This window comes from Kitasatospora sp. NPDC058115 (assembly GCF_042884635.1).
In the GTDB taxonomy this organism is placed as follows: domain Bacteria; phylum Actinomycetota; class Actinomycetes; order Streptomycetales; family Streptomycetaceae; genus Kitasatospora.
Map to the genome: position 1 here is coordinate 1 of NZ_JBHVTL010000020.1, position 55960 is coordinate 55960.

The window sequence follows — 55960 nt, forward strand, 5'->3', positions numbered from 1 at the left end:
AGGCCGGCTACCCGTCGTCGCCTTGGTAGGCCATTACCCCACCAACAAGCTGATAGGCCGCGGGCTCATCCTGCACCGCCGGAGCTTTACACCCAGGACCATGCGGTCCCAGGTCATATCCGGTATTAGACCCCGTTTCCAGGGCTTGTCCCAGAGTGCAGGGCAGATTGCCCACGTGTTACTCACCCGTTCGCCACTGATCCACCCCGAAGGGCTTCACCGTTCGACTTGCATGTGTTAAGCACGCCGCCAGCGTTCGTCCTGAGCCAGGATCAAACTCTCCGTGAATGATGACCGGTAATCCGGTTCACACTCGCGTTGAGCGGCACGGCAACCACCGGAATAGGGCGGCCCCGCGCACTGCGTCCTCGCTGTGTTATTTCAAAAGGAATCTCCAACCCCAGAACAAGTCCGAGGCCGGGGATGTCAACATATCTGGCGTTGACTTTTGGCACGCTGTTGAGTTCTCAAGGAACGGACGCTTCCATCGGGCGGCTTTCACACCGGCCCTCCGGGCGCTTCGTTCTTTCGTGTTTCCAGCTTACCAGATGTTTTCCGCTCCGTTTTCCGGAGTTTCATTCATCCGATTTCCCGAACTGGTCGGTGTCACTTTCCGCGACGCCCTCCACATTAGCGCATTCCGAGTGTCACTCGAAATTCATGCTGTGAGCGTGACGCGCTGAGTGGGTGGCCGCTTCAGCGACTCGTTCAACACTAGGCCACCTGGAGGACATCGTCAAACATCAGGGGCGGGATCCGGCTGGATCCCGCCCCTGATGGGTAAAGCCGCAGGTCAGCGGCCTTGCGTTTCGGCCATCACGGCCAGTTCGATCACTTGGTCAGCTCGGCCGCGGCCAAGTTGCGCTTGCCGCGGCGCAGGACCAGCCAGCGACCGTGCAGCAGATCGGTCTCGGCCGGCACCGCTTCCTCGTCCGTCACCTTGACGTTGTTGAGGTAGGCGCCGCCCTCCTTGATCGTCCGGCGCGCGGCCGAACGGCTCGGGGAGAGTCCGACGGCGACCAGCAGGTCGACGACCGACTGGAGCTCGGTGACCGCGGCCTTCGGGACCTCGGCGAGCGCGGCGGTCAGGGTGGGTGCCTCCAGGTCGGCGAGGTCGCCCTGGCCGAACAATGCCTTGGAGGCGGCGACCGCACGCTCGTACTGGTCGGCACCGTGCACCAGGGTGGTCAGCTCCTCGGCGAGGGCACGCTGGGCGAGGCGGGCGGCCGGGCGCTCGGTGGTCTCGCGCTCCAGCTCCTCGATCTCCTCCTTCGAACGGAAGCTGAAGATCCGCAGGAAGTTGGGGACGTCCCGGTCGTCCGCGTTCAGCCAGAACTGGTAGAAGGCGTACGGGGTGGTCAGCTCGGGGTCGAGCCAGACCGTGCCGGACTCCGTCTTGCCGAACTTGGTGCCGTCGGCCTTGACGATCAGCGGCGTGGCCAGCGCGTGCACGGACTTGCCGTCGGCCTTGCGGATGAGGTCCGTGCCGGCGGTGAGGTTGCCCCACTGGTCGCTGCCGCCGGTCTGCAGGGTGCAGCCGTAGCGGCGGTTCAGCTCCAGGTAGTCCATGCCCTGGAGGATCTGGTAGCTGAACTCGGTGTAGCTGATGCCCGCGTCGGAGTTGAGCCGTCGGGCCACGGCCTCCTTGGCGATCATGTTGTTGACCCGGAAGTACTTACCCACGTCACGCAGCAGGCTGATCGCGGACATCCCGGAGGTCCAGTCCAGGTTGTTGACCATGCGCGCCGCGTACGGGCCATCGAAGTCGAGGAACCGGGAGATCTGCCCGCGCAGGCGCTCCACCCAGCCGGCCACCGTCTCGGGGTCGTTGAGCACGCGCTCGGCGGTGGGCTTCGGGTCGCCGATCAGGCCGGTGGCACCGCCGACCAGGCCGAGCGGGAGGTTCCCCGCCTGCTGGATGCGGCGCATGGTGAGGATCTGGACCAGGTTGCCGAGGTGCAGGCTGGGGGCCGTCGGGTCGAAGCCGCAATAGAACGTGACCGGGCCGTCCGCGAACGCCTTGCGCAGTGCGTCCTCGTCGGTGGACAGGGCGATCAGCCCACGCCACCGCAGCTCGTCGACGATGTCCGTCACGGTCACGCTTCTCCTTCGGTCGGGCGTCCCGCCCGGTGCGGGCCCGGTTCGGCCGGGCCCCGGTGCGGGATGACTCCAGCGTTGTAGAGCCTACGCGGTCACGGCCAGCGAGTTTTCGCCGGATTGGCGCGGACGCGCCGGACCGGCCACGGTCACGACGTGGTCATGCCCCTCCGTGACACCGGAAATTCCGTTGTTCGACGGCGGGGAGCCCCTTCACAGTGGTCCCACCGCCGCGCGGCGGCAGTGACGTGTGTAAGGACGGTCGTGCCGCCGCGGCACGCCCGCGGAAGGGTGGCCGAGGTGCGCAGCACGCTGGTTCTGAACGCAAGCTACGAGCCGCTGACGACGGTGTCGCTCCAGCGTGCCGTGGTCCTGGTGCTCCAGGACAAGGCCGTGGTCGAGCAGGCCCACCCCTTGCGCACCATGCGCGGGACCGGGGTGACCGTACCGGTGCCGCGGGTGATCAGACTCCAGCGGTACGTACGGGTGCCGTTCCGACAACAGGCTCCGTGGTCGCGCCGCGGGGTGCTCGTCCGGGACCAGCACCTGTGCGCCTACTGCGGGCGGCGGGCCACCACGGTGGACCACCTGCAGCCCAAGTCGCGCGGTGGTGGGGACACCTGGCTGAACACGGTGGCCGCCTGCGCGGAGGACAACCAGCGCAAGGCCGACCGGACGCCGGAGCAGGCGGGGATGAAGCTGCTCCGCAAGCCGTTCGTCCCGACGCCGCAGGCGACGCTGATGATGGCGCTGGGGCTGCGGGTCTCGGACCTGCGGGAGCTGGCCGACTGGCTGCCGGCGGTGCAGCCCGTCGCCGCGCCCGCGCCGTCCGCCGCCTGAGACGGCCCGAAGGCCCCGGAAGCCGGGGCCGAGGGAGCGGGGGGAGCCGGGGGGAACCGGGCCGGGGCCGACGGGGAGGTCGGTCCCCGGCCCCGTCCGGGTTCACTCCTTCGCCCGGAAGCCCGTCGCGGTGCCGAAGTTGGTGGAGTGCTCGGGGACGGCGACGACGCTGCCGCCGCCGATCAGGACCCGGCCGGAGACCAGCAGCGAGCCGGTGCCGGGCGGGAAGCCGCCGCCGGCCGTCTCCTGCCCGCCGTCCAGCGCGAAGCGGCTCAGGTGCGCCGGCTGGTCGACGCGCTCGTCGACGGCGACCACCAGCGCGCCGCCGTCCACGCCGACGGCCCGGGCGGCGCCCTTCTCCCGGGCGGTGGTCCGCCAGCGCTGCTGGCCGGTGTCCAGGTCGTAGCCGGCCACCGCGACCGGCCCGCCGGCGCCGTTCGCCGAGGCGGGGGTGGTGACCGTGGTGACCATCGTGCGCTCGTGGAAGAAGACCCCGGGGGTGGCCGAGAACGATCCGTGGGCGACGTCCAGCCGGCCCCCGGCGTCGGCGACCGGGATCTCGGCGGCGGGGTCGCCGGCCGGGCCCCAGGCGAGCACCCGGTCGTCCTCGGGCTTCTCGCCGGTGGTGAGGACGACGGGGGGCTCGGCCGAGAGCACGGTCGCCGTCCTCGGCCGGTTCTCCAGGCCGCGCCACCAGGCGACCTTGCCGTCGGCGGTGTTCAGTGCCACGGCCTGGTCGACGGGGTCGGAGTCGGCGCAGGTGCTGGCCACCAGGACGGTCGTGCCGGAGACGCCGCCGGAGAGGGTGCAGAACTTCCCCTGCCCGGTGTACTGCCAGACGTCGGCGCCGTCGGCGGACTGCCAGGCGACGGCGTGGCTGTCGCCGATCGCGATCACCTTGTCGTCCGTGACGCCGACGCGTGCGCCGTAGGCGCCCTTGGCCTCGGTGAGCGGCTTGGTCCACGCCGTCCGGCCGTCCTTGGTGTCGACGGCGGCGACCAGGGAGCACGGACTCTTCGGGTCGGCCTGGGGCCGGAACAGCGCGGCGCCGAGGCCGGCCCGGTTGACGGTCGGTGACAGACCGCACGGGACGGCGCCGGCCGCGGGCGGCTCCACGGCCCAGACGGGCTTGCCGTCGGTCAGGTCGTAGGCGCGCACGCCGGTGGCGTCGGCGCGCACCACCGCGCCGTCGAGCAGCCAGCTGCCGACGAGGGTGTCGTCGCCGCCGGGCCCGGCGGCCTCGGCCCGGGCGGCCCAGGTCCGGGTGTGGGCGGCACTGAAGCCGGGGTCGCCGGCGGCGTCGGCGGAGGCGCCGTCGCCCTCGGCGCTCACCGTCAGGCCGGCCGCGACCAGGACGCCGAGCGCGGCGAGGCCGGCGCCGGTGCGCACCAGCAGGGCGCGCCGGTCGGGGGTGTGGCGGGTGGTCCCGGCATCGGCGGCGGGGCGGGTCCTGGCGCCACGGGCCTTCCCGCCGCGGGCCTTCCCGCCGCGGCCGGCCCGCCGGGAGGGGGCCGGTACGGCGGCCGGTGCGGGCTCGGGTCCGGGCTCGGGCTCCGGCTCCGGCCCGGGTTCCAGGTGTACGTAGCCGTCGTCGGTGTACTCGGCACCGGCGGGCACGTACAGGTCGCCGCCGCCCGGTTGCTGGGGGACGACCACGTACGGCGCGTACTGGTCCTGGTGGTGCGGCCCGTCGTACGCGGTGTACGCGTCCGGGACGTAGACGTCGGGCTGCTGCGGCAGCCGGTCGTGGGGGTGGTACGGGTCGTACGGGAGGTAGGGGACGTCGGGGCCCTGCCCCTGCCCCTGCTCCCCCGGGTGCCCCGGCTGCCCGGGCCAGGCCGTCTGCTGCGGGTGGCCGGGCTGCTGCGGGTACCAGGGCTGCGGGTGGCCGTCGCCGAGGGGGTCCTGCGCCATCCGTTCCGTCCCTCCCGACCGCCTGCACTGCGGCAGCCAGCATCTCACGGCGCCGCAACGGCACCCGAGCGGCCCGGAGGGGACGGTTCCGCCGGCCCCTAGCCGGCCGACTCGGCGGCCAGTGCCTCGTCGATCCGGGCCGCGAGGTCGAGGTCGAGGGCGGTGAGGCCCCCGGCGCTGTGGGTGGAGAGGGCGAAGCGCAGGGTGCGCCAGCGGATGTCGATGTCGGGGTGGTGGTCCATCGCCTCGGCGACGGCGGCGACGGCGGTGACGACCCGGATCGCGGCGGGGAAGTCGGGGGCGTCGGCGGTGCGCACGACGGTGCCGCCCTCGCGCGTCCAGTGCGGCAGGCCGGCCAGCCCCGCGGTGATCTCGTCCTCGGTCAGCCGTTCGCGGCTCATCGCCCACTCCTGTCACCGGTCGCTGTCGGTCGTCCGCGCGGAACGCGCACGCGTAGGACGATATAGAGGCCGCGCCGCCGGAGGGCGGCGACACCTCGAAGGGTGTCCTCAGTCGGTGAGCAGCTTGGCGACGGCGGCCAGGCCGACGACCACGATGATCGCCCGCAGCACCTGCGGCGGCAGCCTGCGGCCGACCCTGGCGCCGGCCACCCCGCCGATCAGCGAGCCGACCGCGATGAGTCCGGCGGCGGCCCAGTTCACCGTGGAGGTGAAGAGGAAGAACAGGGCCGCGACGCTGTTGACGATCATCGCGAGGGCGTTCTTCACCCCGTTGATCCGCTGCAGGTCCTCCTGGAGCAGCATGCCCATCAGGGCCAGCAGCAGCACGCCCTGGGCGGCGCCGAAGTAGCCGCCGTAGACGCCGGTGAGGAAGATCCCGGCGAGCAGCAGCAGTCCGCCGTGCGGGTCGCCGTCGGGGCGGCGGCGGGCGGCGACGGCGCGGGCGACCCGGGGCTGAAGCACCACCAGGACGAGGGCGAGCAGGATCAGTACCGGGACGACGGCGTCGAAGGCGGCGGTGGGCAGTTCGATCAGCAGGTAGGCGCCGAGCACGCCGCCGAGCAGGGAGGCGGTGCCGAAGCGGACGAGCCGGGCGCGCTGGCCGGCCAGCTCGCGGCGGTAGCCGATCACGCCGCTGAGCGAGCCGGGCACCAGGCCGAAGGCGTTGGAGACGTTGGCGGTGACCGGCGGGAGTCCGACGGCGAGCAGCACCGGGAAGGTGATGAGGGTTCCGGAGCCCACGATGACATTGATCATTCCGGCGCCGACGCCTGCCGCCAGGACGGCGATCGCCTCCCAGACCGTCATGAGCCACCTCCCGTGGGGGTCCTGTCGCCGCGATCATGCCGGACGGAGCGGCGGGGGTTCCAGAGGCCCCCGGAATTCGGGATGTTCGACACAGTCGGGGCCAGGACGCCCGCGGGCCCGCCCCCGTGCGGTATGGGGGCGGGCCCGCGGGCGTCGGACGGGCCGGTCACTCCGCGTCGGGCTTGCGGTACTCGCGGAGCGGGTCGATCCGGGGCCGCGTGGACCCCTTGGTGTCGGTGTCCAGCGGACGCGGGCCGGCGGACGGGTCGATCGGGACCTGGGTGGCGGCCGGCGGGGCGGCCGGCGGGGCGCTGGGGGCGGCCATCGCGCTGCCGTTGGCACCGCCGCCGTTGCCGGTCAGGCCGGTGAACGCGCCGCCGAGGCCCTTGAGGGCGTCGCCGACCTCGCTGGGGATGATCCAGAGCTTGTTGGCGTCGCCCTTGGCCAGCTCGGGCAGGGTCTGGAGGTACTGGTAGGCGAGCAGCTTCTGGTCGGCGTCGCCCTGGTGGATCGCCTCGAAGACGGTCCGGATGGCGGCGGCCTCACCGTCGGCGCGCAGCACCGCGGCCTGCGCCTCGCCCTCGGCCTTGAGGACCTCGGCCTGCTTCTCGCCCTCGGCGCGCAGGATCTGCGACTGCCGGTTGCCCTCGGCGGTGAGGATCGCGGCGCGCTTGTCCCGCTCGGCGCGCATCTGCTTCTCCATCGAGTCCTGGATGGAGGTCGGCGGCTCGATGGCCTTCAGCTCGACGCGGTTGACCCGGATGCCCCACTTGCCGGTGGCCTCGTCGAGCACCCCGCGCAGGCCGGCGTTGATGACCTCGCGGGAGGTGAGGGTGGATTCGAGGTCCATCGAGCCGATGATGTTGCGCAGCGTGGTGACGGTGAGCTGCTCGATCGCCTGGATGTAGCTGGCGACCTCGTAGGTGGCGGCCCGGGCGTCGGTGACCTGGTAGTAGATCACCGTGTCGATGTTGACGACCAGGTTGTCCTGGGTGATCACGGGCTGCGGCGGGAACGGCACGACCTGCTCGCGCAGGTCGATCCGGTTGCGGACGCGGTCGATGAACGGGACGACGATGTTCAGGCCGGCGTTGAGCGTCCGGGTGTAGCGGCCGAAGCGCTCCACGATCGCGGCGCTGGCCTGTGGGATGACCTGAATCGTCTTGATCAGCGCGATGAAGGCCACCACGACCAGGACGACCAGGACGATAAGGACGGGTTCCACGGACTCTCCCCTAGACGACCAGGGCGGTCGCGCCCTGGATTTCGACGACGTCGACCTGCTCCCCCGGCTGGTACACCTGCTCGGGGTGGAGCGCGCGGGCCGACCAGATCTCGCCGTTGAGCTTGATCCGGCCGCCCTCCGCGTCGACCCTTTCCGCGACGACCGCGGTGGCGCCCTTGAGCGCCTCGATGCCCATCTTGATCTGCGGGCCCTTCCGCAGTGCCCGGTAGGCGATGGGGCGGACGACGACCAGTTGCGCGACCGAGGCCGCGACGAAGGTCAGGACCTGCCAGACCGGGTCGGCGCCGAGCGCCGCGACGCCGGCCGCGACGAGCGCGCCGACGGCGAACATGGCGAGTTCCGGCATGGCCGTGATCACCAACGGTATGCCGAGGCCGACGGCGGCCAGGAGCCACCAGATCCAGCTGTCCACGTGTCCATCCTAGGGAGGGAAGGGCCTTCGAGGCGGTCAGTTCCCGCAGGTGGAGGGGCGGAAACCGGTCGCACGTGCGACCGGTTCCGGTTCGGGTGGGTTCAGCGGGGGTTCGGCGGGTCCGGCGGAGCCCCGCCGGACCCGTGCCGGGCCCACGCGGTGTCAGCCGAGCGGCAGGCCCTGGGCGGACCAGCGGTCGCCGTGGCGCTCCAGGGTGAGCGGCAGGCCGAAGCACTTGGAGAGGTTGCGGGCCGTCAGCTCGGTGTCGATCGGGCCGGCGACCAGCACCTTGCCCTGACGGATCATCAGGACGTGGGTGAAGCCGGGCGCGATCTCCTCGACGTGGTGGGTGACCATGGCCATGGCCGGCGCGAACTCGTCCTGGGCCAGCGCGCCGAGGCGGCGGACGAGGTCCTCGCGGCCGCCGAGGTCGAGGCCGGCGGCGGGCTCGTCGAGCAGCAGCAGCTCGGGGTCGGTCATCAGGGCGCGGGCGATCAGGGTGCGCTTGCGCTCGCCCTCGGAGAGGGTGCCGAAGCGGCGGTCGGTCAGGCCGGCCATGCCGAGGCGGTCGAGCAGGGCGAGCGCGCGGGACTCGTCGGACTGCTCGTAGGTCTCCTGCCAGGTGACGGTCATGCCGTACGCGGCGGTGAGCACCGTCTGCAGGACGGTCTGCTCGGCGGGCAGCTTGTCGAACATCGCGGCGCCGGCCAGGCCGATCCGCGAGCGCAGCTCGAAGACGTCGACCTCGCCGAGCTTCTCGCCGAGGACGGTGACCTTGCCGGCGGTCGGGAAGAGGTACGAGGACGCGATCTGCAGCAGCGTGGTCTTGCCGGCGCCGTTCGGGCCGAGGATGACCCAGCGCTCTCCCTCGGAGATGGACCACGAGACCTGGTCGACCAGCGCGCGCCCCTCCCGGACCACGGAAACGTCCACCAGCTCCAGCACGTCGCTCATGCCTACGCCTTCCCCAAAAACAGATATCTCGGCCGTCGGTGCGGGCGGGCGGCCACTCCGGCGGCCGGTGGGCACGGAGTGGGTGCGCCGCACACGCATGGGCAAACCTACGCCACGCGGATGGCCGCCGATTCCGTAGGCTGGCCGGATGCTCGCCACTCCTGCCGACAATCCGTACGAAGAGCCCCGTTCGGGGCGGCTGGCCGCCTGGGGCAACGCCCTGCTGGCCGGTCTGGTGCCGCCCGACAACGCCGCCGCGGCGGTGCTGGGGGCCGACGAGAGCCATCGGGTGACCGGCCTTCCCGGCGACGGCCCGGACGAGCGGCACGGGCTCACCTGGGCGCTGGGCCGGCTGCGGGTGCTGGGCGTGAAGGGGCTGCGGCTGGCGCTGCCGTCGGCCGGGCACCCGCTCGGCCTGACCGGGCCGGCGCCGTTCAACGAGCGGGCGATGGCGGCCGGGGAGGCGGTGCTGGCGGTCGGCGTGCCGCTGGGGCTGGTGCCCGAGGTGGAGGTGTTCGGCCCGGCCGGGGACCGCTCGGCGATCGTGCTGTGGCGGTGTTCCGAGGTGAACGACGCGCCGCCGGCGGACGTGCCGTCGCTGCACGAGGCGGAGTTCGAGCTCGCGGACGGGCTGCGCCGGGCGACCGTGCTGCTGACGCAGCTGGACGTGGCGGGCGCCGGGCCGGAGGCGCTGCGGGCGCTGGAGGCGTACCGGCGGCGGGGGCACGACGAGCTGCTCGCGCCCGGGTACCCCCCGCGCGCGGTGCGGGTGCTGGAGTCGGCGCGGCAGGTGGCGGCGCTGCTGTCGATCGCCTCGGGCGGTCACGGCGCGGCGGTGAGCGCCTCGGAGATCGCGGCCCGGCAGGCGGCGCTGGCGCCGCTGTGGCGCACGGCCCGCCGGGCCCAGGTGGCGGCGTACAACGCGCTGGTGGACGAGCGGGAGCGGGGTTAGCGGGTCTCGCCGTTGCGGACGGCCCAGAGCGCGGCCTGGGTGCGGTCGGCGAGGTCCAGCTTCATCAGGATGTTGGAGACGTGGGTCTTCACCGTCTTCTCGGACAGGTGGAGGCTGCGGGCGATCTCCCGGTTGGAGCGGCCGTCGGAGATGTGGCCGAGCACCTCGCGCTCGCGCTCGGTGAGGGTGCCGCCGCGGCCCTGCGGGGGGCGCGGGCCGTCGTCGGCGAGCAGGGCCTCGGCGAGTTCCGGCTGGAGCAGGACGTGGCCGGCGTGGACCGAGCGGATCGCGCCGGCCAGCGCCTCCGGGTCGACGTCCTTGTAGACGTACCCGGCGGCGCCGGCCCGCAGGGCGGGGACCATGGTGCGGTGCTCGGTGAAGCTGGTGACGATCAGGATCCGGGCCCGGCTGCCCTCCTCCTTGAGGGTGCGCAGCGCCTCGATGCCGTCGACGCCGGGCATCTTGAGGTCCATCAGCACGACGTCGGGGTCGAGGGCGCGGGCCCGGTCGACGCCCTCGGCGCCGTCGGCGGCCTCGCCGACCACCTCGATGTCGTCCTGCACCTCCAGGAAGGTGCGCAGGCCGCGGCGGACCACCTGGTGGTCGTCGACCAGCAGGACGCGGATCGCGGGCGCGGTGTCAGGCACCGGGGACCTCCATCTCGACGACCGTGCCCTTTCCGGGGGCGGATTCCAGGGTGAGCCGGCCGCCGACGGCGGCGGCGCGGTCGCGCATCGAGACCAGTCCGAGGTGGCGGCCCGCCCGGCGGACCGACTCCGGGTCGAAGCCCCGGCCGTTGTCGCTGATCCGCAGCACGGCGCCGCGGGCGGGCGTGCCGGCCAGGGTGACGGTGACGCGGGCGGCGCCGGAGTGGCGCAGCGCGTTGTGCAGGGCCTCCTGGGCGACCCGCAGCAGGGCGGCCTCCTGGGCCTGCGGCAGGGCGCGGACCCGGTCGGCGGCGAAGGCGATGTCGGCGGTGTGGGCGCGGTCGAGGACCTGCACCTGGGAGGCGAGGGTGGCGCTCAGGCCGTCCTCCTCCAGCGCGGCGGGGCGCAGTTCGACGACGACGGCGCGCAGTTCGTCGGCGGCCTCGGCGGCGAGCCGGGCGACCTCGGCGAGTTCTTCGCGGGCGCGGGCCGGGTCGCGGTCGACGAGCTTGGCGGCGGCCTTGGCGGTCAGGCGCAGCGAGAAGAGCTTCTGCGAGACGGCGTCGTGCAGGTCGTGGGCGATCCGGGCGCGTTCGCCGGCCAGGGTGAGTTCGCGGCTGCGCTCGTAGAGGCGGGCGTTGGACAGGGCGAGGGCCGCGTGGGCGGCGAGTATCCGCAGGAGTTCCTCGTCGTGGTCGGTGAAGCCGCCGCCCGGTTTGTTGGCGAGGTAGATGACGCCGAGCACGGCGGGTTCGTCCTCGGCGTGGTCGGGGTCGACGATCGGCATGCCGAGGAAGGCGCCCAGGTCGGGGTGGGCGTCGGGCCAGCCGCCGAAGGAGGGGGCGTTGCGGACGTCGCCGAGCCGGACGGGGCCGCCCTCGTCGAACATCGCGGCGAGCACGCCGTGCTGGCGGGGCAGCGGGCCGATCGCCCTCCACTGCTCGTCGGTGACGCCGTCGACGACGAACTGGGCGAAGCCGCCGTGGTCGTCGGGGACGCCGAGGGCGGCGTACTCGGCGCCGAGCAGGCGGCGGGCGGAGGCGGTGATCCGGCGCAGGACCTCGCGCACCTCCAGGTGGCGGCTCATCGCGAGCAGGGCCTGGCTGACGGCCTCGATGCCGGCGAGGCAGGGTTCGCAGGCGGGCAGGGTGCCGTCGGGCGGCGGGCCGACCGGGATCCGGTCGGCGGGCGGCGGTCCGGCGTGCCGGTGGTCGCTTGGCACGGTGGGCATGACGCCAACCTACCGCTGTGCGCGGGGGCCGTGCGTCCGTCCCGGGCCCTACCGGGGGCCCGGGTCCGCAGACCTAGGGCTCGCCTTCGGACCCCCGGCCCGCCGGGGGCCGGGGAACGCCCGAGGGGCGGCCCTCCCCGGGTGGGGCGGGCCGCCCCTCGGGCGGTCGGGCGGGCGGTCAGCCCTTCTGCATGACCTCGGGCTCGTGGCGGCGCTGGAGGCGGGTCACGACGATGCCGATGACGATCGACATCAGGATCAGGATCCCGGCGTCGAACCAGAACTGGCCGGCGTTGTGGCCCCAGATCGCGTCGTACTCGGGGTTCTGGAAGTCCTTGTTCCAGGGGCCGAGCAGGTGCGAGAGGTCCAGGGTGGTGGCGACCATGCCGGTGCCCCAGCGGGCCGGCATCAGCCAGGCGAACTGCTCCAGGCCGGGCTTGGAGAACACCTGGAAGAGGCAGCCGGTGAAGACGACCTGGATGATCGCGAACATGACCAGCAGCGGCATGGTCTTCTCGGCGGTCTTGACCAGCGCGGAGATCGCCAGGCCGAACATCATCGAGGCGAAGCTGAGCAGGATCAGGCCGAAGCTCATCTCCAGGATCGGCAGGTCCTTGATCACCAGGCCGTCGGAGGGCAGCTTGCGCGGCAGGAAGCCGACGGCGGAGATGATCGCGCCCTGGACGACGCTGAAGAAGCCCAGCACGATGATCTTGGACATCATGTACGCCGAGCGTGACAGCCCGGTGGCCCGTTCCCGCTCGTAGATCGCCCGTTCCTTGATCAGCTCGCGGACCGAGTTGGCCGCCCCGGAGAAGCAGGCGCCGATCGCCAGGATCAGCATGATCGTCGCGGCCCCGCTGTTCAGGCCCAGCTGGGTCTTGGGGTTGCGGGCCAGGCCGGCCTCGTTCGGGATCAGCACGCTGACCGCGCCGAGCACCGCCGGGAGCAGGATCGACAGCGCCAGGAAGCCCCGGTCGGAGGCGAGCACCGAGACGTAGCGGCGGATCAGCGTCCACAGCTGCGAGCCCCAGCTCTGCGGCTTCGGCGGGCGGACGGCCTCCTGCACGATCTGCGCGGACTGCACGGTGCCGGAGTCGACGTCCGCCGAGTACTGCTGGTAGTGCACCGAGCCGCGGTAGCGGCCGGCCCAGTCGTGGTCCGGGTAGTTCTCGAAGGCCTGGAAGATGTCGGCCCAGGTCTCGTACCCGAAGAAGTGCAGGGCCTCGTCCGGCGGGCCGAAGTACGCCACCGAACCGCCCGGCGCCATCACCAGCAGCCGGTCGCAGAGCGCGAGTTCGGCCACCGAGTGGGTGACGACCAGGATGGTGCGGCCGTCGTCGGCGAGGCCGCGCAGCATCTGCATGACCTCGCGGTCCATGCCCGGGTCGAGGCCCGAGGTGGGCTCGTCCAGGAAGATCAGCGAGGGCTTGGTGAGCAGCTCCAGGGCGACCGAGACGCGCTTCTGCTGGCCGCCGGAGAGCGCGGTGATCCGGTTGTCGGCGCGCTTGTCCAGGCGCAGCTCGTAGAGCACCTCGTCGATCCGCGCCTCGCGCTCGCGCGCCTCGGTGTCACCGGGGAAGCGCAGCCGGGCCGCGTACTTGAGGCCGGTGCGGACGGTGAGCTCCTTGTGCAGGATCTCCGACTGCGGCACCAGGCCGATCCGCGAGCGCAGCTCGGCGAACTGCTTGTAGAGGTTGCGGCCGTCGTAGAGGACGTCGCCGCGGTCGGCCGGGCGGTAGCCGGTGAGGGCGCGCAGCAGGGTCGACTTCCCGGAGCCGGACGGGCCGATGACCGCGACCAGGGACTTCTCCGGGACGCCGAAGCTGACGTCGTTGAGCAGGATCTTCTTCCCGCCCTTGTGCTCGACCTCGACGGTCAGGTGGCGGGCGGAGAAGGAGACCGCGCCGGTGTCGACGAACTCCTGCAGCTGGTCGCCGACCAGCACGAAGCTGGAGTGGCCGACCGTCAGCCGGTCCTGGGCACCGATCAGCTGGCGCTCGACGCGCTGGCCGTTGAGGAAGATGCCGTTGTGGCTGCCGAGGTCGACGATCTCGTAGCGGCCGTCCGGCAGCTGGCGCAGCTCGGCGTGGTGGCGGGAGACCTGGAGGTCGGAGACCACGATGTCGTTGTCGAGCGCGCGGCCGATCCGGATGGTCTTCATGCCGGCGGTCAGGTTGCGGATGATCGTCGGCTGCGGGCCGCCGTCGTGCTCGGCGGGCGCCGGCTGCGGGAAGCCCTGCTGCTGCGGGAACGGCTGCGGCTGGGCCTGCGGGTGCTGCTGCGCTTGCGGGTGCGGCTGCGGCTGCGGCTGGGCGTGCTGCTGCGGCCACGGCTGCTGGTGCGGCGGCTGGGCCTGCGCCTGCGGCGGGTAGGGCTGCTGCTGCGCCGGGGCCTGCCACGGCTGCTGGTGCGGCGCGGCGGCGTGCGGCGGCGCGGCGGGGCTGCGGCTGGTGGTCGCCTCGTGCCAGGCCTGCGCCTGCGCGGCGGGCTGGACGGCCGGCGCGGAGAAGGCGAGCCGGGGGCCGTTGTCGGCGTTGCCGAGGTTGACCACGGCTCCCGGGAACAGCTGCGCCTGCAGGGTGCGGGCGCCGCCGGTGAAGGTGCCGTTGGTGCTCCCGTGGTCGTCCAGCTGCCAACCCGCCCCGTTGAAGGAGATGGTGGCGTGTTGCCAGGAGACCCGCGCGTCGTCGAACTGGAAGTCCGACTGCGGGTTGCGACCGATGGTGTAGGACCGCCCGGGTTCCAGGACCCGCTGCTGTCCGTTGATCTCGATGACGAGTTGCGGCACTGCTCGTCTGCCCCGCTCTCTCGGTTCCCCCGATGGTGCGCCCCGGTCAGGTCGGGGCGAAATGATCGTGAATCTGACGGGGGAATCATTCCAGCCCGCCGGGCGCGGGTGAAAGCCGCCCCCGCGGACTGTGACCAGGCGGCAACGATTCGCGGACCACCCGTGGACGGCCGGCTCCGCCGCACGTCGGCGGGCACGTCGGCGGGCGGGTCGGCGGGCACGTCTGCGGGCGGGTCGGCGGGCCCGCCGGCGACCGGCCGGCGGGTGGCCGGAACGCCCGTCCACGACCCGGACGGGTGCCGTCGCCGCGACGGGCTGCGGGTAGCGTGGGAGGCACCATGAACGCATCGCCCTTGGCCGCCGAGCCGCTCCCCGCATCGCAGCCCCGGACCGAGGACGGGCGCACCCTGCTCGTCAAGGTGTTCGGCAAGGACCGCCCCGGTATCACCACCGGGCTCTTCGCCACCCTGGCCGGGTACGGCGTCGAGGTCGTCGACATCGAGCAGGTGGTGACCCGGGGCCGGATAACGCTGTGCGCCCTGGTCAGCGCTCCCCCGGCGCCCGGCGCGGAGGGCGGTCTGCGGGCCGTCGTGCACCGCTGGGCCGAGGACCAGAAGCTCCAGGCCGAGATCATCTCCGGCACCGGCGACAACCGGCCGCGGCGCGAGGGCCGCTCGCACGTCACCGTTCTCGGTCACCCGCTGACGGCCTCCGCGGTCGCCGCGCTCACCTCCCGGATCACCGGCTCCGGCGGCAACATCGACCGTGTCTTCCGGCTCGCCAAGTACCCGGTGACCGCCGTCGAGCTGGCCGTCTCGGGCGTGGCCACCGAGCAGCTGCGCGCCGAGCTGGCGCAGGAGGCGGCCACCCAGCGGGTGGACGTCGCGGTGGTGGCGGCCGGGCTGGAGCGGCGGGCCAAGCGCCTGGTGGTCATGGACGTCGACTCCACGCTGATCCAGGACGAGGTGATCGAGCTGTTCGCCGCCCACGCGGGCTGCGAGGAGCAGGTCGCCGAGGTGACCGCGGCGGCGATGCGCGGCGAGCTGGACTTCGCCGAGTCGCTGCACGCCCGGGTGGCGCTGCTGGCCGGGCTGGACGCCACGGTGACCGAGAAGGTGCGCGCCGAGGTCCGGTTCACCCCGGGCGCGCGCACCCTGATCCGCACCCTGCAGCGGCTGGGCTTCCAGGTCGCGGTGGTGTCCGGCGGGTTCACCCAGGTCACCGACCACCTGGTGGAGCAGCTGGGGCTGGACTTCGCGGCCGCGAACACCCTGGAGGTGGTGGACGGGAAGTTCACCGGCCGGGTGGTCGGCGAGATCGTCGACCGGGCGGGCAAGGCGCGCTGGCTGACCCGGTTCGCCGAGCAGGCGAGGGTGCCGCTGGAGCAGACGGTGGCGATCGGCGACGGCGCCAACGACCTGGACATGCTGAACGCGGCCGGGCTGGGCGTGGCGTTCAACGCCAAGCCGGTGGTGCGGCAGGCGGCGGACACCGCCGTGAACGTGCCCTTCCTGGACACCGTGCTCTACCTGCTCGGGATCACCCGCGAGGAGGTCGAGGCGGCCGGCGTCCTGGACGGGCAGGCCGAGGGCGGCGCCCCGGCGGCCGGCTGACCGGCCCCGCCCGGCAGGGCCGAGGGGCGTGCGGACCTGGTCCGCACGCCCCTCGGTCGTTCACCGGGCCGTGCCCGCTCAGTCCTGCGGCGTGAAGTACGAGACCAGCTCGGCGACGCCCGGCTCCACGCCCTTCCAGGAGCCGGAGAAGCTGAGCACCGCGATGGCGGCGGTCGGGAAGCCGCCGAGGCGCAGCCGCTCCAGCGCGTCCCGGTCGCCCTCGTCCCCGGCCAGCACCTGGGTCAGGCCCAGCACGCCCGGGTTGTGGCCGACCAGGACGAGGTCGGCGTACTCCTCCGGGGTCTCCTGGAGGACGGCGATGATCGCGCCGGGGGTGGCCTCGTAGACGCGTCCCTCGTAGACGGTCCTGCGCGAGCGCTTCGGGAGCTCGTGCGCGGCGAGCTTCCACGTCTCCCGGGTGCGCAGGGCGTCGGAGCAGAGCACGTAGTCGGGGTTGATGCCGGAGTCGGCGAGCCAGCGTCCGGCCTCCGGGGCCTGGTGGCGGCCCCGGTCGGCCAGCGGCCGCTCGTGGTCGTCGACGCCGTCCGGCCAGTCGGCCTTGGCATGGCGGAGAACGATGATCCTGCGGGGCGTGTCGGCGCTCATACCCAGCAAGCTTGGCAGAAAAGCCGGCCGGGAGCGCGATGCTGCCCGATGCCGCCACCCGGAGGGGCGGGCGGTGCCGTCGTGCGCGGTCCGCCGGGAGGCCGTCCGGCCGTCAGCCCAGGTTCTGGGCGACGGTCGCGACGATGATCAGCAGGACGACGATGCCGCCGATGATCGCGGCGAGCTGGCCGAGCTTCTTGTGGCCGTCGGTGGGGTTCGGTTCGAGAACGGGCATGCCCGGATTCTCCCACCCCGGACACGCCCGTCCACCACCGCCCCCGCCGGAGGGGCGCCTCGTCAGGCCGAGGCGGCGGCGGCCTGCGCCGGGACGGCCTCGTCCTCGATGTGCCGGGACCGGGCGGCCCGCAGGCCGAACAGCATCTGCGGCACCAGCAGCAGCGCCAGGAAGCCGAGCGGCAGGTACCACTCGCCGGTCGCCTGGTAGAGCCGGCCGATCAGGATCGGGCCGGGGATCGAGATCAGGTAGCCGACGCCCTGGGCGAAGGCCGACAGCTGGGCCACTCCGCCGGCGGTCCGGGCGCGCAGGCCGATCATGGTCAGCACCAGCGGGAAGGCGCAGTTGGACAGGCCCACCAGGACCGCCCACACCCACGGCGCGGCGGCCGGGGCGAAGGCCAGGCCGAGGTAGCCGGCGATGCCGAAGGCCGCCAGCACCACCACGAAGAGCCGCTGGTCGCCGCGGCGGGCGGCCAGGTTGGGCAGCACGAAGGAGACCGGCACGCCGATCACCATGGTCAGCGCCAGCAGCACGCCGGAGGTGCCCTCGGAGATGCCGGAGTCCTGGAAGATCTTCGGCAGCCAGCCCATCACCACGTAGGCGCCGGTCGCCTGGCAGCCGAAGAAGCAGGCCAGCGCCCAGGCGGTGCGGCTGCGGGTGATCGGCAGCTTCGCCCCGCCGGCCTGGCCACCGGACCCCGCGCCGGCCTCCTGCCGCCGGGTGAGCAGCGCCGGCAGCCAGAGCAGCAGGGCGAGGGCGCCGAGCGCGGCCCACACCCCGAGGCCGACCCGCCAGTCCCCGCCGAGCGCGCTGGTCAGCGGGACGGTGACGGCCGCGGCCAGCGCGGTGCCGGCGGACAGCGCCATCGAGTACAGGCCGATCATCGGCCCGACCTTCTCCGGGAAGTACCGCTTGATCACCACCGGGATCAGCACGTTGGCGACCGCGACACCGGCCAGCGCGAGCGAGGTCAGCAGCAGGAAGACGGCCGTGTTGCCCGCGAAGGACCGGGCCAGCACGCCCGCGGTGATCGCGCCCATGCCCGCGGTGACCACCGCGACCGGGCCGAGCCGGCGGGCCAGGCCGGGCGCGGCGAAGCCGAACAGGGCGAAGCAGAGCGAGGGGACGGCGGTGAGCAGGCCGGCCACCGTCGGGCTCATCCCGAGGTCGGCGCGGACCTGGTCGAGCAGCGGCCCGAGGCTGGTGACCACGGGTCGCAGGTTGAACGCGGCGGCGGCGATCGCGAGGGCGAACAGCCAGCCGAGGGTGCTGCGGCCGGTCGGGGCGGCGGACCGTTCGGTCTGCGGCCGGGAACCGGTCCGGGGGGAGGCGGTGGCAGGGTCTGCGGTGTCTGCGGCGGACGACATGCGAGTCATCATAGAATGATGGGATGAATTAGCGCATCCACGAATTGGCATGATGGCCCGACCCGTCCGACCCAAGGAGTCCCCCGTGGCGCTGTCCTCGCCGAGGCGCACCCCGCTGTCCGACCAGGTGATCGCCCAGCTCCGGGCCCAGATCACCTCCGGCGAGTGGGCGGTCGGCTCGCGCATCCCCACCGAGGCCGCCCTCGTCGAACAGCTCGGTGTGGCCAGGAACACGGTGCGCGAGGCCGTCCGGGCGCTCGCCCACAACGGTCTGCTGGACATCCGCCAGGGCTCCGGCACCTACGTCCTGGCCACCAGCGAACTCGCCGGGGTGATGCACCGCCGCTTCGCGGACGCCGACCGCGCCCAGGTCGCCGAGCTGCGGGCCACCCTGGAGACCTCCGCCGCCGGCCTCGCCGCCACCCGCCGCACCGACCGCGACCTCGGCCTCATCGACGCCGCCCTCGCCCGCCGCGAGGACGCCTGGCGCGCCGGCGACGCCGAGGACTTCGTGCAGGCCGACGCCGCCTTCCACCAGGCCGTCGTCGCCGCCGCCCACAACGACGTCCTGGCCGCCGTCTACGCCGACCTCGGCGAGGTCACCCGCGCCCACCTGCGCCACGACGTCGGCCCCGAACTCATCGCCGAGCGCTACCTCGGCCACGACAAGATCGTCGACGCCATCCGCGCCCGCGACCCCCAGCGCGCCTCCCACGAGGCCGGCCGCGCCATCGGCGCCTGCAACGACCCCGACGCCTGACCCGTCCCGGTTGCCCGCGCAGCGGCCTCTCGCCTTGCGGGGGGCCGCTTTTGACGTGCTAACGTCCCGTGAAAATTCGCGGACGGCCGGACTCCGGCCGGGTGTGGACACCACGGGGAGACAGTGATGGCGGATCCGGACCTGAAACTGGGCCAGGGGCCGGGGGGCGGGCCGACGAAGGTGTCGACTCCTGCCCTGGACAAGGCAGCCACCTCCTTGGACGGCATCGCCAACGACAGCACCGCGGCCGGGAAGACGGCCGACGAGTCGACCGAGGCCGCGGCCGCGGCCGCGAAGCTGAGCGGCTGGGACTCCGCGACGGCGCTGCGCGGCGCGCTCAAGGAGTGGCACGAGCAGGTGTCGCAGCTCAACGGCCGGCTCAACCAGGAGGCCGGGATGATGCGGCAGACCCACAGCAACTACCTGAACGTCGAGCAGGGCATCGCCACGTCGTTCACCGGGAAGGCGTGAGCCGCATGAGCCTGCTCGGTTTCGAGGACGTCATGAAGGCCGACCCGTCCGCGATGGCCAAGGCCGCCGCCGACTGGACGGCGATGGCCGGCAAGTACCAGCAGATCCAGCACCGGCTGGAGACCGAGGTGCTCGCCGTCACCGGCAACCAGGGTCTGTGGATGGGCTCCACCGCGTTCGCCGCCAACGCCCACGTCGACCGGACCCGCCAGCAGAGCATCGACGCGCAGACCGAGGCCAAGGCCGTCGCGTCGATCATCACCGACGCCAAGAACGACTTCGAGGCGGCGCAGAAGAAGCTGAAGCAGGCCGTCGCCGACGCCCGGGCCGACGGCATGAAGGTGACCGGCACCGGCGCCGTGATGTTCGACGTCGGCGCGCTCGACCCGGCCACCAAGCAGGAGTACCGCCACGACCGGGACTACCAGCAGGAGCGCAGCGAGGCCGCCGGCACGTGGGCGCAGAAGATCAGCATCTACGTGGAGGAGGCGACCGCGGCCGACCAGCGGGCCGCCCTCCAGCTGCGCCGCGCCGCCAAGGTCGGCGACCTGGTGAACGAGTTCAACGGCCAGGCGGTCGGCGGCGGTGACGAGGCGGACGGCAAGCGGGCCGCCGACCTCGCCTCCCGGCTCAAGGACGGCAAGAACCTCAGCGCCGAGGAGTTGGCCGAGCTCAACAACCTGATGAAGGCCAACTCCGGCAGCCCGGTCTACGGCCAGACCCTGCTCAACGCGCTCGGTCCCGAGGGCACCCTGCTGCTCGCCGACGAGCTGGAGGTCCGGATCAACGACCGGGACGGCAAGAACAAGGGCGAGTACGGCGAGCTGCAGACCAACCTCGCCAACACCATCGGCGGCGCCACCCGGGACACCAACAGCAGGTTCTACCAGGACTTCCGCAAGGGCCTCCAGGAAGCCGGCGTCAAGAACATCAACGAGCGCCACTTCGGCGGCAGGACCGAGCCGATCTACGGCTACCAGACGCTCACCACCCTGCTCCAGCACGGCAACGCCGGGTACGGCTCGCAGTTCCTGAACGACCTCGGCACCGACGTCCTCAAGGCCGAGCGCGACAACAAGAACCGCTGGTCCTCGCACCAGTTCAACGGCCCGCGCCCGGACCTGGTCTTCGACCCGGTGAACGGCGTGCTCAAGCTGATGGGCCAGAACCCGGAGGCCGCCACCCAGTTCCTCGACCCCAAGGGGCCGGGGGCCGAGGACCGCCTTGCGTACCTGCTGCGCGACCGCGAGTGGCCCACCTCGTACGTCAACACCCTGTACGGGCCGCCGATGATCGACAAGACCACCCACCAGGACGGCCTCGCTGCCGCCCTGGAGGCCGCCGCCACCGGCGACGTCCCCGGCGAGGGCACCCACAACGGCGGCCCGCACACCCCGGCGCAGGCCCGGGTGATGGAGGGCGTGATCGCGGCGCTCGACGGGGAGGGCAAGGGCAGCGAGATCCACGACGACCTGAAGATGCCGCTGGCGAACGCGCTGTCGGACTACGTCGACGACACCCACAAGATCCTCAGCGACCACGTCAGCGCCGGCAGCGGCGGGGTCCGCGAGGAGAACGGCGAGGGCCACCTCGACGGCGGCGCCGACAGCCTGGTGCGCGTCCTGCGCGGCGTCTCGGAGGAACCCGAGGCCTACGCCCTGCTCTACGGCGCCGAACGGGCCAAGGCCGCCGAGCTCATCGCCGCCCTGCCGCCCGACCCCCGGGCGGACCGCGAGGTCGTCGACCTCCCGGCCCAGCGCATCGGCACCGCGCTCGGCGCCTACGACGCGATCCGCTCCGACGTCATCCTCGACAACAAGGACGACCGGATGGAGTGGGCCGACAAGACCAGCTCCTTGGCCTCCTCGATGAACGGCACCGTGACCGGGTTCATCCCGGAGGTCGGCGACATCGCCGGGACGCTCGTCGACATGGGCATCGAGAAGTGGGCGGACGACGTCAAGAAGGACGCCCAGGACGCCGGCAACAAGGGCTCCTCCGACCACCACTTCGCGGCCCTGAACCAGAGCAAGGAGATGGCCCTCGGCTGGGGCCGGGCGAACGGCTACACCACGGACGCCCGGGCCGACCTCGTCTACTCCAACATGGCGACCGGCCACACCAGCGGCCACGCCAACGCCATGAGCGCCCTGGGACGGAACGGTCAGCAGTGAAACTCTCCCGGCGCACCTGGGCGGTCCTCGCCGGCGTGCTCGTCCTCGCCCTCGGCGCGGGCGGCTTCGCCGCGTGGCAGTACACCAACCTGTTCCTCCCGGACCGCCTCTGCGACGGCGCCGTCGCCGCCGAGGACGCCGAACGGGTCCTCGGCAGCGGCAAGATCGTGGTCGCCGACAGCGACGTGTCGAGCGACCGGAGCGATCCGGAGGCGAACTGTGCGATCAGCCTCAGGCGCGGCGGCACGTACGTCGCCGAGATCCACCTGCGGACCAGATCGGCCCAGCTCTTCGAGCCGTCCCTGCGGGCCGATCCGGCGATGTCCCAGCCGGACCGGGGGCCTGTCGGCGCGTTCGGCAACACCCGCGGCTGGCTGCTGATGGCGCCCGGCTGCCGGCTGGACACCAAGGACACCGACCACTACCCGAAGCGGGACGCCGACGCGGTCGCCGTGGACGTGGTCCGCGACGAGGAGCCCGACCCCTACCAGTCCGTCCGGGCGGACACGACCGCGTCGCCCGGGGCGCGGCAGGACCTGGCCCGGCTGGCCGCCGACTTCGCGGCAGCGGTCGCCCGGCGCTCCGGCTGCGGCTCGGCGCAGGTCCCCGACGTCCACCTGACCACCGGCGAACAGCTCGCGCGGCCCGTCGAGGACGGGAAGCTCTGCGGGGTCCCGGGGGCCACCGCCACCGGCACGCTCCCGTCCTCGGCCGTCCAGGACATCAGCAGCCCCTCGGCACCGGTGCAGACCTGCTGGATCCACAGCGGTACCCGGCAGCAGCCGCTCTACGAGTTCACCGCCACCCTCGACACCCGCTACCCGGGCTTCGCCCTGCACGTCGACGACAAGCCGCTGGAACCACTGGCGGACGGCTGGCGGGGCACCGGCAACGGAAGTACCGTGGCCGCGCCCTGCGGAACCGGCACCCTCACGCTGCAGGCCTTCGGGCGCTCGATCGCCGATGCGCCCCCGGCCCTCGAAGCCCCCGCCTTCCGCGCCTGGGCCAACGCGATGGCCGCCCACTACGGCTGCGAGCCGGTAGCACCCCGGTAGCACCGACGCCGCTGCCCGGCACCCCTCCTCCTCGGGAGGGGTGCCGGGCAGCGGCGTGAACGGGAGGCGTCAGGCGCCGATGGCGTGCAGGCCGCCGTCGACGTGGATGATCTCGCCGGTGGTCTTCGGGAACCAGTCCGACAGCAGGGCGACGATGCCGCGGCCGGCCGGCTCCGGGTCGTTCAGGTCCCACTTCATCGGCGAGCGGTTGTCCCAGGTGGCGGCCAGGTCGCCGAAGCCCGGGATGGACTTGGCGGCCATCGAGCCGAGCGGGCCGGCCGAGACCAGGTTGCAGCGGATGTCCCGCTCGCCCAGGTAGCGGGCCAGGTAGCGGTTGGTGGACTCCAGGGCGGCCTTCGCCGGGCCCATCCAGTCGTACTGCGGCCAGGCGAACTGCGCGTCGAAGGTGAGGCCGACGACCGAGCCGCCGTCCTGCATCAGCGGCAGCAGCGCCGTGGTCAGCGACTTCAGCGAGTACGCCGAGACGTGCATGGCGGTGGCCACGGACTCCCACGGCGTGTTCAGGAAGTTGCCGCCCAGGGCGTCCTGCGGGGCGAAGCCGATCGAGTGGACGATGCCGTCCAGGCTCGGCAGGTGCTCGCGCACCTGGTCGGCGATGCCGGCCAGCTGCTCCGGGTTGGAGACGTCCAGCTCCAGGACCTTGACCGGGTTCGGCAGCTTCTTGGCGACGCGCTCGGTCAGGCTCGGCCTCGGGAAGGCGGTCAGGATGACCTCGGCGCCCTGCTCCTGGGCCAGCTTGGCGGCGTGGAAGGCGATGGAGGACTCCAGCAGCACACCGGTGATGAGGATGCGCTTGCCCTCAAGGATTCCGCTCATGTCTCAGTGACCCATGCCCAATCCGCCGTCGACGGGAATGACGGCTCCGGTGATGTACGCGGCCTCGTCCGAACCGAGGAACCGCACGGTGGAAGCGACCTCGGCGGGCGCCGCGTAGCGGCCCAGGGGCACGCCGGCGACGATCTCCGCGCGGCGCTCGTCGCTGAGCACCGCGGTCATGTCGGTGTCCACGAAGCCGGGGGCGACCACGTTGACGGTGATGTTGCGCGGGCCCAGCTCGCGGGCCAGCGAACGGGCGAAGCCGACCAGGCCCGCCTTGGACGCGGCGTAGTTGGCCTGGCCCGGGGAGCCGGAGAGGCCGACGACCGAGGAGATCAGCACGATCCGGCCCTTGCGGGCGCGCATCATCAGCTTGGACGCGCGCTTCACGACGCGGAAGGTCCCGGTGAGGTTGGTGTCCAGGACGGACGTGAAGGCCTCCTCCGACATCCGCAGCAGCAGGGTGTCGTTGGTGATCCCGGCGTTGGCGACCAGCACCTCGACGGCACCGTGCGCGGCCTCGACCTCGGTCAGGGCGGCGTCCACCTGGGCGCTGTCGGTGATGTCGCAGCGCACCGCGAGCACGTCGTACTTGGCCAGCTGCTCGGGCACCTCACCCGACCGGCTGGTGATGGCGACCTTGTCGCCCGCCTCGGCGAAGGCCTGGGCGATCGCGAGGCCGATGCCCCGGTTGCCTCCGGTGACGAGAACCGAGCGGCTCAACGATCCACCTCTCTCCGTTGGGTGCGCACGCCGTGATGCCCGCGCGCCACTGCGTGATGTCCGCGTACGTCGCAACGAGTACGCGATGCTTGACGCTATCGGTCGTTCCGGCGCCGCGACGAATCGGTCTCCCACAGCGCCGCACCGACGGAACTGTCGGTACCCGACAATCCGTGTCCGGCCGGCTTCCCGCTATGCGCCCGCCGGTCCCCGCCACGTTGTCGTGTCCACTGAGCCGGTCGTCCGGGAACCCGACGACGGGGCATGCCCGTTGTGCCCCTGGTGCGGCACCACGCCGGGGCCGCCGCACCGGGCCCGCAGCGGCCCGCAGCCGGTAACCGGCCCCGGTGACGAGCGGAGGCGGAGCGCGCAATGAGCGAGGCACGGGCCGGGACCACCCATCGGCGCGGACGACTGGCGGCCCTGGCCGCACTGGCGGTCGGCGCGGGAGCGGTCGCCTGGGCGCTGCGCGACCTCCCGGCGGCGTTCGGCCGCCGGCCGGACGGCGAACGGGAGGAGCGGCTGCGCAACTCCCCCCAGTACCGCGACGGCGTCTTCCACAACGCGCCCTCCGTGCTGGCCCGGGCGTCCGCGCCGGCCGGCATCGACCCGGGCACGGTGCGCCGGGCGCTGTTCCAGCGCGAGGGCCGCACGCCGGGCCGGCCGGTGCCCACCGTCCGCCCGGCCGACGCCGCGGGCCCGGCCGCCGAGGGCGTGGCGGTCACCTGGTACGGGCACGCCTCGGCGCTGGTGGAGATCGAGGGTTCGCGGGTGCTGCTCGACCCGGTCTGGAGCGAGCGCTGCTCCCCCGCCGCGCAGGTCGGCCCGCGCCGGCTGCACCCGGTGCCGGTGGAGCTGGAGGAGCTGCCGCAGGTGGACGCGGTGCTCATCTCGCACGACCACTACGACCACCTGGACATGGCGACGGTCCGGCGGCTGGTGCGCAGCCAGTCCGCGCCGTTCGCGGTGCCGCTCGGCATCGGCGCCCACCTGCGCCGCTGGGGCGTGCCCGAACACCGGATCATCGAGCTGGACTGGGACGAGACCTGCACCCTCGGTGACCTGGCGCTCACGCTGACCGCCGCCTACCACTTCTCCGGCCGCGGGCTGACCCGCAACACCACCCTGTGGGGCTCCTGGGTGATCGCCGGGCCGGGCCGCAAGGTCTACTACACCGGCGACTCCGGCTACTTCGAGGGCTACGCGCGGATCGGCGCCGCGCACGGCCCGTTCGACGCCGCGCTCGTCCAGGTCGGCGCCTACGACCCGGCCTGGGCGGACATCCACATGACGCCCGAGGACGCCGTCCTCGCCCACCGGGAGCTGAACGCCGGACTGCTGCTGCCGGTGCACTGGTGCACCTTCAACCTGGGGCTGCACCCGTGGGCCGAGCCGGTCGAGCGGCTGCTGGTGGCCGCCAAGGAGCACGGCGTGCCGCTGGCGGTCCCGCGCCCCGGCGAGCGGGTGGACGTCGACAACCCGCCGGAGCTGGACGGCTGGTGGGAGGGCGTTCGCTAGGGGTCGTCTTCACACCCCCGTCGTCCGCCCGGAGGGCGGGCCGGGCGGCGTCTGTGTGCGTGCATCGCAAGGCGGAGGAGGGAGTCCATGCGGAGCATCGGCGACCGACGACAACGCGGCGAGGTGCGTGCCCAGGCGTCGCCCGGCAGGCGGGGGTGTGAAGACGAGCCCTGGGGTCTGGCCGCCGCACCGGAAATGCGCTGGCCGAAACCCCCTTGACGGGCAATGATGCGGTTCGGGTGCCCTTGTCCGTATCGGGGCGCCGCACCGCCGTCCGCCCGACCAGGGAGCCCGATTGCCTCCGCTGCCCCCGACCAGCACGCCCGCGCCCCGCGGCGGCGCCGCGCGTGCCGTCGACCCGCTCTTCCTCGGCCACCCGCTGCACGCCCTCGCCGACGCCGCCCTCACCCGGGCCCGCGAACTCGGTGCGACGCACGCCGACTTCCGCCTGGAGCAGGTGCGCAGCGCCTCCTGGCGGCTGCGCGACGCCCGCCCGTCCGGCACCTCCGACAGCGTCCAGCTCGGCTTCGCCGTGCGGGTGCTGCTGGACGGCGCCTGGGGCTTCGCCGCCGGGGTGGACCTCACCCCGGACGCGGCGGCCCGGGTGGCCGGGCAGGCCGTCGCGGTGGCCGGGCTCTCCGGCGGGATCAGCCGCGCGGCGGGATCGGCGCAGCGGGTCGAGCTGGCCGACGAGCCGGTGCACCGCGACGTCACCTGGGTCTCCGCCTACGACGTGAACCCCTTCGAGGTGCCGGACGCCGAGAAGACGGCGCTGCTCGCCGAGTGGAGCACCCGGCTGCTTGCCGCCGAGGGCGTCTCGCACGTCCAGGCGACCCTGCTGACCGTCCAGGAGAACAAGTTCTACGCGGACACCTCCGGGACCGTCACCACCCAGCAGCGGGTGCGGCTGCACCCGGTGCTGGAGGCCACCTCGGTGGACGGGCGCACCGGTGCCTTCGACTCGATGCGCACCCTGGCGCCGCCGGCCGGGCGCGGCTGGGAGTACCTGACGGGCACCGGGTGGGACTGGGACGCCGAGCTCGCCGGACTGCCCGTCCTGCTGGCCGAGAAGATGAAGGCGCCGAGCGTCGAGCCGGGCCGCTACGACCTGGTGATCGACCCGTCCAACCTCTGGCTGACCATCCACGAGTCGATCGGCCACGCCACCGAGCTGGACCGCGCCCTCGGCTACGAGGCCGCCTACGCGGGCACCTCCTTCGCCACCTTCGACAAGCTCGGCTCGCTGCAGTACGGCTCGGAGCTGATGCACGTCACCGGCGACCGCACCGCCGAGCACGGGCTGTCCACCGTCGGCTACGACGACGAGGGGGTGGCCGCGCAGTCCTGGGACCTCGTCAAGGACGGCGTGCTGGTCGGCTACCAGCTCGACCGCGCGATGGCGAAGCTCAAGGGCTTCGAGCGCTCCAACGGCTGCGCCTTCGCGGACTCCCCCGCGCACGTCCCGGTGCAGCGGATGGCCAATGTCTCGCTGCGCCCGGCCGAGGGCGGCCCGTCCACCGAGGGCCTGTTCGCGGGCGTCGAGAACGGTCTCTACATCGTCGGAGACCGTTCGTGGTCGATCGACATGCAGCGGTACAACTTCCAGTTCACCGGCCAGCGCGCCTACGCCATCAAGAACGGCGAACTCGCGGGCCAGGTGAAGGACTTCGCCTACCAGGCCACCACCACCGACTTCTGGGGCTCGATGGCGGCCGTCGGCGGCCCGCAGACCTACGTCCTGGGCGGTGCCTTCAACTGCGGCAAGGCGCAGCCCGGCCAGGTCGCCGCGGTCAGCCACGGCTGTCCCTCGGCGCTGTTCCGCAACGTCAACGTGCTCAACACCCAGCAGGAGGCGGGTCACTGATGACCGCGACGACGCAGCCCCACGAACTCGTCGAGCTGGCGCTCGGCCTCTCCCGCGCCGACGGCTGCGTGGTGATCGCCGACGAGGAGTCGACCGCCAACCTGCGCTGGGCCGGCAACGCGCTCACCACCAACGGCGTCACCCGGGGCCGGCGGCTCACCGTGATCGCCACGGTGGCCGGCGCCGAGGGCACCGCCTCCGGCGTGGTCTCCCGCGAGGCCGTCGGCCCGCAGGAGGTGGCGGACCTGGTGCGGGCCGCCGAGGCGGCCGCCCGCGCGGCCGGCCCGGCCGAGGACGCGCAGCCGCTGGTCACCGCGGCCGAGCAGCGGAACTCGCCGCACTTCACCGAGCCGCCCGCCGAGACCTCGGTCGCCGTGTTCGAGGAGTTCGGACCGGCCCTCGGCCGGGCCTTCGCCCGCGCCGCCGAGCAGGGCGAGCTGCTGTACGGCTTCGCCCGGCACGAGCTGGTCACCAGCTACCTGGGCACCTCCACCGGTCTGCGGCTGCGCCACGACCAGCCGACCGGCACGGTCGAGCTGAACGCCAAGACCGCCGACCTGTCCGGCTCGGCCTGGACCGGTGCCTCCACCCGGGACTTCTCCGACGTGGACGTCGCCGCCCTGCACGCCGAGGCGACCCGGCGGCTCGGCTGGGGCAGCCGCCGGATCGACCTGCCGGCCGGCCGCTACGAGACGCTGCTGCCGCCGTCCGCCGTCGCCGACCTGATGGTGTACCTGTCGTGGTCGGCCGGCGGCCGGGACGCCTTCGAGGGCCGCACGGTCTTCTCCAGGCCCGGCGGCGGGACGCGGATCGGCGAGAAGCTGGCCGGGCTGCCGCTGACGCTGCGCTCCGACCCGCACGAGCCGGGCCTGGAGTGCGCGCCGTTCGTGCTGGCCTCCGGCGGTGAGGGCGAGTCCTCGGTGTTCGACAACGGTCTGCCGCTGACCGCCACCGACTGGATCCGCGACGGCGAGCTGACCGGCCTGGTCACCAACCGGCACTCGGCGGCCCTGGCCGGGCTGCCGGTGCGCCCGGAGGTCGGCAACCTCGTGCTGGAGACGGCCGGTCAGCAGGACGCGCCGACGCTGGAGGAGATGATCGCCCGGACCGAGCGCGGCCTGCTGCTCACCTGCCTCTGGTACATCCGCGAGGTGGACCCGGCGACGCTGCTGCTGACCGGCCTGACCCGGGACGGCGTCTACCTGGTGGAGAACGGCGAGGTGGTCGGGGCGGTCAACAACTTCCGCTTCAACGAGTCGCCGGTGGACCTCCTCGGCCGGATCACCGAGGTCGGCCGCACGGAGCGCTGCCTGCCGCGCGAGTGGAGCGACTGGTTCACCCGGGCGGCGATGCCGCCGGTCCGGGTTCCCGGATTCAACATGAGCTCGGTCAGCCAGGCCTCGTAGCCGGGCGGCCCGACCGGAGAGGAACGACAGGCGTGGACGAGAGGCGCGTGGTGAGGACCAGCAGGATGCTGTCGGGCATCCTGCGGCACGACCCGGGCCGGGTGGGGATCGCCCTGGACGCGGCCGGCTGGGTGCGGGTGGACGTGCTGCTCGGCGCGCTGGCGGCCCGGGGCACCCGGCTGACCAGGGCCGAGCTGGACCACGTGGTGGCGACCAACAACAAGCGCCGCTTCGCCTACTCGCCGGACGGCCTGTCGATCCGGGCCAGCCAGGGGCACACGGTGGCGGTCGACCTCGGTCTGGCCGCCACCGAGCCCCCGCCGGTGCTGTTCCACGGCACCGCGACCCGCAGCCTGGCGGCGATCCTCCACGAGGGGCTGCGCCCGATGGCCCGCCGGGACGTCCACCTGTCGGCGGACACCGAAACCGCCACCCGGGTGGGCGCCCGGCACGGCCGGCCGGTGGTGCTCCGGGTGGACGCGGCCGCGATGGCGGCGGCGGGCCACGAGTTCCGGGTGAGCGCCAACGGGGTCTGGCTGACGGACGCGGTGCCGCCGCAGTACCTCTCCCGGGACTGACGGGGGCCGATCGGGGGACGCTCGCGCGACCCGGTCTCGTCGCCGGTGCCCTCCCGGCGTACCGTGAGACGGCAGCGCGGCGAGGCGCGCGGGTGCGTGGACGAGGGCGGTTTGGGACATGGGCAAGAGTGCCGACGGCGGTCGGGTCTACCGGATCACGGGGGCCCGCAGCAGCCTCAGCGAGGACGTCCGCGGGCGGCAGCGCCGGTACGTGGCCTCGATGCTGCTGCGGACGGTCTGCGTGCTGCTCGCGGTGGTGCTGTGGGACGTCCAGCGATGGCTGGCTTTCGCCGCCCTGGCGGGCGGGGTGCTGCTGCCGTACTTCGCGGTGCTGCTCGCCAACGCGGGCCGGGAGCGGGCCCCGGGTCTGCCGTCCACCTTCGACGTGCCCCCCACCACGCCGCTGATGCTGGGCCCCGGCGGCGCCGGTCCGCTCGGTGCGGATGTGACGCAGGGTGCTGATGGGGCCGGGCGTGTGCCCACCGATTCTTCACAGGGCCCGAGCTGACCGTCCGTTTTGAGCCACTATCCACCCCTTGTCGGGCCGGAAAGCTCAAAAGAAGCTCAGATTAATCATGCAAGACCTCCCCATACCCACCCCGGGCCGTGACATACTGCGTACGCGCTCCGCATCCCCCGTCGGAGCGACGGACCGACGCCGGGCGGCTCCCCCCGTGGCTGCCCGGCGTCGCCATGCGCACTTTCTCCCGGCCCCCCGGTGCGTGACAGACTGGCGGTGACCACGCCCCGCCGACCGCCCGAGGACGACCGCCGATGCTGCTCCCCGACGCCCCCCAGCCGCAGACCCCGATCTGCTCCGCCAAGGGCTGCCGCGCGGACGCGCTCTGGGTGCTGGTGTGGAACAACCCCAAGCTGCACACCCCGGACCGCCGGAAGACCTGGCTGGCCTGCGACGAGCACCGCGAGCACCTCTCGCAGTTCCTCGGCGTGCGCGGCTTCCTCAAGGAGGTCACGGCCTTCGCCGAGTGGACCCCCGCGGAGGACTGATCCTCAGCCGCCGATGGCCGACATCGGCCGCTGCGGCTGGTGGAAGTCCGGGTCGTCGATGCCGGCACCGGCCTTCTTGCCCCACATCGCGGCCCGCCACAGTGCGGCCAGTTCGGCGTCGTCGGCGCCCGAGCGCAGGGCGGTGCGCAGGTCGGTCTCCCCGGTGGCGAACAGGCAGTTGCGGACCTGGCCGTCGGCGGTGAGCCGGGTGCGGTCGCAGGCGCGGCAGAACGGGCGGGTCACCGAGGCGATCACGCCGACCCGCCCCGGGCCGCCGTCCACCAGCCAGCGTTCGGCGGGGGCCGCGCCGCGGGCGGCGGAGGGCTCGGGGGTGAGGGTGAACCGGGCGGACAGCCGCTCCAGGATCTCCCCGGCGGTGATCATCGCGGAGCGGTCCCAGCCGTGCTGGGCGTCCAGCGGCATCTGCTCGATGAACCGCAGCTCGTAGCCGCGCTCCAGGCACCAGGCGAGCAGCTCGGGCGCCTCGTGCTCGTTGACGCCGCGCATCAGCACCGCGTTGAGCTTGACCGGGGTGAGCCCGGCGGCCTCGGCGGCGGCCAGGCCGGCCAGCACGTCGTGGAGGCGCCGGCGCCGGGTGAGGGTGTGGAAGGTGGACTCGTCGAGGGTGTCGAGCGAGACGTTGACCCGGTCCAGGCCCGCCGCCCGCAGCGCCGTCGCGGTGCGGGCGAGGCCGATGCCGTTGGTGGTGAGCGAGAGCTCCGGGCGCGGGTCGAGGGCCGCGCAGGCCTCGACGATGCCGACCACCCCGGGGCGCAGCAGCGGCTCGCCGCCGGTGAAGCGGACCTCCCGCACGCCGAGGTCGCGCACGGCGAGGCCCACCAGCCGGACGATCTCCTCGTCGGTGAGCAGCTCGGGCCGGGTCAGCCACTGCAGGCCCTCCTCGGGCATGCAGTAGGTGCAGCGCAGATTGCACCGGTCGGTGAGGGAGACCCGCAGGTCGACGGCGCGGCGGCCGAAGGTGTCGAGCAGCACGGCGGTCCCTTCCCGAGTGAGGTGCCGCCGGGGGCGGCCGGCCCGGCCGCCGTCACGGCGGGACCGGGCCAGCTTAGTCACCACCCGTCGGTCAGTGGGCGCCCAGCCCGGTCAGCGAGCGGACCTCCAGTTCAGCGTACTTCGCCGGATCGGCCTCGCGGCGGGAGAGCACGGTGCCGACCCAGCCCGCCGCGAAGCCCACCGGGATGGAGACCAGGCCGGGGTTCTCCAGCGGGAACCAGTGGAAGTCGGCGTGCGGGAGGAGCGCGTTCTTCCCGCCCGAGACGACCGGGGAGAAGACGACCAGCAGCACCGAGGAGAACAGTCCGGCGTAGACCGAGCTGACCGCGCCGGTGGTGGTGAAGCGCTTCCAGAACAGCGAGTACAGCAGGGTGGGCAGGTTCGCCGAGGCGGCGACCGCGAAGGCCAGGGCGACCAGGGCGGCGGCGTTGAGCTTGTCGGCGAACAGGCTCAGCACGATCGCCACCGCGCCGATGGCGGCGGCGGCCCACTTGGCGACGCGCACCTCCTCGCGCTCGGAGACCTTGCCGCGCCGGAACACGTTGGCGTAGAGGTCATGGGCGAAGGAGGCCGAGGAGGCGAGGGTCAGCCCGGCGACGACGGCGAGGATGGTGGCGAAGGCGACCGCGGAGATCACCGCGAGCAGCACCGCCCCGCCGGTGGTGCCCGGGCCGCCGCCGAGCTGCTCGGCGAGCTGCGGTGCGGCGGTGTTGCCGGCCGCGTTGGCGGCCTTGATCGCCTTGGGGCCGACCAGGGCGGCGGCGCCGAAGCCGAGCGCGAGGGTCATCAGGTAGAAGCCGCCGATGATGCCGATCGCCCAGAGCACCGACTTCCGGGCGGCCTTGGCGGTGGGCACGGTGTAGAACCGGACCAGGATGTGCGGCAGCCCGGCGGTGCCGAGCACCAGGGCGAGGCCGAGGCTGAGGAAGTCGAGCTTGCTGATCTCGGTGACGCCGTACTTCAGCCCCGGTTCGAGGAAGGCGTCGGCCTTGCCGCTGGCGGCGGCGGCGGCGCCGAGCAGGGCGGAGAGGTCGAAGTGGTACTTGGCCAGCACCAGGACGGTCATCAGCGCGGTGCCGGCGATCAGCAGCACCGCCTTGACGATCTGCACCCAGGTGGTGCCCTTCATGCCGCCCAGGGCGACGTAGAGGACCATCAGCGCGCCGACCGCGACGATGGTCCAGCGCTTGGCGGCGTCGCCGCTGACCCCGAGGAGCAGGGCGACCAGGCTGCCGGCGCCGACCATCTGGGCGAGCAGGTAGAAGATCGACACCACGATGGTGGAGATGCCGGCGGCGGTGCGCACCGGGCGCTGGCGCATCCGGAAGGCCAGCACGTCGGCCATGGTGTAGCGGCCGGAGTTGCGCAGCGGTTCGGCGACCAGCAGCAGCGCGACCAGCCAGGCGACCAGGAAGCCGATGGAGTAGAGGAAGCCGTCGTAGCCGAACAGCGCGATGGCGCCGGCGATGCCCAGGAAGGACGCGGCGGACATGTAGTCGCCGGAGATGGCGAGGCCGTTCTGGAAGCCGGAGAAGGCGCGGCCGCCGGCGTAGAAGTCGGCGGCGTCCTTGGTCTGCCGGCCGGCCCAGACGGTGATGCCGAGGGTGGCGAGCACGAAGAGCCCGAACAGGGCCATGGTGAGGCCGCGGTGGTCGGTGGCGGAGCTGGCGAGCAGGTTCATTCGGCGGCCTCCCGGGGGGCGTGGACGACCGCACCGCGCGCCTCGCGGATCGCGGACGCGCCGGGGTCGATCCTCCGGTCGGCGTAGTGCGCGTACCAGGCGGCGATGGCGAAGGTGGTGACGAACTGCATCAGCCCGAGCGCGAGGGCGACGTTGATGTGCCCGGCCACCCGGGTGCCCATCAGGGCGGGGGCGTAGCCGGAGAGCAGCACGTAGAGCAGGTACCAGAGCACGAAACCGATGGTGACCGGGAACGCGAAGTTCCGGAACGAGCGCCGGAGGGTACGGAACTCCGCGCTCTCCTCGATGAGTTGGGTTTCGCTGGGGGTGGTGGTGATCGGCGGCGATTCCACTCTGACTCCTCACTCCTTCGGCGTAGCGGTCGCACCAGTGGAAACGATCGAACGTGAGCGAAGTCACAAGCAGTCTGCGCGCCGCGCCATGCCGGGAGTGCCGGATTTCACCCGGAAGAGTTTGACCGTGGCCGGACAGGCCTTCACCCCTCCGCCGTAGTCGAATGACCGAAAACCACCCGTCCGGGCATGAATGAGGGGTGGCCCGGCCCGCCGGACCACCCCTGGTCACCCGTCAACGTCGACGCGTCAGAAAGCGATCCGCACCTTCAGGGCCGAACGGTCGTCCATCGCCCGGTAGCCGTCCGGGACGCCGTCGAGGTCCACCGTGCGGTCGAAGACCAGGCCCGGCTCGATCGCCCCGGACAGGACGTCCGGCAGCAGCTCGGGGATGTAGGCGCGGGCCGGCGCGACGCCGCCGCCCAGCGAGACGTTCCGGCCGAACATCTGCCCGATGTCGACGCCCGCGCTGCCGCCGTGCGGCACGCCCACGTAGCCGACCGCGCCGCCGTCCCGGGCGATCGAGACCGCGGTGCGCATCGACTCCTCGGTGCCGACCGCCTCCAGCACCGCGTGCGCGCCCTGCCCGCCGGTCAGCTCCCGGACCGCCTCGATCGCCGCCTCGCCGCGCTCGGCCACCACGTCGGTCGCGCCGAACCGGCGGGCCAGGTCGGTGCGGGCGGTGTGCCGCCCCAGCGCGATGATCCGCCCCGCGCCCAGCCGGGAGGCGGCCAGCACCCCGCACAGGCCCACCGCGCCGTCGCCGACCACCGCCACCGTGACGCCCGGCCGCACCCGCGCCGAGACGGCCGCGTGGTGCCCGGTCGCCATCACGTCGGACAGCGCCAGCAGTCCCGGCAGCAGCTTCTCGTCGCCCTGCGCCTCCTTGGGCAGCTTGACCAGGGTGCCGTCCGCGAACGGGACGCGCACCGCCTCGCCCTGGCCGCCGTCCGAGCCGACCTGGCCCCAGAAGCCGCCGTGCGGGCAGGAGGTCTGCAGGCCCTCGCGACAGAAGTCACAGGTGCCGTCCGACCAGACGAACGGCGCCACCACGAGGTCGCCCCGGCGGAAGCCGCGCACCTCGGCGCCGGTCTCCTCCACCACGCCGAGGAACTCGTGCCCGATCCGCTGCCCGGCCACCCGCGAGGCGACGCCCCGGTACGCCCACAGGTCGCTGCCGCAGATGCAGGCGTTCACCACCCGCACCACCGCGTCGGTCGGTTGCCGCACCGCCGCGTCCGGCACCTCCTCGATCCGGATGTCGTGGGGACCGTGGATGACCGTGGCACGCATGGGGGTTCGTCCTTCGCAGAGGTGCCCGCAGGGGTGTCGCGGGCGACCGGAGAACAATCGACCGGATGTACGACGACTGCACCGTCCACTCTATTCCGGGCCCCTGCGACCGACCTTCCGGAGGACCCCCGCCGCCGGCGAAGGACCGTCCGCGGTCGGCGGCGGGCCTTATCCTGTTGGACCATGTACGCGATCCAGCCCGAGACCCCCGGCGCAGCACCGCGGACCGCCGCGGTCCCGGCCCAGCGCTCCGCCGCACCCGCCGGCGGCTTCGCGGTGGTCGACGTCGAGACCACCGGCCTCGGCCGCACGGACCGCGTCATCTCGGCGGGCGTCTACCAGCTGGACGAGGACGGCGACGTCACCGACCACTGGTACACCCTGGTCAACCCCGAGCGCGATCCCGGCCCGGTCTGGATCCACGGCCTCACCGACGACCAGCTGGCCGGCGCGCCCACCTTCCCGGAGATCGCCGAGGAGTTCGCCGAGCGGCTGCGCGGCCGGGTGATGGTCGCCCACAACGCGCTCTTCGACTGGAACATGATCTCCCGCGAGTTCTCCCGGGCCGGCCTGCGCGCCCCGGTCGAGCAGCGGCTGTGCACCATGGTGCTGGCCCGTGACCTGCGGCTGCCGCTGCCCAACGGCAAGCTGTCCTCGCTGGCCGCGCACTTCGGCGTCCACCAGCTCCGGGCGCACAACGCGCTGGACGACGCCCGGGTGCTCGCCGAGGCGTTCCGCCCCAGCCTGGCGCTGGCCCGCTCGGGGGGCGTCCCGCTGCCGCTGCAGTCCTGCGTGGCCGTCACGGACCTCGGCGAGGACGCGCCCGCCTCCCCCGCCCGGGCCTCCTGGACCGGCGCCGCCTACCGGCAGGCCAGGAAGCGCCCGCCGTGCCCGTACCCGAACCCCGGGCGCTGGGAGGACGGCAAGCCGCTCGTCCAGGGCATGCGGGTGGCGTTCACCGGCGACACCGCCACCGACCGCGAGCTGCTGGAGGACCGCGCCGTCGAGGCCGGCCTGCACATCGCCACCTCGGTGAGCCGGCTCACCAGCCTGCTGGTCACCAACGAGCCGGACAGCTGGAGCGGCAAGGCCCGCAAGGCCCGCGAGGTCGGCACCCCGGTCGTCGGCGAGGACGCCTTCCTCCAGCTGCTGCGCGAGGTCGCCCCGCACCCCGGTGCGTGAGCCGGTTGTGAGCAGGGCGTACCGTGCCCATGTGTACCGTTTTCTGCTCTCCCGGCGCTGGCTGATCGCCCTGCTGATCGCCCTGCTGCTGATCCCCACGACCATCCGGCTGGGGTTCTGGCAGCTGCACCGCCACGAGGCGCGGGTGGACCGCAACGAGCTGATCGCCCAGGCCCTCACCGCCGGGCCGGTGCCCTACGACACCCTGTCGGCGGCGCCCGGCTTCGCCGTGCCCAGGAGCCTCACCTGGCGGCCCGTGACGGCCACCGGTACGTACGACCCGGCGCACGAGTTCGTGGTCCGCAAGCGGACCGACTCCAGCGGGGACAAGATCGGCTACTTCGTGGTCACCCCGCTGGTGCTGGCCGACGGCGCGGGCACCGTCCTGGTCAACCGCGGCTGGGTGCCCTCCGGCACCTCCGCCACCGACTACCCGGCCGTCCCGGCCGCACCGGCCGGCCAGGTCGCCCTGACCGGCCGGCTGCGCGCCGACGAGACCGCCTCCGGCAGCCTCAAGGACCGGGCCGGACTGCCGGACCGGCAGTTCAACCTGATCAGCACCGGCCAGCAGGCCAAGGAGAGCGGCGCCGCCCTGCTCGGCGGCTACCTGGAGCTCACCGCCACCGAGCCGGCCCCGGCGGAGCAGCCCGAGCTGCTGCCCGAGCCCAACCACTCCGACATCGGACCGCACATGGCGTACGCGATCCAGTGGTGGCTGTTCACCGCGATGATCCCGGTCGGCTTCGTGGTGATGGCCCGGCGCGAGGCCAGGGACCGCCGCAAGGAGGCCGCCGGGGCCGAGGGCGTCGCGGTCGCCGTCCCGGCCTGAGCCCCGCCCGCCCGGACCGCGGCCGCCGGGGACCCCGTCAGAGCACGTCGTCCAGTTCGCGCAGCAGCCGGGCCTTGGCCCGGGCGCCGACGACCGACTTCACCGGCTCGCCGCCGCGGAACACCATCAGCGTCGGCATCGACAGCACCCCGTACGCCGCCTGGGTCTGCGGGTTGTGGTCGACGTCCAGGCTGACCACGGTCAGCCGGTGCGCCTCCTCCCGGGCGATGTCCGCCAGCACCGGCACCATCTGGCGGCACGGCGGGCACCAGTCCGCCGTGAAGTCCACCAGCACCGGCCCCTCGGCCGCCAGCACCTCGGCGGCGAAGGTCTCGTCCGTCACCGCCGCCACCCCTGTGATCTGCACCATGGCCTACCTCTTCTCCCACTCGTCCCGGTCGGGGGCCGCCGGTACGGCCCACTCGCACTGCGGCGGCTCCGCGGAGGCCCCCGCGGCGAGCGCGTCGCGCTCCCGCTCGGCCCGGGCGTACTGCGCGGACACCCGGGTCCTGACCTCCTGCAGCCGGGCGATGCACTCGTCCAGCTCGGACAGCTTCTTCCGGTAGACCTCCAGCGAGGCCGGGCAGGAGTCGCCGTGCGGGTGCCCGGCCTGCAGGCACTCGACGAACGGCCTGGTCTCCTCCAGGCCGAAGCCGAAGTCCTGAAGGGTGCGGATCTGCCGCAGCAGCCGCAGGTCCTCCTCGCCGTACGCGCGGTAGCCGTTGCCGGCCCGCCGGGCCGGGAGCAGCCCGAGCTGCTCGTAGTACCGCAGTGCCCGGGTGGTGGTCCCCGCCCGCTTCGCCAGTTCACCGATCCGCATGTCCGGACCCTGCCCTTCCGGCCGCTGTTCGAACGCCGCCGGGAACGACGGTAGACCTTGACGCCCGCGTCAACGCCAACGCCATGGGCGGCCGGCGTACCCGCCGCCCCGGCCGACGCGGCAGGATGGCCCCATGGATCTTGGACTGCAGAACAAGGTGTACGTGGTCACCGGCGCGACCCGGGGCCTGGGGCTGGCCACCGCCCGGGAGCTCGCCGCGGACGGCGCCCGGGTGCTGGTCACCGGCCGCGGGCCGGAGGCCGTCGAGGCGGCGGTCGCCGAACTCGCCGGGCTCGGCGGCGGACCGGAGGCCGTGCACGGGCTGGTGGCCGACAACGCCGACCCGGCCACCGCCGAACGGCTGCTGACGGCCGCCGTCGAGCGCTTCGGCCGGCTGGACGGCGTGCTGATCAGCGTCGGCGGCCCGCAGGCCGGCACGGTGGCCGCCGCGCCCGAGGAGGCCTGGCGGGACGCCTTCGACGCGGTCTTCCTCGGCGCCCTGCGGATCGCCCGCGCCGCCGCCGGCACGCTCGGCGAGGGCGGGGTGATCGGCTTCGTGCTCTCCGGCTCCGTCCGCCAGCCCATCGCCGGCCTCGGCATCTCCAACGGGCTGCGCCCCGGCCTCGCGATGGCCGCCAAGTCGCTCGCCGACGAGCTCGGCCCGCGCGGCATCCGGGTGGTCGGTCTGCTGCCGGCCCGGATCGACACCGACCGGGTGCGCGAGCTCGACGCCCTCGGCGGCGACCCCGAGGCCGCCCGCGCCCGCAACAGCGCCGACATCCCGCTCGGCCGGTACGGCACCCCCGAGGAGTTCGGCAAGGTCGCCGCCTTCCTGCTCTCCCCCGCCGCCTCCTACCTCACCGGGGTCATGGTCCCCGTCGACGGCGGCGCGCTGCGCGGGCTCTGAGCACCACCGGGCGGCGTCAGACCACCCGCGGCCGGCGGCCGCGGCGGCGGCGCCGCCCGGTCACCTCGGGCCGGGCCGCGACCACCCGGATCCGCAGGTCGGCGGGCAGGTCCGGCAGGCCCAGGCTGGCCAGCGCCCCGGCGCGCGGGCCGGACTCGAAGTGCTCGGCGAGCGCGGCCGGATCACCGCCCGGGGTCATCCGCACGGCCGCCCGCAGCCGCGGGTGCCGCGTGCCGCGCACCAGCCGGACGCCCACCCGCTCGACCTCCGGCAGCTCCACCGCCCCGATCTCCACCGCCTCCTCCAGCGCCCGGGTCCGCAGCCGCAGCCGCAGCCCCGGCGCACCGGGGGTGGGCAGCAGCACGCTCGTCGGACCGCTGCGGCGCAGCTGGGCCAGCAGCCACCAGGCGGTTCCGGCGACCACCACGGCCGGCCCGCCGATCGCCACCGGCCACCACCAGGACTCACCCACCCACCGGGTGCGCGAGTCGGCGCTCACCACCGGCTGGTCGGGCGAGGTGAGCGGCCACCAGGACGGCGGGTCGACGCCGAGACGCCCGTACAGGTCGAGTCCGCCGGCCAGCACCAGCACCCCGGCTGCCAGCAGCGCCGCCCCGACCACCCCCAGCAGCAGCCGGTTGACGGTGCCGCGGCTCACTCGGCGCCCCCGCCCGTCGCGGCCCGGGTGTCCTTCCCGGGGCCGTCCGCCGCCTCCCCGTCCGCCCCGGTCACCCCGTCCGGCCCGGGTTCCGCGTCCGGCCCGGCTTCCGCGTCCGGCCCGGGTTCCCCCTGCGGCCGCGCGCGCCCGCGCCGGCCCGCCGTCCGCACGTCCAGGCGCGGCGGCCGGGCCAGGGCGACGGCCGCCAGCTCCTCGCGCAGCCGGCGCTGCACCGAGGCCGGGTCGGCCGGGCCGGCCAGCGCGATCCGCACCCGGCGCCGGCCGACCCGCACCCGCAGGTGCTCGACGCCCGGCAGCACGGCGGCCCGGTCGGCCAGCAGGGCGGCCACCCCGGAGCGGTCGACGGCCGCGGCGGTGGCCCCGTGCGGGCGCAGCGGCAGCCAGCGGCGCAGCCCGGGCGCGAGGGCGAGCCCGAGCAGCAGGGCGCCGAGCAGCACGCCCGCACCGGCGCCGGCCAGCACGGCCGGGTCGTCCAGGTGCCGGGTGGCCAGTTCGTCGGCCAGCTCCGCGCGCCACGGCCGGGCCCGGTGCCCGGTCCGCACGGCGATCACGTCGTAGAGCAGCCCTCCGGCCACCACCAGCAGCACGGTGGCCACCACGGCGGCGGCCACGGTGCGCGGGGCCCGGGGCCGGCGCACCTTCCCGGCCGGCGCCGCCGTCGGCGTCCCCTCCACCGCCGCGGGGCCGGAGCCCTGTGCACCGGCGCTCACCGGGCGGTCTCCGGGACCAGGTGCTCGACCACCACGACGACCTCGGAGACCCGGCTGCCGGTCAGGGCGCGGGTGTCGGCGGTGACGCGGTCGCGGACGGCGCGGGCGAGCGCGGTGAGGTCGGCCGGGAAGGGGAGGTCGACGCAGACCCGGACGGTGACCGGGGCGCCCGGGCTCGCGGGGCCGGTGGCCGAGACCTTCGGCGGGCCGCCGCGCGCGGTGCGGCCGTGCCAGGCGTTGGCGAGCGCCTCGCTCGCGGCGCGGGCGGCGATCCGGGCGTAGACGCGGTCGGCGAGCCGCAGCCGGCCGCGGGCGCCGGGTTCCCGGCGGGCGGTGACCGGGACGAGGCCCGCCATCAGCGGCGCCGGTCGCGGCCGCGCAGCAGTTCGCCGAGCTCGCCGGGCTCGATGTCGCCCTCCAGCAGGCGGCCGACCACGAATCCGGCCGCCCCGAGCACCGCCACCAGCAGGAACGCCGCGAAGCCGCCGAAGTATCCGGCGAAGCCGAGGGCCATTCCCACCACCAGGCCGACGATGGCCAGGTTCATCCGTTCCACCTCGTCTTCCGCCGGTACCGCTCCGGACTACTTCAGCTTGGGCCGTTGCCCGGAGGAGGGTGCTTCCTCCTCCTCCTCGACGACGTCGGGCTCGTCGGGCAGATGGACGTCGTTGACGGCGATGTTGACCTCGACGACTTCCAGCCCGGTCATCCGCTCGACCGCGTCGATGATGTTCTCCCGCACCTGGCGGGCGAGTTCGGGGATGACGACGCCGTACTCGACGACCAGCGCGATGTCGATGGCGGTCTGCTTCTCCCCCACCTCCGCCTTGATGCCGCGTCCGACGCTGCCGCGCCCGCCGGGCACCCGGTCGCGCATCGCCCCGAAGGTGCGGGCGAGGCCGGAGCCGAGGGCGTGGATGCCGTTGATCTCGCGCGCGGCCATCCCGGCGATCTTCTCGACCACGCCGACCGCCAGCGCGGTGCGGCCGCGCTCGCCGACCGTGCCGGAGGCGCCCGGACCCGCCGATGGGACGGCGGTGTGCGGGGCGCCACCGTGCGGGGCGTTCTTGTGCAGGGTGGCGGGCGTCGGAGTGTCAGGCATGGCTCATCTCCCGTCGTGCGGCTCCAGCTATATCGCAAATCGGTCCAACTCTGGCATTTCGCCACGAATCCCGCCCCCGGAGCAGCCGGAAGGCCCGAACGCCGGAGGCCCGGCGCCGTGGGTGCGTCCCACGGGGCCGGGCCTCCGGTGCGATGGCGTCCGGTCAGTCGCCGATGCCGGCGAGGTCGCGCAGCCGGCGGGCCTGCGCCGCCCGTTCGGCCGAACGCTGCTCGTCGTAGGAGCGGCCGGCGGCGCCCTGGAGCAGGGCCTTGGTCTCGATGACCGCGTTGCGCGGGGCGGCGAGCAGGGCGGCGGCGAGGTCGCGGGCGGCGGCGTCCAGCTCGGCGGCCGGGACGGCGAGGTTGGCCAGGCCGATCGCGGCGGCCTCCGCCGCACCGATCCAGCGGCCGGTGGCGCAGATCTCCAGCGCCCGGGCGTAGCCGACGAGCTCGGTCAGCGGCTTGGTCCCGGCGAGGTCGGGGACCAGGCCGAGCGAGGTCTCCTTCATGGAGAACTGGACGTCCTCGGCGACCACCCGCAGGTCGCAGCCGAGGGCCAGCTGGAAGCCCGCGCCGACGGCGTGGCCCTGGACGGCGGCGACGGTCACCAGGTCGGGGCGGCGCCACCAGGTGAAGGCCTCCTGGTAGCCGGCGATGGTCGCGTCGAGCTCCTGGTCGCCGGAGGCGGCCAGCTGCTGGAAGCCGGGCTCGCCGGGGATGCCCTCGGGGGTGAACATCGCGCGGTCCAGGCCGGCCGAGAAGGAGACGCCCTCGGCGCGCAGCAGCACCACCCGGACGGTCCCGGGCAGCTCGCGGCCGATCGCGGTGAGGGCGCGCCACAGCGCGGGCGACTGGGCGTTGCGCCGCTTGGGCTGACAGAGGGTGACGACGGCGAGTTCGCCGTCGATCTCCAGGCGGACGCCGTCCTGCTCCCGGTGCGGGGTCTGCGGATCGGTGACGGGAGCGGTCATGCGGGGACCTCCGGTGGCGAGGGTGCTTGGCTACCGGAGAGTAACAAAACTGGCGGCGCGGCGGCAGGGGGCAGCCCGCGGGCGCCTCCGGACGCCGGACGGCCGGGCCGGCGGACGGCCCCGGCATGACGATCGGCGGCCGGTTCGCCCCGGCCGGGGGCGGACGATCAACGGTCGTCCCCCCGGTCGGCGCCCTGCCGCCGAGTCATCCGTCCAGTCGATTGACGAAGCGTCAGGAACCAGCTCCAGCAGGAGCTTTGTTCTTGCCCCGCGTGGCACCGCCGCGGCCCCGGAGAATCACCCCGGACTCGCTCAGCATGCGGTGCACGAAGCCGTACGAGCGACCGGTCTCCTCCGCGAGGGCGCGAATGCTCGCCCCGGAGTCGTACTTCCTCTTGAGATCGGCCGCGAGCTTCTCACGCGCGGCACCGGTCACCCGGCTGCCCTTTTTCAGAGTCTCGGCCACCCGTGCCTCCTCGTAGCGTTGCTCGGTCAGATTCCCATGATCACCCATCCACCGCGTCCTGGCCACCCATTCGACAAGGTCCATGTCGGCAACGGGCGGTCCTGCGGTGGTGATCCGAGCGCACAAGGGCGCTCACGCTGAGTGCACGCCCCCGGGGGCGTTCGGCCGTTCGATGCGAAAGGGCTGATCAGCAGCATGCGCCCGACCACGATCGAGCGACGGGCCGACGAAAGCTCCTCAAACGGAATGCGGGACCGCTTCATTCCCGGACACGCCGAAAGGACTAGTTTTTCTGGCCCAAAGAAAGGAGTGCACGTCTACCCCCGGCCGGACGGGAAGGCGAAGGCCCGGTCGCCCGTACGGACGACCGGGCCTTCGCGGCGCCGGATCAGGCCAGCGTGACCAGGTCCGCGTAGGCCGGGCTCCAGAGGTCCTCGACACCGTCCGGGAGCAGGATGATCCGCTCCGGCTGGAGCGCGTCGACCGCGCCCTCGTCGTGGGTGACCAGCACGACCGCACCGGAGAACTCGTGCAGCGCGCCGAGGATCTCCTCGCGGCTGGCCGGGTCCAGGTTGTTGGTCGGCTCGTCCAGCAGCAGGACGTTGGCGCTGGAGACCACCAGGGTGGCCAGCGCGAGCCGGGTCTTCTCCCCGCCGGAGAGCACCCCGGCCGGCTTGTCGACGTCGTCGCCGGAGAACAGGAAGGAGCCGAGGATCTTGCGGACCTGGACCAGGTCCATGTCCGGCGCCGCCGAGCGCATGTTCTCCAGGACCGTGCGCTCCGCGTCCAGCGTCTCGTGTTCCTGGGCGTAGTAGCCGATCTTCAGGCCGTGGCCCGGGATCACCTCGCCGGTGTCCGGCTTCTCCACCCCGGCCAGCATCCGCAGCAGGGTGGTCTTGCCGGCGCCGTTGAGGCCCAGCACGACGACCCGCGAGCCGCGGTCGATCGCCAGGTCGACGCCGGCGAAGATCTCCAGCGAGCCGTAGGACTTGGACAGGTCGCTGGCGGTGAGCGGGGTCTTGCCGCACGGCGCCGGGTCCGGGAAGCGCAGCTTGGCGACCTTGTCGTTGGCCCGCACCGTCTCCAGACCGGCCAGCAGCTTCTCCGCCCGGCGGGCCATGTTCTGCGCGGCCACCGTCTTGGTCGCCTTGGCGCGCATCTTGTCCGCCTGCGCGTTCAGCGTGGCGGCCTTCTTCTCGGCGTTGGCGCGCTCGCGCTTGCGGCGCTTCTCGTCGTCCTCGCGCTGCTGCTGGTACTGCTTCCAGCCCATGTTGTAGACGTCGATCGCGGAGCGGTTGGCGTCCAGGTAGAAGACCTTGTTGACGACCGTCTCGACCAGGTCGACGTCGTGCGAGATGACGATGAAGCCGCCCTTGTAGGTCTTCAGGAAGTCCCGCAGCCAGGCGATCGAGTCGGCGTCCAGGTGGTTGGTCGGCTCGTCGAGCAGCAGCACGTCGGAGTCGGAGAACAGGATCCGGGCCAGCTCGACGCGGCGGCGCTGACCGCCGGAGAGGGTGTGCAGCTGCTGGTTGAGGATGCGGTCCGGCAGACCCAGCGCGGCGGCGATGGTCGCGGCCTCGGCCTCGGCGGCGTACCCGCCCTTGGTGAGGAACTCGGTCTCCAGGCGCGCGTACTTCTTCATCGCGTTCTCGCGGGTGGCGCCCTTGCCGTTCGCCATCCGCTCCTCGTTCTCGCGCATCTTGCGCAGCACGCTGTCCAGGCCGCGGGCGGAGAGGATGCGGTCCTTGGCCAGCACGTCGAGGTCGCCGGTGCGCGGGTCCTGCGGCAGGTAGCCGACCTCGCCCGAGCGGGTCACCGTGCCGGCGGCCGGAATGCCCTCGCCGGCCAGCACCTTGGTGAGCGTGGTCTTCCCGGCGCCGTTGCGCCCGACCAGACCGATCCGGTCACCGGGGGCGACCTTGAAGCTCGCCGACTCGATCAGGATCCGGGCGCCGGCACGCAGTTCGAGGCCGTTGGCGGAAATCATGGCTGGGTACTACTCCTGGGACGTGGGCGGGCAACCGGACGCGGTCCGGACCCGGGACGGGGAAGGGGGTCGTCGACGGGGCTCTGCAGGACCGCGCGTGGGCGGCGCCGCTCGCCCGTCATACCCCGGAGAAATCAGCCATGGCGGCTAGTCTACCGGGCCGCGCGGGCGACCCCGGGGGAATTCCCCGCCCGGGCACCCGGGCAGGGCCCTACTGCGGCCGGGCGCCGTCGTCGCCGCAGCTGCCCACCGGGCGCACGGCGGCGAACGGCTCGGCCGGGCTGCCGCAGGCCGCCTCGGGCGCGGCCGCCCAGGTGTCGAAGACCTTGGGCGTGACGATCGGTCCGTCCGAGATCAGCACCCGGCGCCCGTCCAGCGCCTTCATCTCGACCCCGGGGCCCGCGTTGAGCTGCCAGCCGCTGCTGTCCAGCCGGTAGCCGGAGATCCCGCCGGAGACCTGCTGCCCGGTGCTGTTGGTGCAGGTGCGCGGCACCAGCACCGCGAAGTCGGTGGCCACCGTGCGCTCCGGGTCGTAGACGCAGTTGCCGGCCGGCTTGGAGTTGTAGCGCAGGTCACCGTCGGCGTCCCGGAAACCCATCGTCAGCTCCGGTGTGACCACCGCCACCCAGGGCGTGGACTCCCGGACGGTGCGCAGCGAGGCCGCGGCCCGCTCGGTGGCCAGCTGCTTGCGCTGCTCCTCGGTGCGCTTGTCGGCGCCGGGCTCGCCCGCGCCGCGCAGCCAGTCGGCCAGGCCGGGCACCGCGCGGTGCCAGCGCACCTGCTGGTCGCCGGGCCGCACCGAGGTGACCAGGCCGTCGTCCCAGACCACCACGGCGTTCTCGCCGGCCATCGACAGGTGGAGCGCGGTGGCGCCCTCCCGCTGGTAGGACCAGGCGTGCTCGCCGGTGGCCCGGTGGTAGGCCTCCAGGCCCGGGCCCACCCGCAGGTCCAGGGCGGCCGCGTCCAGCGAGGCCGTGGGGTCGGCGCTGGTGTCCGCGGCGCCCTTCGCGGCCACCCGGTCGCCGAACGGGACCGGCTTGTTGGCGTGCGCGGCGGCGCCCGCCACAAGGACCAGCAGCACCGCCAGGGCAGGGAGGATCGATCGGGGGCTGAGGGCACGCGACTTCCAGGACACGGGCGGAGCGTACCTTTCGCCGCCCGCGCGAGTCAGCCGGGCTTTCCCGTACGGCCGAACGGCCGAACCCCGTCCGCCGGTTCCCCGCGACCCGCGCGCGCCCGCCCGGCGACCTGCGCGGTCGGGCCCCGCGCCGCCCCGGCCGGCCCCGGCACGGGGCACCCCGGTAGGGCGCCCGGGGCGCCGAGGACTGTTACGGAGGTGATACACGGCACACGCCGGACGGCTCCGGACGGCGTTCGAATATCGCCCACTTTAGGGTGACATTCGGCTTTTCCCCGGGCGCCCGGCCCTACTGTCGGCGAGGGATCCGCCACGCAGCGTGTCCTCCCCGCTCCGCCCCGCCCTGCTCCGCCCCGCCCGTGGCACCGTCCGGGGGCCGCCGCCCGAGGAGACACCATGCGATTCGGCCGCCTGGCGCTGGCCGCCGCCACCCTGCTGCTGCTCGCCACCGCCAGCGTGCCCGCCGGGACACCGCTGGGCCAGACCGAGCGGCACGCCCTCTCCTCCGACGCCGTCGCCCCGCACGGCGCGGCCCCCCGCCCGGCGGTCCAGCGCCCGGCGCACGAACCGCCGTTCGGGGCCTTCGTCGGCTCCTGGGACAACTACATCCCGCAGATCGGCCGGTACGCCCAGTGGCTCGGCGACGCCAACCTCCAGGTCGGCCACACCTATCTGGCGGGCAACGGCTGGGCCGACATCGAGGGCGAGCCGATGGTGCTCGCCATGTGGTCCCAGTGGCGGCTGGCCGAGCCGTCCCGGATGCTCGTGCTCGGCGTGCCGATGCTGGCGCCCAGCGAGGCGAACGTGCCGGACGGCGAGGTGGCCGCACTGCTCGGCCAAGGCGCCCGCGGCGACTTCGACCGGCACTTCCTGAAGCTGGCCCGCCGGCTGGTGGCCCTCGGCGGCGCGGACACCGTGGTCACCCTCGGCTGGGAGATGAACGGCGTCACCTACACCCACCGCTGCAAGCCCGACCCGGCCGCCTGGAAGACCTACTGGCGGCGGATCGTCACGGTGATGCGCTCGGTGCCCGGGCAGCGGTTCCGCTTCGACTTCGCGCCCAACCGGGGGCTGGACGCGATCCCGTGGACCAAGTGCTACCCGGGTGACGACGTGGTCGACCTCGTCGGCATGGACAACTACGACCAGCCGGCCGGCGGCACCTTCGACGACTACGTGCGCGAGCCGTACGGGCTGCAGGACCAGGTCGAGTTCGCGGCCAAGCACGGCAAGCAGGTCTCGTACCCGGAGTGGGGGCTGTTCCGCAACGGGGACAACCCGGAGTTCGTGCAGCGGATGGTGGAGTGGATCCGCACCCACGACACCGCGTACCAGACCGTCACCGACTACTGTCCGCACGGTTTCTGGCAGTGCGACCGCAACCCGCGCTCCAGCGAACGGTTCCGGCAGCTGATGACGGGCTCCCCCGGAGCCCCCGCCCCGGCCGCGCCGACGCCCCCGGCCGCCCCCGCCGCCCCGGTGCCGCCCGGCCCCGGGGCGCGGTAGCGGGACCGCGGCGGTCAGTCCCGGCGGCGGGCGGCGAGCGCCTCCTTGAGCCGCGGCGCGCGGGTGTCGAGCAGGTGCACCGCGGCCCGCCGGGCGCGCACCGCCCCGCTGCGGGCCGCGGCCGCCGGGGCCGCCCCGCGCGGGCCGAACAGCAGCCGCTGGTTGGGCAGCTGGTCCGGACGCCAGCGCTGCTTGTACGGCTCCTGGCCGCGCAGCAGGCTTATCACCGGGATGCCCGCGCCCAGCGTCTCGTCCAGCGCGGCGCCGAACAGCAGGCCCGCGATGTCCAGCCGCTCCCGCAGCTCCGGGTGCGCGCCGTACAGGTAGAGGCCGCTGAAGGAGGGGCAGAGCAGCACCAGGTCGACCGCCACCAGCTCGCCCTCCAGCCAGAACCGGTGGACGGCCGCGCGCCCGGTGGCGACCAGCCCGACGGTGGACTCGGTGAGGTGCCGGCGGAACCGCTCGGTGCGGTGCTCCGGGGTGACACCGCGCTCCTGCCACTGCAGGAAGTGCAGCCGCAGCAGCCCCTCCAGCGCCTGCGGCACCTCCTGCGGAGCGGTCGCGCGCACCTCCACACCGGACTCGGCGATCTTGCGCAGCTTGACCCGGCTGCGCTGGGCGGTCCGGCCCGGCACCCGCTTGAGCAACTGGTCCATCGGGGCGGCGGGCAGGTACTGGCAGAGCGAGTCGGTGAACCGGCGGCGCCGGCCGTGCCACTGCTCGAACACCCGCTGGACGGCGGCCTCCGGACGCACCTCGCGCAGCTCCAGGCTGTGCCAGGGGCGGGTGAGCGGCAGGGCAGCGGCGAACTCCGCGGCGGCGCGGTCGGCGCAGTCGTCGTCGAGCAGGACGTCGGTGAAGTCGATCAGCCCGGCGCCGAGGCCGGTCAGCCCGCCGAACGGTCCGCCGCGCCGGTGGAACGCGCCCGCGCCGACCAGCCGGCCGTCCCGGCGCACCAGGACCACCAGCAGCGCGCCGGGGGTGCCGTACTGGCGCCACCAGGAGCACTGCCAGGCGGCCGACTGGAAGAAGGTGGCCGCCCCGCAGCGGGTCACCAGGTCGTCCCACTCCGCGGCCACGGCGTCGAGGGCGTCGTCCTCGCGGCGCAGCTCGGTGGTCCAGCGCGAGGAGCGGGCCGGGGCGGGGAGGCCGGCGGCGGGGGCGGCGGCCCCGGTGCTCATCGTCCGCTCCCGGCGCCCGCCCCGGCCCCGGCCTCGGCGAGCTCGGGCGCGGGCGCGGCGGCGGGCTCCGTGGCGGCGGGCTCCGCGGCGGGTCCGGCCCCGGCCTCGGCGGCGCGCGGACGCGGGGTGGTCGCGGCCGTCGGCTCCCCGGTCGGCGGTTCCCCGGCCGTCGGCTCCGCGGCCGTCGGCTCCCCCGCCGTCGGCTCCCCGTCGACGGTCCCCCCGGCGGGAGCGCCGGGTGCGGCCCTGCGACGGCGGGTCATCATCACCAGCGCGCCGATCAGCACCCCGGCCGAGCCGCCGACCGCGACGTCCAGCTTCCCGGAGGGCGTGGTCGGCCGCTCCGGCTCCGCGGCGGCGGCCAGCGGAACCAGCCGCACGCCGGTCTCCCGGCTGCTGGTGTTGGCGAAGGCGACCAGCGAACGGGCCACCGCCTCCGCCGCCCGGACGGCCTCCTCGGGCCGGGCCCCGGTGCCGGTGATCTCGATCATCGGGGCGTCCGGCGAGGTGGTGCCGTGCACCAGGGACGCCAGCTCGGCCGTGCGGTGCCCGGTCTCGGCGGCGGCCGTCACCAGCACCTGCGGCTGGCCGGCCAGCCGGCCGTACGCCTGGGCGAAGTTGACCGCGGCGACGGTCTCGCCCGGCGTCTCGGGCACCACGATCACATAGGAGTTGGCGGCGTACGAGGGGTGGGCGACGACGGCGTACCCGGCGCCGGCGACGGCGCCCAGCGGCACCGCGAGGACCACCGGCCACCAGCGGCCGACCAGCCGGCGGGCGATTCTGCGCGGTTCGGTCATGGGGGACTCCTTGGCTGTGCGGGCCGCCCGGCCGGCGGCCCGGTGGCTGCGGGGGTGCTGCCGGCTCACGCCCGGGCCAGCCGGTCGTAGAGGGCGCCGAGGTCGGCGGCCACCCGGACGATGTCGTAGTGGCCGACCGCGGCGGGCCGGGGCAGCGGGTCGGGGCCGGGGCCGCCGGGGCCGCGCAGCTCGCGCAGCGCGGCCGTGTAGGCGGCGGCCCCGGAGGGGATCCGGCGGGCCTGCGGGGCGGCGCCGGGCGGCAGTTCGTCCAGGGCCGGGCAGGCGCTGTGACGCACCGGCAGGCCGGCCGCGAGCCCCTCCAGCACGCCGAGGCCGAAGGTCTCCTCGGTGGAGGGGGCGGCGAGCACGTCCAGGGCGGTGAGCAGGTCGGGCACGTCGTCGCGCTCGCCGGTGAGCACCAGGCGGTCGCGGACGCCGAGGGCGGCGGACCGCCGTTCCAGGGCGGGCCGCTCGGGGCCCTCGCCGACCAGCACCAGGCGGGCCGTGCCGTCCAGCCCGGCCAGCGCCTCCAGCAGGACGTGGAAGCGCTTGCCCGGGACCAGCCGGCCGATCCCGCCGATCACCCAGCTGTCCGGCGGCAGGCCGAGTTCGGCGCGCACCCGGGCCCGGGTGGCGGCCTGGTCGGCGGGCGGGCGCCGGAAGCGGGCGGTGTCGATGCCGTTCGGGATCAGCTCCACCCGGTCCGGCGGGACGCCCCAGGCGTTGAGGGTCCGGGCGACCTGCCGGGAGACCGCGACGGTGGTGGTGCCGAGGCGTTCGGCGGCCAGGTAGAGGGCCTTGACGCCGCGGGTGACCGGGCGGCCCTCGATCACCCCGGCGTGCAGCGAGTGCTCGGTGGCGACCACCGCCCGCACCCCGGCCAGCCGGGCGGCGAGCCGGCCGTACAGCCCGGCCCGGAAGAGGTGGGTGTGCACCAGGTCGTAGCGCCCGGCCCGGACCCGGCCGGCCAGCCGGGGCAGCGCGCCGACGTCCCGGTTGCCGCGCATGCCGAGGTGGTGGACGGTGACCCCCTCGGCGCGCAGCGCGTCGGCCACCGCGCCGGGGTTGGTCAGCGCGAGCACCTCGCAGTGCTGGTGGGCCGGCAGGTGGCGGAGCAGCGGGGGGAGCTGGCGCTCCGCTCCCCCGGAGGAGAGCCCCGTGACGATGTGCAGAACCCTCACCGGTCAGCCGCCCGCCCGCTTGCCCGTCCGGTGGCGCAGTTCGGCGACGGTGTCGCGCAGGCGGTGGCGGCCGCGCTTGGCGCGCAGGCGCCAGGCGCCGTCGCGGTCGCCGACGTAGCAGCGGGGCAGCGCGAAGCGGCCGGTGAGCGGGGAGTGCGCGATCGCGCAGGCGTAGTCGTAGCCGGCGTCCCGGACGGCCTGGGCGGCGGCCGCGTCGACCGCGCCGTACGGGTAGCAGAAGCCGGTGACCGGGCCGCCGACGACCTCCTCCAGGACCCGCCGGCTCTCCCGGGTCTGGGCGGCGAGCACGTCGGCGGGCAGGCCGGTCAGCGCCTGGTGGCCGAGGCCGTGGGAGCCGATCTCCCAGCCGGCGGCGGCGAGGTCGGTGACCTCCTGCACGGTGAGCAGGGTCTTCCGGGGGCCCTCGCTGTCCCAGTCGTTGGCGCGGCCGAGCAGGTCGGCGACCACGTACGCGGTGGCGGTGAAACCGTAGGCCTGGAGAATCGGTACGGCGTGGCGGGCGAAGTCGGCGTAGCCGTCGTCGAAGGTCAGGCCGACCAGGTTCTCGGCCCGCCCGGCCGCCCGGGCCCGCATCAGCTCCCGCACCGAGACCCCGCGCCGTCCGCGCCGGTGCAGCCAGGCGATCTGCTCGGCGAACCGCTCGGGGCTGACGGTCAGCTGGTAGGGGTCCTCCTTCTCGACCGCCACCGAGTGGTACATCAGGATCCACGGCGAGGTGGTCCCGGTGACCGGCGCCTCGGGCAGCGGCCGCCGGCTCCCGGGCAGCCGGGCCGGGGGTCTGCGGATGCCGGAGGGCGGCGCGCCGGTCCGTGGTGCGTCGGCCCGTGGCAGGTCGGTGCGCGGGCCGCCGGCCACCGGTGCGGCGGGGCCGCGCACACCGGACGGGACCGACCGGACTGATCCCCGTTCAGCATCCATGGGGAGGCTTCCCTTCATCGGCGACAGGAGACGGTCCTGGGACCGGTCCCAGGACCCGCAGGGCGGCCCGGACCGGGCCGCGCACCTCGCGGGCGCCGAGGCCGGTGCCCAGGGCGGCGAAGGCCAGCGCGACGGTGAGACCACCGAGCGCGGTGGACAGCAGGGGGTCGGCGGCCAGACCGGCGGCGGGCGTGCCGAGCGCGGCGGCGCCGGCGGCCGCGGCCAGCAGCCGGGCGTGGCCGCCGAGGACCCGCCGCAGCCGCAGCGGGATGCCGCGCAGCACCAGGCCGTGCAGCAGCAGCGCCGCGGTGGCGGTGATGCCGGCCGCGTTGCCGGCGGCCAGGCCGAGGGCGCCGAACCGGGGGGTGGCGAGCAGGCCGACGGCCACGGTGACGACCAGGCCGAAGGCCATGGCGGCGGCCGGGTACCAGTCGAGCAGCCGGCGTCCGCCGTCCTCGGGGCTGGGGTCGCCGGCCCGGCGCACCACCGGGCGCAGCGAGAAGTAGGGGCGGATCATCACCCCGATCAGGGCCTGGGCGAGCAGTCCGAAGCTGTAGACCCGGATGACGGCGGCGGTGGCGGCGGTGTCCCGGGGGCCGAAGGCGCCGCGTTCGAAGAGCAGCGCGACCACCGAGGGCGCGCAGGCCATCAGGAAGGCGGTGCCGAGCAGGACGACGGCCGCCGCCTGGCCGAGGTCCTTCTCCACCCGGTCGCGGGCGGCGGTGACGTCCCCGGCGGCGAGCGCCCGGGCGACCAGCGGGAAGGTGACGGTGCAGATCAGGATCCCGGCGGTCATGGCCAGCTGGGAGACCTTGGCGGCGTAGTTGAGGTGCGAGATGGTGCCGGGCGGCAGCGCCGAGCCGAGGAACCGCTCGATGAAGACCTGGGCCTGGCGGGTCAGGGTGAACACGCCGACCGGCAGCAGGGCGAGCGGGATCAGCACCAGGGCGTTGCGCGAGTGCCGGCCGCGGGCCTGGCGTCCGCCGCCGCCCCGCAGCCGGCGCAGGAACGGTCCGACCAGCAGGCCGGCCATCAGCAGGCTGCCGAAGGCCACGCCGATCGCGGCGGCCCGTACGCCCCAGAGCGCGTGGCAGGTGAGCAGCACGCCGAGGATGCCGAGGTTGTAGGCGACGTAAATGCCGGCCGGGGCGGTGAACCGGTGGTGGGCGCGCAGGGCGGCGGCGAGGTAGCCGGCCACGCCGAAGGGCAGCACGGTGATCGCGGTGATCCGGGTGCAGGTGACGGCGAGCCGGGGGTCGGCGAGGCCGGGGGCGAGCAGGTCGACCAGCCGGGGGGCGCCGAGCGCGGCGCCCAGCGAGAGGGTGGAGAGGGCGAGCAGCAGCCAGGGCAGGGTGGCGCGGACCAGCTGGCGGACCGGGTCGGGGCCGTCGGGGCGTTCCTCGCGGAGCACCAGGGCGAGTGCGAAGGCGGGCACCATGAGGAAGGACATGGCGTCCTCGATGAGCAGCGGTGCGGCGGTCTCGGGGACGGTCCAGGCGACCAGGAAGGCGTCGGTGCCCTGGTTGGCGCCGAAGTAGCGGGCGAGCAGCAGGTCGCGGAGCAGGCCGAGGGCGGAGCCGGCGGCGCTGAGGACGGCGGTGACGCCGAAGGCCCTGGCGAGGAAGCCGCGGCGGGGGCCGGCGGCGGGCGCGGCGGCGGGCGGCGCGGGCCGGGGGGCGGGCAGCGCCGGGGGGCCGAGCGCGGTGGGCCGGTCCGCGGTCATGCGACCGCCTCGCGGGGACGCGCGGCACGGGCGGCGAGGCCGAGGACGACCGAGGTCAGCACGGTGGTGGTGCCGCCGATGTCGGCGTAGAGGAAGTCGACCAGCACCCAGGTCAGCAGCGCGAGGGCGGCGAGGCCGGGGCCGCGGGCGGTGCGCAGGCAGCCGAGGAGCAGGCCGAGGAAGAGCAGGCCGTAGGCGGCGATGCCGACGAGGCCCTGCTCGCTGAGCACCAGGAAGTACATGTTGTGCGGGGAGAGCAGCGGTTCGCGCTGGAAGCCGATGGTGGCGTCGGCGGCGTCGCTGCCGGAGGAGAGCCGCAGCGGGGCGTGGCTGTCGCGCAGTTGCTGGAAGGCCTTGGGGCCCGCGCCGGAGACGGGGTGGTCCTGCCAGATCCGCCCGGCGGTGGCCCACAGGTCGTAGCGGTCGGAGACCGACTGGTCGGGGGCCTCGGAGACGGAGCCGATCGAGCTGAGCCGGGCGGTGACGCCGGAGCCGCCGAGGCCGAACCCGCCGACCAGGACGACGGCGGCGGCCGCGGCGAGGACGGCGCCGCGCACGGCGAGCCGGGCGTCGGCGCGCAGCAGCAGGACGCCGGCGGCCACGGCGGTGGCGATCCAGCTGCCGCGGCTGAAGGAGACGGCGAGCGGGAGGACGAGGAACGCGGCGGTCGCGAACAGGGCCCGCCGCAGCCGGGCGTTGCCGTCCGGGCCCCGCTCGGCGATGCCGAGGGCCAGGGCGGCGAGCAGGCCGTAGCTGACCACGGTGGACATCGCCATGATGTCCAGGGCGCCGAAGGTGCCGACGGCGCGGATCGGGCGGCCGGTGTAGGAGGCGCCGGTGCCGGTGAGGAACTGGTGGGTGCCGACCACGCCCTGGACCAGGGCGGCGGCCACGAAGGAGCCGAGGACGAGCCGCTGGTCGGTGCGGTCGCGCAGGGCGCACAGCACGGCGGCCGGGACGAGCACGAAGACCTGGGTGAGCCGGACGAAGCCGGTGAGGCTGGTCGCCGGGTCGGTCGAGCCGACGGTGGCGACGGCGGCGGCGAGCACGACCGCGCCGAACCGCACGGCGTCGCCGCGCCCGATCGCGGGGGTGCGGCCGCGCAGCAGGTGCACGGCGGTGAGCGCGACCAGGGCGAGCGAGGCGAGGTCGGCGGCGGTGACGTGGACGGCGGCGGCGACGTCCTTCTCCCCGGTGGGGACGCAGACCAGCAGCACGGTGGCCGCGGCCACCAGGCTGGGGCGCCGGTCGACGACGCCCCCCGCGCGCCGTAACAGCCCGGCGGGGCGCGGGGGTGCGGCGAGGGTCAGGGCCACGGCGTTGATCAGCTCCCGTCCGGGTGGAGCATGAGGGCCGCGGTGCGGCACAGGATCTTGACGTCCTGCCAGAGGCTCCAGCTCTCGATGTAGCGGTTGTCGAAGCGGGCCCGGTCCTCGATCGAGGTGTCCCCGCGCAGGCCGTTGACCTGGGCGAGGCCGGTGAGGCCGACCGGGACGCGGTGGCGGTCCGCGTACTCGGGGTAGGCCTGGCTGAACCGCATGACGAAGTAGGGGCGTTCGGGGCGCGGGCCGACCAGGCTCATGTCGCCGCGCAGCACGTTCCACAGCTGCGGGAGCTCGTCGAGGGAGCTGCGGCGCATCAGCCGGCCGACGGTGCCCATCCGGTGGTCCTGGGAGATGTTCCAGCGGGTGGCGGACTCGTGCTCGTTGCTGGGGCGCAGGGTGCGGAACTTGAGGACGGTGAAGACCCGGCCGTCGAGCCCGGTGCGCTGCTGGCGGAACAGGACGCCGGGGCCGGTGTCGAAGCGGACCGCGAGCGCGCACAGGGCGAGGACGGGGGCGAGCAGGAACAGGCCGATCGCGGCGGCGGTGACGTCCAGGGTGCGCTTCGCGGCCCAGCCGGGGCGGCGCATCGCGGCGCGGCCGACCGGCAGGCAGGGGAAGCCCCAGACGTGGTCGGCGCCGGCCAGCCGCCCGGCGGCGAGCGAGCCGTACTCGCGCAGCGCGGGGACCAGCCAGACCTGGCAGCCGAGCCGGGCGGCGTCGCGCAGGGTGGCGGCGGTCTCGGCCTCGTCGGCGGCGCCGGCGGTGGCGACCACGTGGTGGACGCGGTGGCGGCGGACCTCCCGCTCCAGGACCTCCCGGCCGCCGAGCACGGGCAGGTCGGTGTCGCCGGCGAACAGCGGCGGGTCGGCGTCGAGGAAGCCGACCGGCCGCATCCCGTACTCGCCGCGCTCGCTGAGGGCGGCGGCGACCCGGCGGCCGAGCCGGCCGGCGCCGAGCACCAGGACCGGGCTGGGGCGGTTGCGCCGGACCCGGCGCACCAGGTGGTAGAGGACGGCGCGGCCGCAGACGGCGAGCACCAGCTGGGTGCCGAGCAGCACGGTGAGCCGGGCCGGGGTGGCGGGGCCGGAGGCGGGCCAGTGGCCTTCCAGGCAGCCGGCCAGGCTGATGGCGAAGGCGGTGGCGACCAGGGCCCGTGCGGTGAGGGCGGGCAGTTCGTCGAGCACCGAGAGGGTGAGCCGGGTGCGGTAGAGGCCGCCGGCCAGGTTGAGCAGGATCAGCAGGGGCAGCAGGGCGGCGACGCCGAGCAGCGGTGCGACCCGGACGGCGGGGTCCAGGGCGCGGTTGGCGGTGCCGGTGGCGGTGCAGAGGGCGAGCGCGTCGACGGCGACCAGGGCGGCGGGCAGCGCGAGCCGGGAGCGGACCGGGCGGCGGTGCCGACGGGCCGGCGGGGCGCTGCGGACCTGGGCGGAGCGCGTCGGGCGGTCGAGCAGCCCGGTGGCGGGGCGGCGCGGGCCGGACAGGGAGCGACCGGGCCGTGGCACGCTGTCGTGGTCAATGGTCATCGGCGGACGAACTCCCCTGCTGTGTGCCCGGGGTGACGGCGGTCCGGCACGGGGTGGCCCGGGGTGGCCGTCCAGGCCCGG

Annotated in this window: 54 protein-coding genes and 1 rRNA gene; 17 read left to right on the forward strand and 38 right to left on the reverse strand. The window is 74.2% G+C overall.

Features of this window, described 5'->3' with window-relative positions:
• Positions 1-288, reverse strand: a 16S ribosomal RNA gene (locus ACFVVL_RS21490); the annotation flags it as partial.
• A gap of 543 nt (positions 289-831) precedes the next feature.
• Entirely contained in the window at positions 832-2094 is a 1263-nt protein-coding gene (gene tyrS, locus ACFVVL_RS21495; RefSeq protein ID WP_387677852.1) for a tyrosine--tRNA ligase, read from the reverse strand.
• A gap of 303 nt (positions 2095-2397) precedes the next feature.
• On the opposite strand from tyrS, the gene ACFVVL_RS21500 reads away from it, so the two are divergent.
• Positions 2398-2937, forward strand: a complete 540-nt coding sequence (locus ACFVVL_RS21500) for an HNH endonuclease (protein ID WP_380298278.1) — start codon at positions 2398-2400, stop codon at positions 2935-2937.
• Between the two features lie 102 nt (positions 2938-3039).
• On the opposite strand, the gene ACFVVL_RS21505 is transcribed toward ACFVVL_RS21500, so the two are convergent.
• The 6 genes from ACFVVL_RS21505 to ACFVVL_RS21530 form a co-directional block, all read right to left on the reverse strand.
• Positions 3040-4851: a PQQ-binding-like beta-propeller repeat protein gene (locus ACFVVL_RS21505; protein ID WP_387677546.1), complete on the reverse strand. Its 1812-nt coding sequence runs from the start codon at positions 4849-4851 to the stop codon at positions 3040-3042.
• A 98-nt stretch (positions 4852-4949) separates the two neighbouring features.
• Complete coding sequence (locus ACFVVL_RS21510; protein ID WP_380298275.1) at positions 4950-5252, reverse strand: 4a-hydroxytetrahydrobiopterin dehydratase; 303 nt, start codon at positions 5250-5252, stop codon at positions 4950-4952.
• Between the two features lie 108 nt (positions 5253-5360).
• Positions 5361-6119 (reverse strand): sulfite exporter TauE/SafE family protein, encoded by a 759-nt coding sequence (locus ACFVVL_RS21515; RefSeq protein WP_380298273.1) that lies wholly within the window; start codon positions 6117-6119, stop codon positions 5361-5363.
• 166 nt (positions 6120-6285) lie between these two features.
• Complete coding sequence (locus tag ACFVVL_RS21520) at positions 6286-7344, reverse strand: SPFH domain-containing protein (RefSeq protein WP_387677549.1); 1059 nt, start codon at positions 7342-7344, stop codon at positions 6286-6288.
• 10 nt (positions 7345-7354) lie between these two features.
• Positions 7355-7765 (reverse strand): NfeD family protein, encoded by a 411-nt coding sequence (locus ACFVVL_RS21525; RefSeq protein WP_380298316.1) that lies wholly within the window; start codon positions 7763-7765, stop codon positions 7355-7357.
• A 174-nt stretch (positions 7766-7939) separates the two neighbouring features.
• Positions 7940-8731: an ABC transporter ATP-binding protein gene (locus ACFVVL_RS21530; RefSeq protein WP_380298310.1), complete on the reverse strand. Its 792-nt coding sequence runs from the start codon at positions 8729-8731 to the stop codon at positions 7940-7942.
• 148 nt (positions 8732-8879) lie between these two features.
• On the opposite strand from ACFVVL_RS21530, the gene ACFVVL_RS21535 reads away from it, so the two are divergent.
• A complete protein-coding gene (locus tag ACFVVL_RS21535; RefSeq protein ID WP_387677552.1) occupies positions 8880-9683 on the forward strand; it encodes a hypothetical protein in 804 nt (267 codons plus the stop codon).
• Here the strand turns inward: ACFVVL_RS21535 and ACFVVL_RS21540 are convergent.
• The 3 genes from ACFVVL_RS21540 to ACFVVL_RS21550 all read right to left on the reverse strand — a co-directional run bounded on the left by ACFVVL_RS21540 (position 9680) and on the right by ACFVVL_RS21550 (position 14352).
• Complete coding sequence (locus ACFVVL_RS21540) at positions 9680-10330, reverse strand: response regulator (RefSeq protein ID WP_380298314.1); 651 nt, start codon at positions 10328-10330, stop codon at positions 9680-9682. The genes ACFVVL_RS21535 and ACFVVL_RS21540 overlap by 4 nt on opposite strands.
• On the reverse strand, positions 10323-11417 hold the full coding sequence (locus ACFVVL_RS21545) for a GAF domain-containing sensor histidine kinase (RefSeq protein ID WP_380298318.1): 1095 nt from the start codon (positions 11415-11417) through the stop codon (positions 10323-10325). Before ACFVVL_RS21545 ends, ACFVVL_RS21540 begins: the two co-directional genes overlap by 8 nt.
• Positions 11418-11739: 322 nt before the next feature.
• Positions 11740-14352 (reverse strand): FHA domain-containing protein, encoded by a 2613-nt coding sequence (locus tag ACFVVL_RS21550; protein ID WP_387677555.1) that lies wholly within the window; start codon positions 14350-14352, stop codon positions 11740-11742.
• 338 nt (positions 14353-14690) lie between these two features.
• Here ACFVVL_RS21550 and serB point away from each other — a divergent pair, with 338 nt between their 5' ends.
• Complete coding sequence (gene serB / locus ACFVVL_RS21555) at positions 14691-15965, forward strand: phosphoserine phosphatase SerB (RefSeq protein WP_380287714.1); 1275 nt, start codon at positions 14691-14693, stop codon at positions 15963-15965.
• Between the two features lie 78 nt (positions 15966-16043).
• Here the strand turns inward: serB and ACFVVL_RS21560 are convergent, their stop codons facing one another.
• The 3 genes from ACFVVL_RS21560 to ACFVVL_RS21570 all read right to left on the reverse strand — a co-directional run bounded on the left by ACFVVL_RS21560 (position 16044) and on the right by ACFVVL_RS21570 (position 18176).
• Positions 16044-16571, reverse strand: coding sequence for a SixA phosphatase family protein (locus tag ACFVVL_RS21560; protein WP_380287713.1), 528 nt, complete (start codon positions 16569-16571; stop codon positions 16044-16046).
• A gap of 112 nt (positions 16572-16683) precedes the next feature.
• Positions 16684-16806, reverse strand: coding sequence for an SGM_5486 family transporter-associated protein (locus tag ACFVVL_RS21565; RefSeq protein WP_344333909.1), 123 nt, complete (start codon positions 16804-16806; stop codon positions 16684-16686).
• Positions 16807-16868: 62 nt separating this feature from the next.
• Complete coding sequence (locus ACFVVL_RS21570) at positions 16869-18176, reverse strand: CynX/NimT family MFS transporter (RefSeq protein WP_387677559.1); 1308 nt, start codon at positions 18174-18176, stop codon at positions 16869-16871.
• Positions 18177-18261: 85 nt separating this feature from the next.
• Here ACFVVL_RS21570 and ACFVVL_RS21575 point away from each other — a divergent pair, with 85 nt between their 5' ends.
• From ACFVVL_RS21575 to ACFVVL_RS21590, 4 genes are all read left to right on the forward strand, one after another.
• Positions 18262-18936, forward strand: coding sequence for a FadR/GntR family transcriptional regulator (locus ACFVVL_RS21575; protein ID WP_387677561.1), 675 nt, complete (start codon positions 18262-18264; stop codon positions 18934-18936).
• Positions 18937-19116: 180 nt separating this feature from the next.
• Positions 19117-19407 (forward strand): hypothetical protein, encoded by a 291-nt coding sequence (locus tag ACFVVL_RS21580; protein ID WP_387677563.1) that lies wholly within the window; start codon positions 19117-19119, stop codon positions 19405-19407.
• A 5-nt stretch (positions 19408-19412) separates the two neighbouring features.
• The gene (locus ACFVVL_RS21585) at positions 19413-21581 is read left to right on the forward strand and encodes a DUF6571 family protein (protein ID WP_387677566.1); all 2169 of its coding nucleotides are present in this window, start codon (positions 19413-19415) and stop codon (positions 21579-21581) included.
• Positions 21578-22636 (forward strand): hypothetical protein, encoded by a 1059-nt coding sequence (locus ACFVVL_RS21590; protein ID WP_387677569.1) that lies wholly within the window; start codon positions 21578-21580, stop codon positions 22634-22636. The genes ACFVVL_RS21585 and ACFVVL_RS21590 overlap by 4 nt, the downstream gene beginning before the upstream one ends.
• Positions 22637-22705: 69 nt before the next feature.
• On the opposite strand, the gene fabI is transcribed toward ACFVVL_RS21590, so the two are convergent.
• The gene (gene fabI / locus ACFVVL_RS21595) at positions 22706-23473 is read right to left on the reverse strand and encodes an enoyl-ACP reductase FabI (protein WP_380287707.1); all 768 of its coding nucleotides are present in this window, start codon (positions 23471-23473) and stop codon (positions 22706-22708) included.
• Between the two features lie 3 nt (positions 23474-23476).
• The gene (fabG, locus tag ACFVVL_RS21600; protein ID WP_380287706.1) at positions 23477-24196 is read right to left on the reverse strand and encodes a 3-oxoacyl-[acyl-carrier-protein] reductase; all 720 of its coding nucleotides are present in this window, start codon (positions 24194-24196) and stop codon (positions 23477-23479) included.
• 372 nt (positions 24197-24568) lie between these two features.
• On the opposite strand from fabG, the gene ACFVVL_RS21605 reads away from it, so the two are divergent.
• From ACFVVL_RS21605 to ACFVVL_RS21630, 6 genes are all read left to right on the forward strand, one after another.
• Complete coding sequence (locus ACFVVL_RS21605; protein WP_387677572.1) at positions 24569-25714, forward strand: MBL fold metallo-hydrolase; 1146 nt, start codon at positions 24569-24571, stop codon at positions 25712-25714.
• A 304-nt stretch (positions 25715-26018) separates the two neighbouring features.
• Positions 26019-27578: a TldD/PmbA family protein gene (locus ACFVVL_RS21610; protein ID WP_380287716.1), complete on the forward strand. Its 1560-nt coding sequence runs from the start codon at positions 26019-26021 to the stop codon at positions 27576-27578.
• On the forward strand, positions 27578-28984 hold the full coding sequence (locus ACFVVL_RS21615) for a metallopeptidase TldD-related protein (protein ID WP_380287704.1): 1407 nt from the start codon (positions 27578-27580) through the stop codon (positions 28982-28984). Before ACFVVL_RS21610 ends, ACFVVL_RS21615 begins: the two co-directional genes overlap by 1 nt.
• Positions 28985-29016: 32 nt before the next feature.
• Positions 29017-29562, forward strand: coding sequence for an RNA 2'-phosphotransferase (locus ACFVVL_RS21620; protein WP_380287703.1), 546 nt, complete (start codon positions 29017-29019; stop codon positions 29560-29562).
• 118 nt (positions 29563-29680) lie between these two features.
• Positions 29681-30070 (forward strand): DUF3099 domain-containing protein, encoded by a 390-nt coding sequence (locus ACFVVL_RS21625; RefSeq protein ID WP_387677576.1) that lies wholly within the window; start codon positions 29681-29683, stop codon positions 30068-30070.
• Between the two features lie 266 nt (positions 30071-30336).
• Positions 30337-30570 (forward strand): hypothetical protein, encoded by a 234-nt coding sequence (locus tag ACFVVL_RS21630; protein WP_387677578.1) that lies wholly within the window; start codon positions 30337-30339, stop codon positions 30568-30570.
• A gap of 3 nt (positions 30571-30573) precedes the next feature.
• Here the strand turns inward: ACFVVL_RS21630 and moaA are convergent, their stop codons facing one another.
• The 4 genes from moaA to ACFVVL_RS21650 all read right to left on the reverse strand — a co-directional run bounded on the left by moaA (position 30574) and on the right by ACFVVL_RS21650 (position 34911).
• Positions 30574-31563: a GTP 3',8-cyclase MoaA gene (moaA, locus tag ACFVVL_RS21635; RefSeq protein ID WP_380287700.1), complete on the reverse strand. Its 990-nt coding sequence runs from the start codon at positions 31561-31563 to the stop codon at positions 30574-30576.
• A gap of 91 nt (positions 31564-31654) precedes the next feature.
• A complete protein-coding gene (locus ACFVVL_RS21640; RefSeq protein ID WP_380287699.1) occupies positions 31655-33265 on the reverse strand; it encodes a cation acetate symporter in 1611 nt (536 codons plus the stop codon).
• Positions 33262-33618, reverse strand: a complete 357-nt coding sequence (locus tag ACFVVL_RS21645; protein WP_380287698.1) for a DUF485 domain-containing protein — start codon at positions 33616-33618, stop codon at positions 33262-33264. Before ACFVVL_RS21645 ends, ACFVVL_RS21640 begins: the two co-directional genes overlap by 4 nt.
• A gap of 249 nt (positions 33619-33867) precedes the next feature.
• On the reverse strand, positions 33868-34911 hold the full coding sequence (locus ACFVVL_RS21650; protein WP_380287697.1) for a zinc-dependent alcohol dehydrogenase family protein: 1044 nt from the start codon (positions 34909-34911) through the stop codon (positions 33868-33870).
• A gap of 183 nt (positions 34912-35094) precedes the next feature.
• Between ACFVVL_RS21650 and ACFVVL_RS21655 the strand changes: the two genes are divergently transcribed.
• Together ACFVVL_RS21655 and ACFVVL_RS21660 are read left to right on the forward strand one after the other, a co-directional pair.
• Complete coding sequence (locus ACFVVL_RS21655) at positions 35095-36093, forward strand: DEDDh family exonuclease (RefSeq protein ID WP_380287696.1); 999 nt, start codon at positions 35095-35097, stop codon at positions 36091-36093.
• Between the two features lie 31 nt (positions 36094-36124).
• Positions 36125-36922 (forward strand): SURF1 family protein, encoded by a 798-nt coding sequence (locus ACFVVL_RS21660; protein ID WP_380287695.1) that lies wholly within the window; start codon positions 36125-36127, stop codon positions 36920-36922.
• Between the two features lie 37 nt (positions 36923-36959).
• Here the strand turns inward: ACFVVL_RS21660 and trxA are convergent, their stop codons facing one another.
• A complete protein-coding gene (trxA, locus tag ACFVVL_RS21665) occupies positions 36960-37292 on the reverse strand; it encodes a thioredoxin (protein ID WP_387677583.1) in 333 nt (110 codons plus the stop codon).
• A gap of 3 nt (positions 37293-37295) precedes the next feature.
• Positions 37296-37742, reverse strand: coding sequence for a MerR family transcriptional regulator (locus ACFVVL_RS21670; protein ID WP_387677586.1), 447 nt, complete (start codon positions 37740-37742; stop codon positions 37296-37298).
• A gap of 133 nt (positions 37743-37875) precedes the next feature.
• Between ACFVVL_RS21670 and ACFVVL_RS21675 the strand changes: the two genes are divergently transcribed.
• Complete coding sequence (locus ACFVVL_RS21675; RefSeq protein WP_387677589.1) at positions 37876-38649, forward strand: SDR family oxidoreductase; 774 nt, start codon at positions 37876-37878, stop codon at positions 38647-38649.
• Positions 38650-38665: 16 nt separating this feature from the next.
• Here ACFVVL_RS21675 and ACFVVL_RS21680 read toward each other — a convergent pair whose 3' ends face one another.
• From ACFVVL_RS21680 to ACFVVL_RS21720, 9 genes are all read right to left on the reverse strand, one after another.
• Entirely contained in the window at positions 38666-39307 is a 642-nt protein-coding gene (locus ACFVVL_RS21680; protein ID WP_380287691.1) for an alkaline shock response membrane anchor protein AmaP, read from the reverse strand.
• Complete coding sequence (locus tag ACFVVL_RS21685) at positions 39304-40038, reverse strand: DUF6286 domain-containing protein (protein ID WP_387677592.1); 735 nt, start codon at positions 40036-40038, stop codon at positions 39304-39306. The genes ACFVVL_RS21680 and ACFVVL_RS21685 overlap by 4 nt, the downstream gene beginning before the upstream one ends.
• Positions 40035-40394 (reverse strand): hypothetical protein, encoded by a 360-nt coding sequence (locus ACFVVL_RS21690; RefSeq protein WP_387677594.1) that lies wholly within the window; start codon positions 40392-40394, stop codon positions 40035-40037. Before ACFVVL_RS21690 ends, ACFVVL_RS21685 begins: the two co-directional genes overlap by 4 nt.
• Entirely contained in the window at positions 40394-40585 is a 192-nt protein-coding gene (locus ACFVVL_RS21695) for a hypothetical protein (RefSeq protein ID WP_380287688.1), read from the reverse strand. Before ACFVVL_RS21695 ends, ACFVVL_RS21690 begins: the two co-directional genes overlap by 1 nt.
• 36 nt (positions 40586-40621) lie before the next feature.
• Positions 40622-41140, reverse strand: coding sequence for an Asp23/Gls24 family envelope stress response protein (locus tag ACFVVL_RS21700; protein WP_387677597.1), 519 nt, complete (start codon positions 41138-41140; stop codon positions 40622-40624).
• Between the two features lie 163 nt (positions 41141-41303).
• On the reverse strand, positions 41304-42110 hold the full coding sequence (locus tag ACFVVL_RS21705; RefSeq protein ID WP_380287686.1) for an enoyl-CoA hydratase/isomerase family protein: 807 nt from the start codon (positions 42108-42110) through the stop codon (positions 41304-41306).
• 232 nt (positions 42111-42342) lie between these two features.
• Entirely contained in the window at positions 42343-42576 is a 234-nt protein-coding gene (locus ACFVVL_RS21710) for a helix-turn-helix domain-containing protein (protein WP_350548483.1), read from the reverse strand.
• Positions 42577-42964: 388 nt separating this feature from the next.
• The gene (abc-f, locus tag ACFVVL_RS21715) at positions 42965-44563 is read right to left on the reverse strand and encodes a ribosomal protection-like ABC-F family protein (RefSeq protein WP_380287685.1); all 1599 of its coding nucleotides are present in this window, start codon (positions 44561-44563) and stop codon (positions 42965-42967) included.
• 211 nt (positions 44564-44774) lie between these two features.
• Positions 44775-45698 carry a hypothetical protein gene (locus ACFVVL_RS21720; RefSeq protein WP_387677600.1) on the reverse strand — a complete coding sequence of 308 codons (924 nt, stop codon included), beginning with the start codon at positions 45696-45698 and terminating at the stop codon, positions 44775-44777.
• 399 nt (positions 45699-46097) lie between these two features.
• Here ACFVVL_RS21720 and ACFVVL_RS21725 point away from each other — a divergent pair, with 399 nt between their 5' ends.
• Positions 46098-47207 (forward strand): glycoside hydrolase family 26 protein, encoded by a 1110-nt coding sequence (locus ACFVVL_RS21725; RefSeq protein ID WP_387677603.1) that lies wholly within the window; start codon positions 46098-46100, stop codon positions 47205-47207.
• A 14-nt stretch (positions 47208-47221) separates the two neighbouring features.
• Here the strand turns inward: ACFVVL_RS21725 and ACFVVL_RS21730 are convergent, their stop codons facing one another.
• The 7 genes from ACFVVL_RS21730 to ACFVVL_RS21760 form a co-directional block, all read right to left on the reverse strand.
• Positions 47222-48388, reverse strand: coding sequence for a GNAT family N-acetyltransferase (locus ACFVVL_RS21730; protein WP_387677605.1), 1167 nt, complete (start codon positions 48386-48388; stop codon positions 47222-47224).
• Positions 48385-49188, reverse strand: a complete 804-nt coding sequence (locus ACFVVL_RS21735; protein ID WP_387677607.1) for a hypothetical protein — start codon at positions 49186-49188, stop codon at positions 48385-48387. Before ACFVVL_RS21735 ends, ACFVVL_RS21730 begins: the two co-directional genes overlap by 4 nt.
• A 65-nt stretch (positions 49189-49253) precedes the next feature.
• Positions 49254-50369 carry a glycosyltransferase gene (locus ACFVVL_RS21740; protein WP_387677609.1) on the reverse strand — a complete coding sequence of 372 codons (1116 nt, stop codon included), beginning with the start codon at positions 50367-50369 and terminating at the stop codon, positions 49254-49256.
• A 3-nt stretch (positions 50370-50372) separates the two neighbouring features.
• The gene (locus ACFVVL_RS21745) at positions 50373-51308 is read right to left on the reverse strand and encodes a polysaccharide deacetylase family protein (protein WP_380287679.1); all 936 of its coding nucleotides are present in this window, start codon (positions 51306-51308) and stop codon (positions 50373-50375) included.
• On the reverse strand, positions 51298-53031 hold the full coding sequence (locus tag ACFVVL_RS21750) for a lipid II flippase MurJ (protein ID WP_387677613.1): 1734 nt from the start codon (positions 53029-53031) through the stop codon (positions 51298-51300). The genes ACFVVL_RS21745 and ACFVVL_RS21750 overlap by 11 nt, the downstream gene beginning before the upstream one ends.
• Positions 53028-54347 (reverse strand): O-antigen ligase family protein, encoded by a 1320-nt coding sequence (locus tag ACFVVL_RS21755; RefSeq protein WP_380287677.1) that lies wholly within the window; start codon positions 54345-54347, stop codon positions 53028-53030. Before ACFVVL_RS21755 ends, ACFVVL_RS21750 begins: the two co-directional genes overlap by 4 nt.
• 8 nt (positions 54348-54355) lie before the next feature.
• Entirely contained in the window at positions 54356-55879 is a 1524-nt protein-coding gene (locus tag ACFVVL_RS21760) for a sugar transferase (protein WP_380287676.1), read from the reverse strand.
• Positions 55880-55960 lie beyond the last annotated feature (81 nt).

Bases quoted from the DNA above. Each gene is read 5' to 3' on its own strand.
- ACFVVL_RS21505 (WP_387677546.1), bottom strand. From the start codon at position 4,851: ATGGCGCAGGACCCCCTCGGCGACGGCCACCCGCAGCCCTGGTACCCG.
- ACFVVL_RS21510 (WP_380298275.1), bottom strand. From the start codon at position 5,252: ATGAGCCGCGAACGGCTGACCGAGGACGAGATCACCGCGGGGCTGGCC.
- ACFVVL_RS21515 (WP_380298273.1), bottom strand. From the start codon at position 6,119: ATGACGGTCTGGGAGGCGATCGCCGTCCTGGCGGCAGGCGTCGGCGCC.
- ACFVVL_RS21530 (WP_380298310.1), bottom strand. From the start codon at position 8,731: ATGAGCGACGTGCTGGAGCTGGTGGACGTTTCCGTGGTCCGGGAGGGG.
- ACFVVL_RS21535 (WP_387677552.1), top strand. From the start codon at position 8,880: ATGCTCGCCACTCCTGCCGACAATCCGTACGAAGAGCCCCGTTCGGGG.
- ACFVVL_RS21545 (WP_380298318.1), bottom strand. From the start codon at position 11,417: ATGAGCCGCCACCTGGAGGTGCGCGAGGTCCTGCGCCGGATCACCGCC.
- serB (WP_380287714.1), top strand. From the start codon at position 14,691: ATGAACGCATCGCCCTTGGCCGCCGAGCCGCTCCCCGCATCGCAGCCC.
- ACFVVL_RS21560 (WP_380287713.1), bottom strand. From the start codon at position 16,571: ATGAGCGCCGACACGCCCCGCAGGATCATCGTTCTCCGCCATGCCAAG.
- ACFVVL_RS21565 (WP_344333909.1), bottom strand. From the start codon at position 16,806: ATGCCCGTTCTCGAACCGAACCCCACCGACGGCCACAAGAAGCTCGGC.
- ACFVVL_RS21570 (WP_387677559.1), bottom strand. From the start codon at position 18,176: ATGTCGTCCGCCGCAGACACCGCAGACCCTGCCACCGCCTCCCCCCGG.
- ACFVVL_RS21585 (WP_387677566.1), top strand. From the start codon at position 19,413: ATGAGCCTGCTCGGTTTCGAGGACGTCATGAAGGCCGACCCGTCCGCG.
- fabI (WP_380287707.1), bottom strand. From the start codon at position 23,473: ATGAGCGGAATCCTTGAGGGCAAGCGCATCCTCATCACCGGTGTGCTG.
- ACFVVL_RS21605 (WP_387677572.1), top strand. From the start codon at position 24,569: ATGAGCGAGGCACGGGCCGGGACCACCCATCGGCGCGGACGACTGGCG.
- ACFVVL_RS21615 (WP_380287704.1), top strand. From the start codon at position 27,578: ATGACCGCGACGACGCAGCCCCACGAACTCGTCGAGCTGGCGCTCGGC.
- ACFVVL_RS21625 (WP_387677576.1), top strand. From the start codon at position 29,681: ATGGGCAAGAGTGCCGACGGCGGTCGGGTCTACCGGATCACGGGGGCC.
- ACFVVL_RS21630 (WP_387677578.1), top strand. From the start codon at position 30,337: ATGCTGCTCCCCGACGCCCCCCAGCCGCAGACCCCGATCTGCTCCGCC.
- ACFVVL_RS21640 (WP_380287699.1), bottom strand. From the start codon at position 33,265: ATGAACCTGCTCGCCAGCTCCGCCACCGACCACCGCGGCCTCACCATG.
- ACFVVL_RS21650 (WP_380287697.1), bottom strand. From the start codon at position 34,911: ATGCGTGCCACGGTCATCCACGGTCCCCACGACATCCGGATCGAGGAG.
- ACFVVL_RS21655 (WP_380287696.1), top strand. From the start codon at position 35,095: ATGTACGCGATCCAGCCCGAGACCCCCGGCGCAGCACCGCGGACCGCC.
- trxA (WP_387677583.1), bottom strand. From the start codon at position 37,292: ATGGTGCAGATCACAGGGGTGGCGGCGGTGACGGACGAGACCTTCGCC.
- ACFVVL_RS21670 (WP_387677586.1), bottom strand. From the start codon at position 37,742: ATGCGGATCGGTGAACTGGCGAAGCGGGCGGGGACCACCACCCGGGCA.
- ACFVVL_RS21675 (WP_387677589.1), top strand. From the start codon at position 37,876: ATGGATCTTGGACTGCAGAACAAGGTGTACGTGGTCACCGGCGCGACC.
- ACFVVL_RS21690 (WP_387677594.1), bottom strand. From the start codon at position 40,394: ATGGCGGGCCTCGTCCCGGTCACCGCCCGCCGGGAACCCGGCGCCCGC.
- ACFVVL_RS21695 (WP_380287688.1), bottom strand. From the start codon at position 40,585: ATGAACCTGGCCATCGTCGGCCTGGTGGTGGGAATGGCCCTCGGCTTC.
- ACFVVL_RS21700 (WP_387677597.1), bottom strand. From the start codon at position 41,140: ATGCCTGACACTCCGACGCCCGCCACCCTGCACAAGAACGCCCCGCAC.
- ACFVVL_RS21705 (WP_380287686.1), bottom strand. From the start codon at position 42,110: ATGACCGCTCCCGTCACCGATCCGCAGACCCCGCACCGGGAGCAGGAC.
- abc-f (WP_380287685.1), bottom strand. From the start codon at position 44,563: ATGATTTCCGCCAACGGCCTCGAACTGCGTGCCGGCGCCCGGATCCTG.
- ACFVVL_RS21725 (WP_387677603.1), top strand. From the start codon at position 46,098: ATGCGATTCGGCCGCCTGGCGCTGGCCGCCGCCACCCTGCTGCTGCTC.
- ACFVVL_RS21730 (WP_387677605.1), bottom strand. From the start codon at position 48,388: ATGAGCACCGGGGCCGCCGCCCCCGCCGCCGGCCTCCCCGCCCCGGCC.
- ACFVVL_RS21735 (WP_387677607.1), bottom strand. From the start codon at position 49,188: ATGACCGAACCGCGCAGAATCGCCCGCCGGCTGGTCGGCCGCTGGTGG.
- ACFVVL_RS21745 (WP_380287679.1), bottom strand. From the start codon at position 51,308: ATGGATGCTGAACGGGGATCAGTCCGGTCGGTCCCGTCCGGTGTGCGC.
- ACFVVL_RS21750 (WP_387677613.1), bottom strand. From the start codon at position 53,031: ATGACCGCGGACCGGCCCACCGCGCTCGGCCCCCCGGCGCTGCCCGCC.
- ACFVVL_RS21760 (WP_380287676.1), bottom strand. From the start codon at position 55,879: ATGACCATTGACCACGACAGCGTGCCACGGCCCGGTCGCTCCCTGTCC.